The following is a 54,428-nucleotide window of genomic DNA, read 5'->3' as shown; positions in this document are numbered from 1 at the left end:
TGCGTCCTCTTCACTGGGGGAGTACCAAACCAGTTGAATCAGCGGAATATCGTCATTGAGTGCCTGCACTTTTAACAGGCTGTCCTGCTCGAAAGACTGCACTAATACGTGGCCATTCTCGACCATCTCGTACTCTTCCAGTGTTTCTACCAGGGCTTCTTCCAAACCTGGGTTTAGCTGTGGTGACTTGGTTTCAATGTAGTAACGGGCATCGTGACCGAAGCGCTCGAATAGTTCATCCAGCGTGAGAATTTTTGCCCCTTCAAAGCTGTCGTCTGATTTGTCAGCGTTGGCCACATTAAACCAAGTGCCGGTATCCAGCGCTTTCAGCTCTTCCAAGGTGAAGTCATTAATCTTACCTTCACCATCGCTGGTGCGATCAATGGCGTCATCATGGAACACCACCAACTCACCATCGGCGGTGAGTTGGGCGTCCAGCTCTAAGTAATCGACCCCCCACTCATGGGCCAGTTCATAGGCTGCCATGGTGCTTTCCGGCGCGTGACCGCTGGCACCGCGATGGGCGATCACTTGAAATGACTCAAGCTCTTTGAGTTGCTCCTCCAGCGCGGTGGACTCCGCCAGCGCGGTGGTTGTGGCAGCACCAGCAAAAAGCCCCAGTGACATTGTGGCGAATAACGAATGACGTTGCATGAAAGTACCTTAATTGAATGTTCGTTCAATAAGCGTACATGGCCTGAAGCGTTAAAGCCAAATGGCGAGAACTGTTCGGTGATTCATCGAGAGCCTAAGAGAGCAGCCATCAAGCGAATACGCAGCGGGGCTATATAGCCACCTAAGAGCTAAGTACCCACTTTGAGACTCTTCACAAACGCTTGCGCTTCTTTTATAGAGGTCAAACGTACAAATTGAATATGCGCATAGCGTGGATTCACCATATCGGCAAAGTAGCGTTTACGGTTTTGCCGCCACGTTTTTAGTGACCATAGCAGAACCGAATCACGGCTTAGAAATGTTTTGCGGAAGCTCTCGTGATTCCCTGTGCCAGGCCAAAGCTCTTCTTGGCTTATGATGCGTTTAACAGCACGGGTGAGGGCTTGGCTAAATACTCGCCAAAAGGGGTAGTCGATCCACACCACCATATCCACATCGCGCCACTTTATATGCCGAGTGCGGTCAAAATTACCGTCCAGTATCCACTCTTGTGGTGAGGCTGCTAAAGCGTTTTCCAGCTCAGGGAAGAACACATCGTCCGGCGCTCCTTGCCAGTTAGCGCGCCAGAATAATTGATCAAGCTGAACGCATGGGGCGTTCAAAGCGCCTGCGAGCTGCTTTGCGAGGGTGCTCTTGCCGCTGCCACTCGTGCCGACCACATTAATCTTCATGGGAGTTCTCTTTAGGTGGCGCAACATTTTAATGAGTGCACAGAGAGGCAGCAAGGGCACCATACGGTGTCAATGAGTACCCTGGTACCGTGCCGCCACTTTTAGAATGGACGCCCTCTATTGCTCGCCTCAGGGATAGCGCTTTACAGCGGTGCGCTGTTCTCGCAGTGGCAGGGCGATATACTGATAGGAACGCTGGTAAATAAAGAAGTGCGCCGGGTACGTTTAACGATGGTAGCGAAGCCGACGATGTAGAAGGCCTGTTTGGTGAGCTAGATGAGCGTATAAGAGATGTGCGAGTAGGCCCATAAGGTGAAGTGGACCTACTTACCGACAGCCCCGAAGGCAGGCTGCTTCGAGTAGTGCCAGAAAAATAGCTCATGGCCCAGGATGCTATTGTTGACTTGGATGTCCCTCACAGAAAGGAAAGCCCATGATCCATACAGAGCACCATCGATCTCACCGTACCGGTTGGCTGCGAGCCGCGGTGATGGGCGCGAATGACGGCATTGTCTCGACCAGCAGTCTGATACTGGGCGTTGCCGCAGCTAATACCACTCAAGGCGATATTATGCTGGCGGGTATTGCAGGCTTGGTGGCTGGTGCGATGTCGATGGCGGCGGGGGAGTATGTTTCAGTAAGCTCGCAATCGGATACTGAAAACGCCGATCTCGACATCGAGCGCCAAGCATTGGCTGAGCATTACGAACTAGAACAGGACGAGCTCGCCGCTATTTATGAAACGCGCGGCTTGGCACCCGAATTGGCACGACAAGTCGCCGAACAATTGATGGTCAATGACGCCCTAGGCGCCCATGCGCGAGACGAGATTGGCATCACCGACCTCAGTCAAGCGCACCCCCTGCAAGCAGCACTCTCTTCAGCCGCGACGTTCACCATCGGCGCTCTTTTGCCGCTACTGGTCGCTTGGTGGGCGCCTCCCGCGCTGCTTATTCATTTGGTCGCGTTGTTCTCACTGCTCTTTTTGGCCTTGCTGGGCGCTATAGCTGCCCGAGTGGGTGGAGCACCCATCCTAAAAGCTGCGGCAAGAGTGATGTTTTGGGGCGCTCTTGCGATGGCATTAACCTCCGCCATCGGGCATGTGTTTGGAGTGATGGCTTAAATGCCTCAACTGCTGCGGCGTACCATGCTACAGGGTTGAATTTCGCCTAAGTGCCAGCATTGATAGAGGGGTAAGCAATTCACAAGGAGTCGTTATGACAACGTTAGTGATTGGCGCGAACGGACAGATTGGCAAGCAGTTTTGCGAACTGGCCCAAAAAGCGGGCACGCCCATCAAGGCAATGATTCGCAGTGAAGAGCAGGCAGCCTGGTTCAAAGAGCACGGCATTGATACCGTGGTCGCCGATTTAGAAGGTGAGTTTGAGCACGCCTTTGATGGCTGTGACCAAGTGGTCTTCACGGCGGGATCAGGCCCCCACACCGGGCCGGATAAAACACTGATGATTGACCTTTTTGGTGCCATTCGTACCTCCGATATCGCCAAGCAAAAAGGTCTTTCCCGCTACATCATGATTAGCGCTATGCGAGCGGAACAACCACTGGACGCGCCCGAGAAAATGCGCCCCTATATGGCCGCGAAATTTGCCGCCGATGCTCACCTTCGCAACAGTGGTGTTCCCTACGTCATTCTCAAGCCTGGCCGTTTGACCGACGAAGCCGCTAGTCAGCAGTTCGCCAGCTCGTTTGACGAAGCTGGCGATAACCAAATCTCCCGGGCTAATGTCGCTCACGCCCTGCTCCACACAGTGCAGACGTCCAGTTTGAAGAATCAGGAGTACCTACTATTGGATGGTAAGCGTTCAATTGGCGAGATTATTCAGTAGGCAAGTGGCCGACACTCACGCATTAACCCCCTTCATGCCCTCCGGCGTATAGCGCTCACCGGTCACCGGAAGGTCGACGGTGGCGGTTTCCAACTGCTCTTGCTCATCAGTGGTCAGGGTAATGGACGTCGCTGCCGCATTCTCTTCAAGGTAGCGCAGCCGCTTGGTGCCGGGAATCGGCACAATGTTATTGCCTTTGGATAGCAGCCAAGCTAACGATAGCTGCGCCGGAGTGCAGCCTTTGAGCGCTGCCACTTCGCCGATCACGTCGGCGATACGGCGGTTGGCACCCATGGCCTGTTCAGAAAAGCGTGGCAGGTTAGGACGAAAATCGTCTTCGCCGAAATCGCTGGTATCCTGAAATCTGCCCGTCAAAAACCCCCGGCCCAGAGGTGAGTAGGGCACGAAGCCGATGCCGAGTTCCTTGCAGGTGGGCAGTACCGCTTGCTCCACGTCCCGCGTCCACAGCGAATACTCGGTTTGCACGGCGGTAACCGGGTACACCGCATGGGCACGGCGCAGGGTATCAGCGCTGACTTCGCAGAGGCCAATGTGGGCAATTTTTCCCTCTTTCACCAGCTGCCCCAAGCCCTCCATGGTCTCTTCAATGGGGATTTCCGGGTTAACGCGGTGGACGTAGTAGAGATCGATTTGCTCAACACCCAGCCGCTTCAGCGACGCCTCGCAGGCTTGCCGGGCATAGCGGGCGCTGCTGTCCAGGCTGCGTTGGTATTCGCCGGGGTTGCGCACAATGCCAAACTTAGTGGCGATACGCACCCTGGGCTTGTGGCTGGCGAGAAAACGACCAATTAACTCCTCATTATGGTGTGGCCCATACATATCTGCCGTATCGAAAAAGTTGATCCCCAGCTCCACCGCTTGGGCCAATACTCGAAGCGATTCGCTATCGTCTCGGGGGCCATAAAACTCGCTCATTCCCATGCAGCCTAAGCCAATGGCGGAAACGGTTAGGTCGGTTCCGAGTGTACGTTTTTGCATGCTATGTCTCCTGTCATTACTTACGAAACCATGGCTCATCAAGAGATCGTGAGCCGTTTTCGAGCGCTTGTTGAAACGCGCAATAACAGCGTGGCACTATCCAATAATGAAAAAAATGAACGATTTCGGTAAGCCGTTTACCAGTTTTGAAAACCAGATGCCCCGCGGGTGGGTCTGGGATGACACACGAGCCTTTCTGGCGGTGGCCCGCCACGGCACTTTGAGCGGCGCGGCAGCGGAACTCCATCTGGGGATCGCGACGCTCTCCCGGCGTATCGAGCGGCTGGAAAAAGCCTTAAAGCTTCCGTTGTTCGTTCGTCAGCAGTCGGGCTATCAGCTTACCGAGGAAGGGGCCGGGCTAATCGAAAAAGCCGAAGCGCTGGAAGCCGCCGCAGCTGCCTTCTCTAGCGGCGGCGCACTCGCTACGCAACTGAGCGGCAGGGTGCGTTTGGCCACGGCTGAAAACCTTGCCACGTCGTTGATTCTGCCTGCATTGCCACAATTTTATGCTCAGTACCCCGGCATCACACTTGAGCTGGTGACCGATATCTCTACCGTTAATTTGCACCGCCGCGACGCCGATGTAGCACTTAGAATGGTCAAGCCCGAGCGGGGTAATGTCACCCTTCGCCGACTCGGCTCGCTGGGTTTCGGGCTATACGCCAGCCCCAATTATGTAGCGCAGCGTGAGGCTCACCACGATGCTGGCAATTACGACACCGACGCCTTTATCACCTGGGGCGAAACGCAGGCGCACCTGCCTGCCGCTCAGTGGGTTGAGCGGATTCTGCAAGGGCAGGAACCTGCGCTAACTACTACCTCGCTGGCGACCCAGTTAGCGGCGGCGAAAGCGGGGCTGGGGATAGCGGTGTTGCCGCATTTTCTGGCGTTGGAGGCTGGACTGGTGTGTGTCGCTGCGGATATTGGCGTGGATCAGCCCATCTATCTCGTTATTCAGACGGATCTCACCCAATCAGGCCGTACCCGGGCCGTGGCGGACTTTCTGACTGAGCTGGTGGCCAGTAACCGCAAGCGCTTGAGTGGGTGATATAGTCACTAATTACTCACTTTTTATCTTACAGGCCATCCATGACACCCACTGATATTGGCAGCGCCTACGATCAGATCACCCACCTCTGGCAAAGCGACAAATTCAATCTCGCTAACGGGATAGAGGCGCACAAAAGGGCGCTTTCGTTTGTGAAGGGCCGAGGAAAGGCACTCGATATCGGTTGTGGGTGTACCGGCCGCTTTATCGACTTCTTGCAACATGAAGGCTTTACGCCTGAGGGCGTGGATATTTCCGATGAAATGCTGCGCCTCGCTAAGCAGAAGCATCCAGACGTGACCTTTCACCACCAGGATATTTGCCAGTGGCAACCGTCGGCAAAATACGACTTCATCACCGCTTGGGACAGCATCTGGCATATTCCGCTGGCGCAGCAGGAAAGTGTGATGACCAAACTTATCGGAAGCCTGAATAAGGGTGGGGTACTGATCTTCTCTTTCGGCGGTACCGACGAACCTGGTGAGCATACCGATAGTTTTATGGGGCCCGAGGTCTACTACTCTACGCTTGGCACAAACGGCTTCGTATCCTTATTGATGAAGTTAGGCGCGGTGTGCAGACATCTGGAGTACGATCAGCACCCGGAGTTGCATACTTATTTGATAGTGCAGAAAAGGTAGCGTCGTGCTTTTCATCAATTAACTATTATCAGGACTGATCGTAATGTCCGCCGATGGCAAAAATATAAATAGCTTTGTCATCGAACCGGTAGATCAGCCGATCTCTTTGTGAAATGCGCCTTGACCACAAGCCAGAAAGATTGTGTCTGAGTGGCTCGGGTTTTCCGATACCAGCCGTTGGATCGTCAGAGCGGAGCATTTCTTTTAAGAGTTTGCAGAGCGCTTTATGCAGCTTCTTATCTGTTTCACGCATTTTTTCATAGGCTTCCCACGTACGGCCCTCAAATACCAGTGATCTCATTCATCTGCTCATTATCAGGTTGGTATCCTTGACCACGACTATGGGTATCTAGAGAAGCCGCAATTTGTTGCATGAGGTCTCGGTTCTGAAGCACATGCAGTGTTTCTTGCTCTCTTTCCCAGTCCTCAGCGCTAATCACCACAAACGCCTCTCCGGCACGACGGGTTACCTTTAAGGGTTCGTGCTGGCTAATCACTTGTTCTACTACGCTTTTCAGGTTGTCTCTGAATTTGTTAACACTGATAATATCCATAACGTCACCATAATGTACGGAAATTCCGTACAACTATATCTCACTAGCTCCGACAAGGCCAAGCGCAGCGATAGCTTTATCGCTGCGCTTGGCCTAGATTTCCTGAATTCATAGTTGCACGTGCTGGTAATATTGTGCAGCTAATAATACTTTGTCTGAATGATGTTGCTGTCTAAAAATCTGCTAATGGTCGATGTGAATGGTCAGTCCCTCTTTCCCCATAGCAATATGGTCAGCGAGTATATTTTGCTGATACTCCCCACCATTTTGCCGCCGGAATGGAATAGGGGATTCATTAAAAAGATTTTCGAGGCGTAGACGCCAAGCGGCTAGCTCCTTCGCTACGCTGACTTTCGAAAGTTTGCCGGTGCCATACACGGCATGGGTTGGCAGTACATCCATACCTGGGAAAAACAGGGCGCCGTGGGTGATGGGGAATAGCAATTCCTCCAAGGGGCCATTAATACCTCGGGGTGAATAGTCCTCCGCTGGGCCACCCACCATTACCGACAGTAATGCCCGTTTGCCTTTGAGAATACCGTCTCCATAGCGATAACGATTGCCTTCATCTTTGTATCCGTAAGCAAATCCATAGGCGTACACCCGGTCTATCCAGCCTTTGAGAATGGCGGGCATACCAAACCACCACAAGGGAAAGTGGAATATGACGGCGTCGGCGGCAAGCAGCTTGTCCTGCTCTGCGGCGACATCCTGCGTCTGCTGGTGAGTGGCATAGGCGTGCTGCGACTCTTGAATAAAGCCTAGCCGGTCATTATTTATACGGTTGGGGAAATCGTGCTCATCAAACGTCGCTTTCCAACCCATGCCATATAGGTCTGACTGCAGCACGGTTTGGCCTTGTCGCTCCAGTATTTGTACCGTTTCAGTTACGAACCGGCGGGTCAATGATGTGGGCTCTGGGTGCGCATACACAATTAATATGGTCTTGGACACTTTAATGCTCCTACAGGCGAATTTACTTAGTGGATACGCTAGAGATTGTGGGCAAGAATAAGCTATCAATGAAATTAATAGTTTTATGACCTACTATATAAAATATGGATACTAAAAGGCTGGATCTTAATTTGTTGGCGACCTTAGAGGCTTTGCTTGAAGAGCAAAATGTCACGAGAGCCGCCGCACGCCTGCATCTTAGTCAGCCTGCCGTCAGCGCTCAGCTGAGCCGCCTTAGAGATATGTTCAACGACCCGCTGCTAATCCCGGCTCACCGAGGGATGATGCCTACCGCCAAAGCGTTGGAGTTACTTACCCCACTACGTATTGCACTGGATCAGGTGCGAGAGACGCTGATAACGCACCAGCACTTTGAACCTGCCCAAGCGTCGCTGACCATTACGATTGCATGCACCGATTACCTTCAAGCGGTCATTGGTTTGGCGGTCATGAACGAATTAAGGCGTCAAGCACCTGGCATTAGAATCGCCATACGTAGTCTGGAGCCACCCAGGCTGGAAGCTCAAATGGCACGGGGTGAAGTGGATCTTGCACTCATGACACCCGAAGAGGCGCCCAAGGTTTTACGAATCAGGCCGCTGTATGATGAGAACTATGTGCTGGTTGGGTGCTGGAATCACTCACAGCTGAGTGAAGAAATGACGATTGAAGAGTATGTCCAGCTTGAGCACGTAATCGTTTCGCTCAGCGGAGGCGATTTTTCCACTCAGGTGGATCAGGTCTTACAAACATTGGGCTATAGACGCAATGTTGTTCTGTCGACATCTTCATTCCTGTTCGTCCTTGAGATTGTTGCTCACTCACGTTTTGTAGCACTGGTGCCGCGGCGTTTAGTTGCCCAGCGTTCCGACCTTAAAATTGTTGAATCCCCCATTAAATCACTGGGATTCAAAGTCGGTATGGTGTGGCATGAGCGCAATCATGGTCATAGTGCGCATCGTTGGGTGCGTGAGCAAATATCACGTATCCTTTGCGCGAAATAAACGTTGATCAAGCCGTCATATTAGCAGCGTCCAGCCCCAACTCCCGCTTAAGCCACTCTGCCAGTGGCTCGCTTCGGCGCCTATCGGCTTGGCTGGGCAACCACAGGCAGAGGCGAGCAGGGGTTTGGATACTTCCCCAAGGGGCCACCAGCCTGCCACTCCTCAGGTCGTCTTCCACCAATAGCCTCGGCGCGATGGCGATACCCAGGCCTGCCACTGCCGCTTCCATCAAGTAGTAAAGGTGATCGAACCTCTGGCCTCTGCTTAGCGCCGCCTCAAGCTCTGCCAGCTCCAGCCCTTTGGCAGTGGCCCACTGCGGCCACGCCTGGGGGCGGGAAGATGTATACAAGAGCTTATTGGCAAGTAGAGATCCGGGCTTTGTTGCATCGCACTGGGCCGCCAGCTGCGGGCTTGCCACCGCACATATCTGCTCTTCCATCAGCTCGAACACCTCAACACCTGTGGGCCAGGGCGGCTCGGCAAATGCCAGGGTGGCGCTGGCATCCGTTTGCGTGCCCGGCTGCTCGCTTTCACTCACCACTACCTGCAGCTTCAGTTGGGGCAGCTCGCGGTGCAGGCGATCCAGGCGGGGAATTAGCCAGCGCGCCAGCAGGCTGCCAGGGCAGGCCAGGGTGAAGGGCGCCTCTTCGACATCACGCTTGAGCGATGCGCAACTATCTTTCAAGCGTGAGAACGCTTCACCCACACCACTCTGCAGCCGCTCGCCGTGTGGTGTCAGCACAATGCCACGGCCCGCTTTGGTAAAAAGCGCCACGCCAAAATGGTCATCCAAGCTCTTCAACTGGCGGCTAACAGCGCCGTGGGTAACGCTTAGCTCCTCGGCAGCGGCAGTCACACTACCCAACCGGGCGGTGGCTTCAAAGGCGCGCAAGGCGCTAAGCGGTGGCATGCTGTTTTGCATTAATACGTGACTCCAGCTCACATGTTGATGACATCTTATCGATTTTTATCCCGGCCTGCTTGCGCTACTTTCATTGCATTGTTTGATAACGCATTCAGAGGTCGTGATGAATCAACCTGTAGACGTATCCCAGAGCCTGCCCGATGCCAACGGTTTGTTTGGCAACTTTGGCGGCCGCTTTGTCGCCGAAACCCTGATGCCGCTGATTCTTGAGCTGCAAGACGAATACACCACCGCCAAGAACGACCCGGAATTTCAGCGTCAGTTAGCCTACTTTCAGGGCGATTACGTGGGACGGCCAAGCCCGCTCTACTTCGCTGAACGGCTGACCGAGCACTTTGGCGGGGCGAGCATTTATCTCAAACGCGAAGAGCTGAACCACACCGGCGCGCACAAGATCAACAACTGCATCGGTCAGGTGTTGTTGGCCAAGCAGATGGGCAAAAAGCGCATCATCGCGGAAACCGGTGCGGGCATGCACGGAGTTGCCACCGCTACCGTTGCGGCGCGCTTTGGTTTGCCCTGTGTCATCTATATGGGCACCACCGACATCGAACGCCAGCAGACCAACGTGTTTCGCATGAAGCTACTGGGCGCAGAAATCGTTCCAGTCACTTCCGGCACCGGCACGCTCAAAGACGCCATGAACGAAGCGCTGCGCGACTGGGTCACCAACGTTGATGACACCTTCTACATTATTGGCACCGTGGCTGGGCCGCACCCGTACCCCGCCATGGTGAGAGACTTCCAGGCCGTGATCGGTCATGAAACCCGTGCGCAAATGCTGGAAAAGAAAGGGCGCCTGCCGGATTCGCTGGTGGCCTGCGTGGGCGGCGGCTCTAACGCTATTGGGCTGTTTTACCCGTTCCTCGACGACCCAGACGTGAAGATGATTGGCGTGGAAGCGGGCGGAAAGGGTGTTAAAAGCGGCTTGCACGCGGCCAGCCTGAACGGCGGCACCCCCGGCGTGCTGCACGGCAACCGCACCTATCTGCTGCAAAACGAGGACGGCCAGATTATCGACGCTCACTCAATTTCCGCCGGGCTGGACTATCCCGGAATCGGGCCAGAGCACGCATGGTTGCACGAACAGGGGCGGGTTGAGTACGTCTCTGCCACTGACGACGAAGCGCTGGAAGCCTTCCAGATCTGCTGCTGCCAGGAGGGCATTATTCCTGCTCTGGAGACCGCCCATGCCCTGGCCGAAGTGGGCAAGCGTGCCCCAAGCCTACCCCGCGAGCACTTGATGGTGGTCAACCTCAGCGGCCGTGGTGACAAAGACATGATGAGCGTGGCCCATCACTTGGGCGATAAATTCGGAGTGAAAAGTTTATGAGCGCGATACAGGACAACGCAATGAACGATGTTATGAATCAGGCCATGAAAAACACGTCTCGTCTTGAAAGCTGCTTTGCCGTACTCAAGCAGCAAAACCGCCCGGCGCTGGTCAGCTATCTCACCGCTGGCGATCCGGATGCCGAGACCTCCCGCCGCCTGTTGCACGGGTTGCCAAAAGCGGGGGTGGATATCATCGAACTCGGCATGCCGTTCAGCGACCCCATGGCCGATGGCCCCGCCATCCAGAAAGCCGCGCTGCGTGCCTTGAATAATGGCCAGACCCAAGTCAAAACGCTGGAAATGGTGCGCCGCTTCCGTGAAGAAGACAGCACCACGCCCATTGTGCTGATGGGCTACTACAACCCCATTTACTGCTACGGCGTCGAGCGTTTCTTGACCGATGCCGCCAAGGCCGGAGTAGACGGCCTAATCGTGGTAGACATGCCGCCCGAGCACGACGAAGAGCTCTGCCAGCCAGCGGCGCAACACGGCATTGATTTTATTCGCCTGGCCACGCCGACCACCGATGCCAAACGCCTGCCCAAGGTGCTGGCGAACGCCTCCGGGTTTATCTACTACGTTTCCGTGGCGGGTGTCACCGGAGGCAGTGCTCCCACCCCAGAACGGTTGGAAGGCGCAGTAGCCGAGCTTCGTGAACATACTGAACTGCCCATCGCAGTTGGTTTTGGCATCCGTACAGCCGAACAAGCGGCCATGATGGGCCGCTTCAGCGATGCAGTCGTCGTCGGTTCTGCACTCGTTGACTGTATCGAAAATGCCAACACGCCTGATGAAGCTGTGGAGCGTGTGCATGGCCTGGTAAGTGAACTGGCGGAAAGCGTCAGGGCTTGCCGGGAGGTGGTTGAGCCGCAAGTTTGCTGATCAGGGTATACGTCCCTTGCTTACCGATTAACGCTGCTGTTTGGAAATGTATCGCCTCTGTTGGGTATCAAAGATTGAGCCAAGCCTTCGTGAACAGCTAATCTAAGCAATTGGGCATACAGTCTAATGCTAATGAAGGGCTTTGCTGCGAGCCTAGAGAGGCGATTTTCATGAACCTGACCACGCTACTGCTGTTTATTCCGGCCTGCTTCGCTCTCAATATGGCGCCAGGGCCTAACAATCTGCTGTCACTGACCAATGCCAAGCGCTATGGCGTTAGGGCCGCTTGTCTAGCAGGTATTGGGCGGTTGGCAGCCTTTGTTGGCATGATTACGCTGGCTGCTACCGGTTTGGCTACGCTGCTTTACACCTCTGAAAAGATTTTCCTGGTCATCAAGGTAGTGGGTGGCCTCTATCTGTTATGGCTGGCGTATCAATTATGGGGTGCCGACAGCGCTGAAAACGATGACGGAGACACCCAGCCCAAGAGCCTGTTTGAGCTGGCGCGACAAGAGTTTCTGCTTGCCGCCGGTAACCCAAAAGCCATCCTGATTTTTACTGCATTCCTGCCGCAGTTTGTGGAGCCCAGCGGCAATGTAGGGCAGCAATTTATAGTGCTAGGTGCGCTGTTTTTGCTGCTGGAATGGGTAGCGATTGCCGGTTACGCCTATGCAGGCAGCTTTTTAAGCCACTGGTTTTCACGCCCCGCCATGCGGCGTTTATTCAACCGCGGCTGCGCAGGCTTATTAGCCAGCGCAGGGGTAGGGTTATTATTGTCTAAAAAAGAGTGATAACGCTTTTGCGCTCGGGGATGAAGTGAACAAAATATTTGTATGCGAGGCGTGTTGAAATGAAACCCAGAGGCACACGCGGCACCACTATCGCACTCGCTCAACTACCCGTAGTAAAAGGTGCAGTGGCCGAGAACCTTGAAATGCACCTTGCCTATATTCAGGACGCCGCCGAGCGAGGGGCTGATCTAGTGGTGTTCCCTGAGCTTTCTCTGACTGGCTATGAGCTTGAGCTACTAGAACAGCTAGCGCTGCCGAAAGATTCAGCGGTGTTCGACACACTTTCCACAGCCGCCGTTGCCCATAATATCGTCGTGATAGCAGGCTGTCCGCTCGTTAGTGAAGGCAAAAAACCGCAGATAGGGGCGGTTATCTGCTTCCCCAACTGCGAGCGAGCATTCTACGCAAAGCAGTACCTGCACGAAGGGGAAGCGGTTTACTGTTCGACTGGCAACGAAAGTTATCTATGTACGGTTAACGGTACTCGAATAGCCTTGGCCATCTGTGCAGACTTCGCCAATCCCTCCCATGCAGAAGCAGCCGTCGCCCAGCAAGCGGATGTGTATATCGCCAGCGCGCTGATATCTGAAGCAGGGTACGAGGTCGATGCGCAGCTACTTGCCTCTATGGCGAAACGCCACCAGATCCCGGTGCTACTTGCTAACCACATCTCCAACACAGGTGGCTGGCAAACCTGCGGTAAAAGCGGCGGCTGGAATGCGGATGGTGAACTCGCGATCACGGCTGATGGCACTGAAGCCTGCATTGTAATTTGCGCTATAAACGGAGGCGCACTCGACGCCTCGCTAGTGACCAATTTACCTATCGAAGACAGCTGCCCATTGGGCTAGCCCGCCCGCTCTATGATGGGTGCGCGTCAAGCGAATCCGCCGGTGCCTCGCGGCGGTCATTCATTCCGTAGTCCCGGATGACGGAAGCGACGCGGAGTCGGTAGTCGGCAAAGATATCCTGCCGGCCTGCTTTCTGGACGGAGCGGTGAGGTCCGAACGTTCGCCACTGCGTCACGGCTTCTTCGTCCCGCCAGAAGGAGAGCGACAGGATCTTTCCAGGATGTGTGAGGCTCTCGAAGCGCTCAATCGATATAAAACCGTCGATATCTTCTAAATGTTGACGCAGTGCGCTGGCAGCGTCCAGGTAGTCCTGTTTTCGATCCGAATGCGGTAGCACTTCAAATATCACGGCGATCATAAAACACTCCAAGGATAGATAGATTCAACGCCCAGTGTGCCGTCCACCACCTCAACGAAACTGCGCTCCTCCTTGAGAATAAACTTCTTCTCTTGAGCCATGATGAAGTTCTCATGCCCGCCTTCGTCAGACTTTAGCCGGGCGCGGTAGGCCTCATAGGTAGCCAGGCTATCGAATGCGATTAGCCCCCAGGCAATATTATTAGTGCCCTCGTAGGGAAGAAAATAACCGATAAGGTGGCCACCGCACCGGGGGATGATTTGCCCCCAGTTCTCGGCGTACGCCTTGAAGGTGTCGTGTTGGAAGGGATCGATCTCGTAGCGGATAAAGCAGGTAATGCTCATGGGGGCTCTCCTTTGAACGGTAGCTAGGACGATACCGCGTTGTCGGCCCCAGGTGGTTCGACTAGAATCGAACCATGAGTGAAGGCCCTAACATTGTGCGCGTTGCAGCGCTTATCGGTGATAACGCCCGGGCGGAGGTCCTCTCCGCCCTGATGTCTGGTCGTGCGCTGACGGCGACCGAACTGGCGGACACGGCCGGAGTTACCAAGCAGACCATCAGTTTTCACCTTGGCAAGCTGCTAGACGCAGGGCTGATCACGGTTGAGCAGCAGGGCCGACACCGCTACTTCAGACTGGCGGGGCCGGATATTGCTAACCTCCTGGAGACACTGATGGGCCTCGCTGTCCACAGTGAGGGGAGCCGCCTTTTTACCGGGCCACGCGATCCCGCCCTGCGCAAGGCCCGTATCTGTTACGACCATCTTGCCGGGGAGTTGGGTGTTTCAGTGTATGAACATATGCTGCGAACGAACATCCTTCATCAACACCCGGGAGGGCTACAGCTCACTGAGCAGGGAAGGGTGTGGTTTAATCAATTTGGCATCGATACAGACGCGCTTGCTTCTTCAAAACGCTCATTTTGTAGGGAGTGTCTCGACTGGAGCGAGCGCAGGCATCATCTAGCGGGCGCGCTTGGCAGTGCGCTGCTTACCCGAATTCAGGAGCTTGGTTGGGCAAAGCGAGAAAAAAATTCTCGCGTTATCGTATTCAGCGCCCAAGGGGAGAAGTTGCTTTGGGCAATGCTCGAACCGCAGAGTGCGCCACCGGTTTCAGCCCAACAAGCCGCTGTCATCTTTTAAGATTCTATAAAACTGAGAGAAATAATGGGAAAGCTCTTTTCACTGGTTGTATTGTTAGCGCTTGGCTATGCCGGTATCTACTTCTATTACGGCGTTGTCGTTGAGCGGGAAGTTCAGCAGCAGCTGGATGACCGCGGCCTCTCTGCCGTCAGCGTGGATAACATTGAGTATGGGGTGCTGGCGCCTATTAACACGATCGCGGATCTCGAAGTAACCGTCACTTATCGCGGCTCTCAAGCGACGCTGGATTTGATAGTCAAGGGTCATCCCTTATTCTCTGACGAGGTAAGTGTCGAGTTCGATGGGCTGCAAGCTCTGCGCTTAGGCATCGGCTTCGGCCAATAGATAACGCCTCTGTCGTCTGAAAAAAACAACTAAGGAGCAGGCTATGAACCAGCATGAAAAGCTCAACTACGCCGAGTTTGCCGCGAAAGATTTAGCTGCAACAAAAGCGTTTTTCTCGGCGGCGTTTGGTTGGGAGTTTGTCGATTACGGCCCTGAATACACCGCGTTTTCCAACCAAGGGCTGGATGGCGGCTTCTACCAAGCGGATGCCTGTAACCAAACCTCAAGCGGTGGCGCACTGCTGGTTTTCTACAGCGCTGACATTGACGCAACGCTTAACAAGGTTGAGAAGAGCGGAGGCGAAATCATTCGGCCCATTTTTGAGTTTCCCGGCGGCTGCCGTTTTCACTTTCAGGAGCCCAGTGGCAACGAGTTTGCGGTCTGGTCGGAGTTGCGCCCCTAATCAAACAGTCAGGTTAGAGAGCCATAGATGTGAGCGGCACCCACACATGCTCATAGCCAATCGATAACGCCACGGCTATCAGCAACCCTGCCATCACCCAATTGAAGCGCTTAACGATGTTGGCGTTTCCAATACGCTGGCCCACTAAACTGCCGATCACGATATAACTGCCAGGCGCGCCAGCGGCCAACATCGCCAGCCCTAACGCCCAAACCACTAAGCTAATCCCCTCAATACCCGCCGCAGGAAACTGCAGTGTGGCAATGGGCAGGGTGGCCAAAATGGCTTTGGGATTAAGCAACTGCATGACCAGCCCATCACGATAACTGACTAGCCGAGGGGCGTTGTCTGGCTCGCTTATATCAACACTTGAACGGGCAATCTTGCTCGCGAGATAAACAATATAGCCGCAGCCCAAGGCACTCACCATAATGAGTGCTTCATCATCGATCCATGCAGCACCCGCCCAACCTAATACTAATAAGTACGCCAGCATCGCAGTACCCACGCCAAGGCAAAACCCAACCGACTGCCTGGCTTGCCCATTGATGCCAATATTCAAGCCAAGCAGATTCACAGGCCCAGGCGAATACATAGCGCCTAGGGCATAGGCGACAATTCCTAACATGATGAAATCTCTATTTAGGTGTTTAGGTGTTTAGGTGTTAGAGCGCAATATCACGCTGGTACTGGTGGGGCGTCATGCCATAAATGCGCTTAAAGCGGCGATTGAAATGGCTGAGATCGGCAAACCCATAGCGCAAAGCGACCTCCGTTAGGGAAGCGCCTAGGTCTAGCGCCGAACGGGCCGCATTGATTCGGCAATTAATCACATATTGATGCGGCGTGATGCCGTAATGCTGACGAAACAAGCGTAAGAAGTGGTACTTGGAGATATGCGCCGCTTGGCTGATGTCATCCAGGGAGATATCCGTATCCAAGTGGGCGTGAATATACTCTTTTGCCAGGCCCAGCAGCGCATCGGGGCGGGTGAGCACCTGGTTGGGCTGAGAAATCCCGCCGAGTTGCACGGTTCGCTCGATTACCTGATAAAGCGCATTCTCCTGATCGATACAGCTACCAGAGTGAGAAGTGACTAAGCGCGCCAGTTCCAAAATGGCATTGCGTAGCCGAATGTCCTGAATAAGCGTGTTATGTGAACGAAAGTCAGCTATGTGCTCATGTCCCAGGGCATCAGCAAACAGAGGCTTAACCTGCTCGGGGTGCGCATACACCATCAGGTAATCCAGCGCGTGCTCTCCGCCCGGTTGGCCGTCGTGAACTTCCTCTGGATTGAACAAAATAACGTTGCCCGGCGGGCTACGATGAAACTGCCCGCCGCTGAAGAAATCCTGACGTCCCGCCAGCGTTACGCCGAAGGCATACTCCTCGTGGGCATGGCGGTCGTAGCTGAAATCTTCAATGGCCGCATGAAGCACCGTCAGCGTTGGCACGTGCTGGCTCTTGATGAATTGAAATCGGCTCGCGTTACTCATGCCGCCCCTCCTGATTAGTCACACTACAAGCTTATGCCAGCACTGCCCCCTAATGCTTGTACATAATTGCTAATCAGCAGCGACAACGAACGGGATAGCGTTTTACATCGGTGCCTGCTTACGTGCCAGCACCAGCAGTAATACAAGCGCGAAGGAAGCGGCTGTCAGCAAGGTGCTGATGGCGGCAATGGTCGGGTCGATCTCGTCGCGCAGCGCAGTGAACATGCGTACGGTCAGGGGTTGGTTCTGGCCACCCGAAATGAAGAGCGCCACCATGGTTTCGTCCAGGGCCTGGATGAACGCAAAGATCGCCCCGGTTACCACACTCGGCATGATCTGCGGCAGGGTGACGCTCATGAAGCTACGGAAACGATTCATACCCAGGCTTCTAGCGACCATCTCCTGGGTCTGATCGAAACCGTGCAGGCCTGCGGTTACCGCGGTGATCACATAGGGCAGCGCCAGCATCACGTCCGCCATGATCAAGCCGGGAATGGTGTAAAGCATTCCCGACAGGGCATAAATGAAGAACACCCCGGTGGCGACAATGATGATCGGCACGATCAAGGGCAAAAGAAGTACGATCTTCAGATAGCGCATAAGCCAGTGTGTCGAACTATTGATGGCATAAGCCGCCGCCACGCCGATCGGTGTCGCGATCAATGCCGTGGAGAACGCCACGATCAGGCTGGTTTTTGCGGCAGACATCCACCCGGGATTATTGAAGAAGGTGTCATACCAGCGAAATGAGAAACTGTTGGGCGGAAAGGAGAGGAAACGGCTGTCCGAGAACGACATGGGCACAACGATTAGCAGTGGCAGGATCAAGAAGATCAGCACCACGACCACATAGCCAATAAAACTTATTCGACACAAGGATAATTTATTCATTTGGCACCCAGTATCTTCTCAAGGGGAACGAGGCGGCTCACCACATAGAAAATGACCAGCACACAGAGCAGCAGCACGACACTAACCGCACTGGCGGCTCCCCAGTCGCTGTACAGTTGGATGTTGCGACTGACCAGCATGGATGCCATGACCGTGCGTCCTCCCCCTACCAGTTCCGGGGTGATATAGAAGCCGAGACACAGTACAAACACCAGGGTCATGCCCGCCAACACGCCGCTGAGCGAAAGAGGGAAGAACACGCGCCTGAAAACGTGCAAGGGGGTGCCACCCAGGCTCGCGCCAGCCTGTATTAAGTCGTTGGGAATTTTCTGCATGGTGGCGTAAAGCGGCAAGACCATAAACGGCAGCAGGATATGTACTGTGGCGATGATTGTGCCCAGCTCGTTATGCACCAGCGCCAGCGGTGCATCAATAAGGCCGACGCCCATCAGCGATTCATTCACCACCCCTGAGCGTTGTAGCAGAATCAGCCAGGCGTAGGCTCGCACCAGAACGCTGGTCCAGAATGGCAGAATCACCAGCGCCAGCACCACCATCGACCAGCGCCTAGGCAATATAGAAGCGGCATAGGCGATGGGGTAGCCCATCAATAGGGCCAGTAGCGTAACGATAAAGCTGATGCGAAACGTGACCCAGAAGGTATTCCAGTAGATGCCTTCGGTAAGGATTCGTTGGTAGTGCTCCAGCGTGAAGCCATCGGCATAGAAGGACTGGCCGATCAACCAACCGAGCGGAATGAGCAGCAGCACAAACACAACGAGCACGGCGGGCGACATCAACAGCAGCATGAGCGCATGTTCGCGGCGCCGATGGCCCCGTGACGCATCCTGGTGGCTAACGTGAGGATAATGATGGTTGATGGCGGTCGCTTTCAAAGGATGTCTCCTATCGGGAAATCGACAAGCGTTGCCGTAACCCGCAGGAGGGGCACGGCAACGATGCACTTATCGTTGCATAAACTCCAGCCAACGACGCTCCGCTTCTTCACCCGCTGAGGAGGCCCACCACTCGTACGACATCAACACCTGGCGCTCGGCGTTTTCAGGGAAGCTTGGTAGCTCCTGGGCACGCTCATCGGGAATCTTGCCAGTGTCGAAGGCGGCCGGATTGCCGGGGCCGTAGTCAATATGTAGCGGCAGGTTAGCTTGATACTCAGGGTCGATAGCCGCGTTGATGAATTCGACGGCCGTTTCCTGATTGGTCGCACCTTCAATAATGCACAGATGCGTGTTTTGCAACACACCATCGTTATAGGTGAACTCAGCGCTGGCGCCTTCATTGATGATCGCGCTGACACGTCCATTCCACATCATCAGCATGTCCACCTCGCCATCGTAGAGCAGCTGCGCCGACTGACCGCCAGATGTCCACCAGGTGGTGATATGCGGTTTGATTTCTTCAAGCTTGGCGAAAGCCCGGTCAACATCCAACGGATAAAGCTCTTCCCGCGCCACCCCATCGGCCATTAAAGCAGCTTCAAGTGTGCCCAGGGGGTGGTTGCGAAGGGCACGATTGCCGGGATACTCCTCCACATTCCAGAAGTCCTCCCAGCTTTGGGGCGGATTACCATCGAAGGCTTCGGGGTTGTAGGCCAGTACGCTGGAATAAAACTCATAGGCCACGGAGTAGGGTGTTTTGTACGCCTCGGGCATTGAGTCGGCGTTGGGAATCTGGCTGAAATCGAGTTCCGCAATCAGCCCTTGGTTGCCGCCCCGCACACAGTTCAATGGTGGCGTATCGACCACGTCCCATACCGCCTGGCCGGTGGTGCCTTGCGTCTTAATCATCGGCCAAGCGTCGGGGGCGCTCTCCTGGCGAATGGTGATGCCGAGCGCTTCGGCAACTGGGTCGAGTATGGCAACCGTCTGTGCTTCCTGATAAGCGCCACCCTGAGAGACGAAGGTAATTTCGCCATCTGCCAGGCTTTGCCCGGCTCCAAGCGCACCCACGACCATTACCGAGGAACCAAGCAAGTATTTGAAGCAGTTAGTATCTTTCATCTTGCGACCTCCAACTGAGTAAATGCTTCCGGCGCCGAGTCAGCGCCCGATTGCATCAAGGAACTGGTAATAACCGGCTACCAGTCGAATACCGACTTCACGTAAGGGGTAAAACGGAACGGCCTTGAGCCGCTCCGTAGCCAGCAGCGCCAGATCAGGGCTTTCACCCATGGCGTAGTCTGCCGCAAACCGCCCGAGCAACGTCGACATGGCCACTCCCGCGCCGTTATAACCGGCGGCGTAGCACACGCGGTCGTCGAATCTGCCCACATGGGGGAGGGCATCGAGCGTCATGCCCACATGCCCCGACCAGCGATAGGCAATGCCGATATCCACGAGCGCTGGAAAGAGTGACACCATGGCGCTCTGCAGGGAATCGAACGCCGCCTGAGAGTCACGCTTCCCAAACGCCCCGCGTCCTCCGAATACGATCCGTCCATCGACCTTGCGAAACCAGCGCATCATCCGGCGAGTTTCGCCATAGCTTCTATCCTTGACCAACAGGTAGTTCTGCAGCGCCTCCGGGAGAGGGTTAGTGGCGATAATCGAACTTCTAAACGGCACCAAGCGCGTCTTGATCGCGGCACTGACGGGCGTAATATCCGAATAGGCATTAGTGGCCAGGATCACCTGTCGCGCCTTGATCTCACCGCCTGGCGTCGTGATATGAACACCATTATCCAGGCGGCGAATGCTAGTGGCCGGGGTGCGCTCGAAGACGATCTCGCCATGGCGCTGGTTGAGCCCTGCCGCCAAACCCCGCACATAGTCGAGCGGGTGCAAGGTACCCACGCCAAGCCCTAAAACCCCGCCTTTAAATGCCTGCGACCCAGTCTCTTCGGCTACCTCGCCAGCGGAGAGACAGCGCATCGAGTCATCGCCCATTTCTCGCCGCATCCAGTGGGCTTCCTCGGTAATGGCATCCAGGGCCTTAGCCGTATGGGCGCAGCGCAGGTTGCCGCAGCGGGTGAAGCGGGCACTCTCAAGACCATAGTCCTGAATCAAGGCTTCTACCTCATCCACTGAATCATGGCAGAGCCGATGCATGGCGGTGGCAACCGGCATGCCGTGGGCTTGTGCAATGCTGGGAAACGATAGCCGGAACTTAGCCGATACCACGCCGCCATTGCGTCCGCTTGCTCCCCAGCCGATAGGGTTGGCATCCACCACGATGGCGTGAACGCCACGTTCTGCCAAGCGGTGGGCCGCAGTTAATCCCGTGTAGCCACCCCCTATGATGGCAACATCAACGGTCTTATCGCTGGAAAGCGATGCGAAATCCGAGACGGTGCTCGTCGTGTCACGCCAAAGCGAAGCAATGGGGGATCCAGGCTGCGGCCCACTCATATCACACCTTCTCTACGGCGTCGGCCAACGCCTTAAGGGTGGGGAAATGAAAGTCCGGCGTCGTGAGCTGTTTGGGTTCTGGCGTGCCGCCGAATCCCGCTTGTCCTTGACGTCGCTCTATCCAGCAGGTGGTGTAACCCAACTCCTTGGCAATGCCGATGTCGTGGTGCTGACTCTGGGCAACGTGCAATATTTCCGAGAACTTGTAGCCGTGGGCTGCCTGACGACCACGGTTGTAAGCAAAAAATTGAGGATTGGGCTTGGCCACGCCAGCTTCGTCGCAGGTCACGCTATCGTCGAAGGGGTCATCGAGGATATGTGAGTAGCAGGAAAATGCCGCACGGTCGGCATTGGTCATGGCAACCAGACGATAGTGTTTGCGCAGCCGCTTCAGCGCCGCCACCGAATCCTCAAACGCGGGCCAACGAAGCACCGCTAACTGGAAAGCGTCGGCCGAAACCGTGTCAGCAGGCAGCGTTAACTCCTCAGCCAATGAGCGGTAGACATCCGCCATGGCACTGCTCGAACGCCCCGGGTAACGATCCCGACCGCGCTTGTAGGCCTCGAAAATGGTGTTGTCGTCCATATCCTGGGCCGCAGCCCCACCCAGTCGCCGGACCGCGTCCAGTACCCCTTTCTCAAAATCAATCAGCGTGCCCACGACATCAAATGTCAGAACTTTAAAGTTGGAAAGTTCCATGATCGGCTATGACTCCTGTTTTTTACTTCGCAGTTATGTCAGGCAACGTGTGTCGCCGGAGTGGGGCATCCCGCACGAGGCACGATGATGGTGTCCTCTGGATGCAGTACCACGCTCAAGCGCTCGCCGAGCGGTGGAATCTGTCGCCTTGCGGCGTGGTGGCTGGGTTGACGCAGACTGATAGAGGTACCGTCTTCCAGTTCAAGGAACAATCGCAGGCTATCGCCCTGGTACACGGTCTCAATGACCCGGCATGGCAGGCGATTGACGCCGGGTTCATGGCTACCATCGTCAATTAGCAGTTTTTCAGTTTGAATGGCCAGCAACAACTTCGCATGAGGAGCGATGGGCTTGGCTGAACGCAGCGTGTGAGTGCCGAGCCGCACACTATGCTCATCAATGCGGGTCACCGGTAGCAGGGTGGAATCGCCGATGAAGCTGGCTACAAAAGAGTCTTTCGGGTCGTTGTGCAGCGTTTCGGGAGCGCCGATCTGTACCAGTTCACCATCCTTTAGGATGGCCACCCGATCACTCATGGTCAGCGCCTCACGCTGGTCGTGGGTCACATAAACAACGGTGGCCCCCAGCTTGCGGTGTAAGCGGCGCAGCTCAATCTGCATCGTCTCGCGCAACTGTTTATCCAGCGCCGACAGGGGTTCGTCCATCAGAATTAGCCGTGGCTCGAACACAATCGCCCTGGCCAGAGCGACCCGTTGTCGTTGGCCACCCGACAGTTGAGACACCCCACGGTCCTGATAGCCATCCAACTCAACCATGGCCAGGGCTTGTTTCACCCGCTCTGGCCATGTGGATTTAGGTAGGCGACGAGCGCGAAGGGGAAAGGCGACGTTTTCGCCAACACTCATGTGCGGAAAGAGCGCGTAACTCTGAAAGACGACGCCGATGTTGCGCTTGTGCGGCGGCATATAGGTCATGTCTTGATCGCCGACCCACACCGACCCTGAAGAAGGCATCACGAAGCCACCTAAGGCGCCGAGCAGGGTTGTTTTTCCAGAGCCCGAAGGGCCCAGTAATGACACGAATTCACCCGGCTCAATATTTAAAGTTATGTCCTTCAGGGCTACCGTACTGCCGTAACGCTTACTGATGGAGCGTATGGCAACACCCACACTGTCTCGCTCATCCATAGGGTTTATCACCTTTCATTGTTGTGATGCCTATCGGTTGCCATTGAGTACAGCAGATAAGGTGTTCGCGGACAATTGCGAAATTCTTGGTAGTGGCATAACCTGAAATTATGCCTACATTGCGCCGACAACTACCCAGTGCCAACGCTCTCTTCGTATTCGAGTCAGCGGCACGCTGCGGTAACTTCACCAAGGCCGCCGCTGAACTGGGGGTTACCCAACCAGCGGTCAGCCGTATGCTTGCGCTTCTGGAGGAGTATCTGGAGGTCAAGCTGTTCTTGCGGACGCCTGGCAAGACCGTGCTGACGGAGAGTGGTGAGATACTTTATCAAGGGGTGATCGACGGTTTTCATAATATCGAAGCGGCGATTCATGAAATCCGAACCCGCAACACCGGTCTTGAAACCGTCACGCTATCGGTCTCTACCGCCTTCACCACCCATTGGTTGATGCCGCGTATGCACAAGCTGCAGGCGCAGCTACCCAACATTGACCTGCGTTTTCAACTGATTTCAGGGTCGGTAAGCGGCTCCGTCGAGGATGTTGATCTGGGGATTCGCTTCGTCACGGGGGAGGACATCCTGCATGACGCCTCGTTGATACTGCCGGAAATACTGGTGCCCGTCTGCAGCCCGGCCTATCGAAAGCAGCAACTCGAATCGCCCGGCAACGATGTCTCCACCACCTTGATTAGCCTCAGCGACAGCCGCATAGACTGGTTTGAGCTTTTGCCCAATTTCCATCTGCAAGCTTATGGAACCACTCACTCGCTGGTATTTTCGGACTATGCCGTCGTGATCCAGGCGGCCCTGTTGGGCCAGGGTATCGCCATCGGCTGGCTGAACATCGTATCCCATTGGCTGGAAACGGGCTCGCTGGTGCCCGCCACCCCCACGGCGATTGCCACAGAACGGCTTTGCCATTTAGTTCACTCGCGCAAAAAACCGCTGAGTGACGCGGCCAAGCAAGTAAGAGAGTGGATAATCGCGGAGACGCAAAATGACGTTGCAAATGTGGCGAAGCAGTATCCAGAGTTGAAGCTTGAATCCTTTCTGGCTAAGGACTTCTGATTTTTCAGTCGATAAAAGCCGCCCACTAGCAACTCAATAGATAGTACGTGGGTGCTAAGCGCTGGTAAGTGGCCGCCACACATGCACAAACCCAATCGTTAGCGCCACGGATGCTTGTACATAATTGCTCATCGACTGTGCAATGATGGCCTAACGATAGTGAACACCACCAAGGATTCGGCATGGGAAAGCTCTTTTCACTGATGGTTGTGCTGGCGTTGGCCGGTTGCGCCATCATAGAGCCGCATGAGGAGCGCGACGTCCAGCGCGGCGTCGGACTGGCCATCCAGGAGGTCTACGAGCGGGCTCTGCCGACGCTGTCCGAGGATAAGCAGCGCCACTTTGCCCAGCGGCTCTACCGCCTGACTGGCGAGCAGCGCTGGTGGGCCCTCAATCATGCCTACGGCGAGCGTCTACTGACGCGGCTCGAGAAGGACATCGTCGGCCTGGCCGAGCCCGGGTACGCGGCTGCCCGCAGCCGGGCGATTGTTGACGACTACTCCCAGCGCACGGCCAAGCAGCGCGCCCGGCGCGCCATGCTGGGTGAGTGGGGGGAAATCGCCTTTGCCCGGGGGCTGCTGTTCCGGCTGGTCCAGGCCGAGTACCACGGCATGCTACCGGCCATTGAGGGCCACGAGCGGGCGCTGGACTACCTGGCTGAGGTCGACTGGGCAGCCTTCCTGACCGACCCCGCGGTGATGGGGATCTATGCTGCTCAGGTGGCCAACCAAGCGTACTTCCTGCATCAACTCGGCGTGATGGACCTGCGCCGGGAGGTGGAAGCAGCCTTCCGACGTCACTACCCGCCTGATCGAGTCGCCGAGCTCGACGACGCCGAGTACCGTAACTGGCTCTATGGCCTGACCCACTTCGTCATCGCTGACAGCCGATACTACCAGCGGAAGGTGGACCTGGAGGTGCACGCTTGGGTGCTGGAAGCGCTGGAGCGGGAGACGGCCGGCATCATGGCTCGGGCCACGGCCGACATCATGGCTCGGGCCACGGCCGACATCCAAGCCGAGGTGGCATTGGCCTTCCTGCTTGCCGACCGCGAGGATCACCCGCTAGTGGGCCGGGTGCGTGAGGCGTTGGTGGCGGCGGTGGACCCCGCCAGCGGCATCATCCCCTCGTCCACGGTGGAAAAGGGACTGGCGGGTGGTGAACACCGCAACGTTCTGGCGATCATGGTGTTGCGCTGGCCGGGCCGGCTGTATCCTGGTCCCGACCTTTCGGAAGGGCTTGGCGGGGGCTCAACTCAGGCGGCTTTCGTTTTCACTTCATCGAACCCAGTGGCAACGAGTTTGCTGTGTGGTCAGAAAGGCGGGCCTAAGGCCAGTCGAGAGCACCGATATCAGCGATATACGCTAGGCGATCTCAATTTCCTGCCACTCTCAAACAACAGGCACGGTGCCGCCATCAATCACATACTCTGTTCCCGTGATGGTGGCCGCCAGGGGTGATGCCAGAAACGCAATCAGGTTGGCCACTTCAGCAGGCTTCGAAGGGCGGCCAATCGGGATGCCACCCAGCGATTCCATGATGATCTGCTTGCCGCCTGCGTAATCGGTACCTGCGTCTTGGGCAATCCGCTCGGCCAGTGCAACGGCGGCTTCCGTCTCGATCCAGCCCGGCGACACCCGAACCACACGCACCCCTTTGGGTGACACTTCCTTGGACAAGCTCTTGCTATAGGTGGAGAGCGCCGCCTTGGCCGCCGCGTAAGCCGTGGTCGACTCGGGCAGGGGGAGCTCACGCTGAATGGACGTAACATGAATAATCACCCCATCGCCCTGGGCCAGCATGCTTGGCAACAGGGCGCGATCCAGCCGCACGGCGGGGAACAATTGATGTCGAACTCGCGTTGCCACTCCTCCTCCCCAAGGGCTGCGAACCCGCCGCCGGGGGCGGATGAACCACCCAGTACGTGAACGATAATATCCACGCCGCCCAAACGTTCGTTGACCGCATCGGCCACCGTGGCACAGCCTTCGGCCGTCGTCAGGTCAGCGGTTACAAATAGCTCATCGGGCAGGTCAGCGGGGCGAGTACGGGCGGCGGTCAGTACCTGCGCGCCTTCCTCGCGAAAGAGTGCCACCGCGGCAGCGCCAACCCCTTTGCTACCACCAGTGATCAATACGCGTCGCCCGTTCAAGTTCAGGATCATTAGTGAATCTCCAATGACTGAATTTGCGTATCGGCAAGCTGGAAAGCGTGGTCGAGTTGCACCGGGCTGCCAGTGAAGTTGCCAGTTACAGTGGCGGTAACCACCATCTTATTGCCTTGTTGGGAAACACTGACCGGCTCTACGCGATACTCAATCTTGCCACGGGTGGCGCGCACCCAAGCTTGAATAGCGGTGCGCCCGCGGTGCGTCTCTCCTTCATCCAGCACACAGGCATCTTGAGTGAAGCAATCCGCAATGAGGGAGGCATCCGCACCGTTGCTGATGCTGAAATAAGTGGTGATCGCGTCTGGCAGTGACAAGCTCATGATGGTCATCTCTCGCAAGGTAATGTGAGAGAATATTCTGCTCAGGCTGACGCGTTATCAAGAACGCACAAAAAGGTAAGTGGCTTACCCATGAGAAAGATTTATACGCCCACTACCGCCGCAAGCGATGTGGAAAATGTATTAAGAATGCTGGAAGGGCGCTGGAAGCTCATTATTCTCTTTCATCTCTTCGATGGAAAAGTGCAGCGCTACTCCGATTTCGGAAAACTCATCCCTGACATCTCCCAGAAAATGCTCGCCCAACAGCTGCGCCAACTGGAAGCGGATGGCATTGTGGCCCGAAAGGTCTATCCCCAGGTGCCGCCGAAAGTGGAATACCGCCTTACCGAATGGGGGCAAACGCTCTGCCCGGCGCTGGATGCCTTATTGAAATGGGCAGAGCAGAAGGATCACTTCAACAACCCTGACGAGAAGAACGAACAAAACGATGCCGCCACCCAATGAGAACCGCCTGATGCACTACCGCACCATGACCATCAACGACTATGAAGCTGCCATTGCCCTGTGGAGCGAAAGTGAAGGCGTGCGGCTGCGCGATGCCGATTCACGAGAAGGCATTGAGAAATACCTGCTGCGCAACCCCGGTCTGAGTTTTGTGGCAGAAGTCGAAGGAGAACTGGTGGGAACGATTATGGCGGGCCACGATGGCAAGCGCGGCTATGTTCAACACTTATCGGTATCGGATGCCCATCGCCGATTAGGCATCGCCACGCGGTTGGTAAGCCTCTGCCTGGAAGCGCTCAAGAGCGAAGGCATCCAAAAATCACACCTGATGATTCTTCCCGAGAACGTAGCCGCTCAGAAGTTCTGGGCCAATCAGGGCTGGGCCTACCGATCCGATATTTTGCTCTATTCGTTCGTGAATGGAGATAACCAGAACGTTTAGTAGCGCTCGTAGGTTATTGGTCTCGATTGACGTCTGTGAGCCTACACCGGGGCGGGTGGCATCTAATCACATAAGATATCGGCGATCTTTAAGATAAGCCCTCAATGTTTCTGAACGTGAGCCGATAATGCTAAATGGTGACTAGCAGGATACGTTCTGTCTGAACGCTTGCAGTTACCGAGCTGGCTTCCACCTGCCCAAAGAAGAGTGCTGCGGGCCTCTACGAGATCTTTCCATGCTACTTCTGAATCGAAGCGTCAAACTGCGGCTTGCCGTTAGTTTAGGCGCCTGCATCTTGATGCTGATCGTCGTCGGTACTATCGGTCTTTACAGTCTCAGCAAGACTAACGATGCCCTCAACAGAACTTACGAGGGCAACGTGCTCACACTGGGTAACCTTACTCAGATCAACCAAGCGTTGCTCGGCAACCGGGTGAAAGTGACGGCCGAACAGCGCGATCGGAATCCGGCATCTGCCATTACCACGAAGCAGGAGGTCGCTGAGAACGACGCTATTATCGATGCTGCCTGGAATGATTACTTTCCTGATCGTGTCTCCGATGATCAAGAACGTGCCATCGCTAATGAGTTTATTGCGTCGCTGACCAGTCTTCGCGCCGGTATTGACGACATTAACGCGGCAATGATCGGCAATGATTTCGATGCTGCAAGAGAGATTGCCACCACCACGCTACGCGCAGAATATCCAAAGGTGCTAACGGCGATCCAGGGGCTCATCGACCGTAACAGCACTCAAGCCGCTGCAAATAACCAACAGTCCTCAAGTGACTATGTTTGGACGCGCAATTTCGTTATTGGGGTGATGGCGGCGGCTGTCATCTTCGGAATTCTGCTCGCTATATGGTTGATCCGCGGCATCATGACGCCGCTGGGTAAGGCACAAGCACTCGCCAACGCCATGGCTGAAGGAAGGCTTGATAACGACATTGACGTTACATGCAAAGATGAGTTTGGTGTGATGCTTCGGGCGTTAAAGAGCATGGAAAGCAAGTTCTCGCAGGTTGTCATGTCCGTTCGTCATAACGCCGAGTCTGTGAATGTGGCCGCTGACGAAATCGTGCTAGGCACCGACGATCTTAGCCGCCGTACTCAGGAGCAGGCCTCAAACATCGAAGAGACCGCGGCCTCGATGGATGAAATTACCTCGACCGTGCGTCAGAACGCAGACAATGCTGCCGAAGCCGATAAACTCGTATATGACGTCAGCCAGCAAGCCAACGCCGGGGGGGAGATCGCCGAGCAAGCCGTCAAAGCGATGGAAGACATCAACATCTCAAGCCGTAAGATCTCTGGTATCGTCGGGTTGATCGATCAAATTGCCTTCCAGACCAATTTGCTGGCGCTGAATGCATCGGTGGAAGCCGCTCGCGCGGGCGAGCAAGGCCGTGGGTTTGCCGTGGTGGCCAATGAAGTACGCAACCTGGCCGGACGCAGTGCCGATGCCGCTAAAGACATCAAAAAGCTCGTGGAAGAAAGTATCAGCCAAGTTGACACCGGCTCAAAATTGGTCAACCGGGCGGGCAAATCGCTTGAAGATATCGTCAATGGCGTACAGCGCGTCACGGTGCTGATGGCTGAAATCGCAACCGCGAGCCGAGAACAGTCCCAAGGCATCGAGCAAGTCAACACGGCCGTCTCGCAGATGGACAGTGTCACCCAGCAGAATGCGAGCCTGGTAGAAGAATCCAGTGCGGCAGGTCGTTCTCTGCAAGGCCAAGCGGAGTCATTGTTGAAGGAGGTGTCGTTCTTTAGAGGAGCGACCGCTGACCTAAACCAGCGCGCTCTGCCTGCTACGATAAGGCAAAACGACAGCCAGCCACGGGCAGCTAAACGCTTGCCGACTCACGTTATTGGTAGCAAAAAAAAGACCGAAGAATGGGCATCTTTCTAAACGCCTGAAGCAACCATAAAGCGCCCAGCCAGGGCGCTTTTTTGTGAGCCGAAAGCCTCCACAAGAAAATTCTGGGCCACTCAGAGCTAGGCGTGCCGACCTGATATTCAGCTGTATTCGTTTATTAATGGAAATGATGCAAATATCTAAACTAGGACTGCCATGCCCTTGTCTACTTCTTATGCTATTTGTAATATGGTGAGCCTTTCCACGTTAAGCATAGGTAGTTGTCCAATGAGCCATTGATGCCCGCCGTTGCAATAACGGCCAGTCTCCATTAGCCCCTGACCCAGGGGGAGTACTTGGCATCTATGGAATCACCTATGACCACTACCCATCTCACCCTAACGGGTGTCTCCTACGTTTTGTCGGATGGCAGAACGCTTTTCACCGACCTTCATGAGCAGTTCGATGCACGCCCAACCGGGCTGGTTGGGCGTAATGGTGTGGGTAAAACAGTATTAGCCCAAATCCTCGCGGGCCTGTTGCAACCCACCGCCGGCGAATGTCAGCGCTCCAACAGCGTGCATTACCTTGCTCAACAAGTGGCCCAGCCGAAGGGTGCTTCTGTCGCCGATCTCGCAGGTATTCAACCAACGCTAGATGCGCTGGCACGCATTGAGGCTGGCAGCACTGCCATAGAGGATTTTGAGGCCGTGGGTGAGCGTTGGGATTTGCCCCAGCGATTTCGCCATGAACTTGAACGCGGCAGCTTGGGCTATCTTGTGGCCACAACACCAGCCAGCACATTGAGCGGTGGGGAAGCCATGCGGGTTGCCTTAATGGGCGCCATGCTCTCGAATGCTGATTTCCTGATTCTTGATGAGCCAAGCAACCATCTCGACCGACCAAACCGCCAGGCACTCATCGAACAACTGCAGCGCTGGCCGCGTGGGCTGATTGTGATCAGCCATGACCGGCAATTGCTGGAAACCATGGCGCGTATTGTAGAGCTGTCCCCCTCAGGGCTGCACAGTTATGGCGGCAACTACACCTTCTATGCAGAGGCAAAAGCACACGAGCAGCAAAATGCGATTGACCAACTCAATAAGCATAAGCTAGAGCGCCAACGCCAAGAAAGGGCGATGCGCAAGCAGCGTGAACGCCAGGAGAAACGGCAGTCCCGCGGAAATCGGCAAGGCAAGGAAGCCAACCAAGCCAAGATACTGCTGGATCGCCAGAAAGAACGCAGCGAAATCTCGTCAGGTGCACTGAGCCAACAGCAGGCGGCCAGCCGTGATCAACTTAACCAGCGCGTGCGGGAAGCGGCAAAACAGGTTGAAGACGAGGCGCACATCACCCTGCATGAGATACCCGTTAATCAGGTCGCCAAGCGCTGCTTGGCAGAATTAGAAAAGGTAGAACTACCGTTTGTCATGGGAGCCACTCGTCACATTAGCCTACTGCTGAGAGGGCAACAGCGCATAGGCGTTGTAGGCCCCAACGGCTGGGGGAAATCCACGCTGCTTCGCGTGCTAGCGGGCCAGATCGAACCATTATCCGGAACCTGCAAGGTGGCCCCAGAAAAGGCTTATCTCGACCAGCGGCTGGAGAGTCTTGAGCCGGACAAAACCGTGCTCGAACAGCTGCAACTGGCTAACCGCTCAACGACGGAAGGCGAGCTGCGCATGCTACTGGCCCAACTAGGCCTGGACGCGCAGAAGATCACCACGCCCAGCGGACTATTAAGCGGAGGTGAGCGTCTGAAAGGAGCACTGGCCTGCATCCTTTACGCCGACTCGCCACCGAAACTATTGCTGCTGGACGAGCCAAATAACCACCTCGACCTGCCATCGGCACAAGCGCTGGAAACGCTGTTGCGCAGTTATCAAGGCGCGTTAGTGGTGGTATCCCATGATGATGCGTTTCTGGAAAACCTCGCCCTGACAGACCGCCTGATTGCAACCGAACAAGGGTGGCATTTGGAGCCTCAATTCAGCTGAGCTTCTATTGCGCTCTTGTCGATCACCGACCAGACTTCCTGAATCTTATTATCATGGAAGAGGTAGAAGGCGTTCTCGCAAAACGTCACTTTTTTGCCGTCCACCGCAAGGCCGAGGAAGCTACCTTTGGGTGTGACATCGAATCGCAGCCTGCACGCGACATGGGGTGGATCAACGGTCAAAAGCTCAATGTTGAAGTGAAGATCTGGTATCTGCTCATAATCGGCTTCCAGCATGGCGCGATAACCATCAAGCCCTAGGCGCCTGCTGTTGTGGTGGACATTGTTATGCACGAACTGGTCAAGGTTCGTCCAATCCTGATTATTGAGGCAGGTGATGTAATCACGGTAGGTTGCTTCCAGGTCACGTTTGTTCATCTTGGTTCTCCTTTCCTGGTTAGGCGTGAAGGCATTCGCCAAGGGTATACAGGCTCAGTATCATAAGCAGCCTAAACCAAACCACAGAAGCCATCATTCATGTCGTGCCCACCTTGCCCCCATTGCCAATCCGAATTCGCCTATCAGGATCAAAGCCTGTTAATCTGCCCCGAGTGCGCCCACGAATGGAACCCTTCTGAGACTGAGGCGGAAGAAACCGTGACGGTAAAAGATGCCCACGGCACGCTGTTAGCGGAAGGCGATAAGGTAACGATGATCAAAGACCTCAAGGTCAAAGGCAGCTCACTGGTACTCAAGGTGGGCACCAAAGCCGTTATCAAGCGGCTCTTGGACAGCAAGGATCACCAACTGGACTGCAAGGTCGACGGCGTCGGCGACATGATGGTGACCGCCCACTTTGTGAAGAAGGCCTGACTAAAATCTGAACTTACATGACAACCGTGCCGCCGATGACTGCTAGCCGACATTACCGCTGGATCATTCTTCTGATAGCCACCCTGGCTCAAGCAGCGGCATGCTTTTTCGTTCAAGGCATTGGGGCCATCAGCGTTTATATACAGGCAGATATGGAGCTTTCTGCACTGCAGATTGGGGCGCTGGTCTCTGCTGCTCAACTGGTGCCTTTAGTCGGGCTGTTGGTTGCCGGGGAGTTGCTAGACAGATTCAGTGAGCGTTTGGTGGTGGGAGTGGGAACCCTCGTTGTGGGCATTGCGCTTAGCGCTGCCGTGCTGGCGGAGAGTTACTGGGCTATGCTGCTGTTTTTGGTCATCGTAGGGGCAGGCTACAGTACCGCCCAACCCGGCGGTAGCAAATCGGTAGCCGCTTGGTTTGACAAATCCCTGCGTGGCTTTGCCATGGGGATTCGTCAGGCAGGCTTGCCGCTGGGTGGGGCGCTGGCGGCTATCATACTGCCAACCGTCGCTATCACCTGGGGGTGGCGGGCCTCTTTTCTGGTGGGCGGGCTGATTGCGATCTTCGGGGCGCTGGTCTTTATGCTTTTTTATCGTGCCCCTGAGGGCGCGGTGCCGGTCGTAAGAGCCTCTGAAGGCAGCGTGACAAACGTCGTCTTGTCGCGACTGGCGATGATTCGCGAACCGGCCATGAAGCAGATTATGGCGTCCGGTATTAGTTTAATCTCGGTTCAATACGGTATTTTGATTTTTACCGTGCTCTATCTGCATAGCCGTTTGCAGATGGAGGTACTGCAGGCGGCGACGTTGCTATTCGTAGCCCAAGGGGCCGGGGTTGCCGGGCGTATTTTGCTGGCGGCCTGGAGCGACCGCTGTCGCTCGCGCTATTTTCCGGTAATGGTGTGCATGGTGGCGGTAATAGTAGGGCTGCTGGTATTGGTTTGGCTGCCGCTTCACTCAACGCTCATGCTGAGCGGTTTGATGGCCTGGTTGGGCTTTTTTGGTTTTGGTTGGTACGGCCCTTGGGTAGCTTATGTAGCGGAGTCTGCACCTGCTGATAAAACCGGCTTTGTTCTGGGATTGGCTATGGCGATTAACCAACTGGCGATTGTATCGATACCACCACTCCTTGGGTGGCTGTTAGATATAAGTGGCAGTTTTATGCTCGGCTGGAGTCTGCTGATCGCCATGACGTTATGGGGGCTATTAATGACCATCCCGCGGCAAGGAGAAAATAATGAAAGCGATCGTGTTTGACGTATTTGGCACTATTGTTGATTGGCGCTCCAGTTTGATTAAGCAATTCAATGAGCTAGAGAAAGAGCTGGGGGTTGAACTACCCAGTGAAGTATTGACGGATCAATGGCGTCATCAGTATGCCCCTTCGATGAATAGGGTACGGCAAGGCGAAATCCCATGGATGGGATTGGATGACCTGCACCGAGAAAGCCTAGTCAAACTACTCAATCAACATGGGATTGCGCTAGACGAGGCGATCATTGATCGCATTAACCTCTTCTGGCATCGCTTAGCGCCATGGTCGGATGTGCAACGCGGCCTTCAACAATTAAAAGAGCACTACATCATTGCAACCCTGACCAACGGCAACTTGTCGCTAATGGTGGACGTTGCCCGTTATGCCGAATTGCCATGGGATATGGTGTTTTGCGCAGAGTTATTCCAACACTACAAACCTGACGCTGAAGTCTATTTAGGGGCTTGCCGCCTGCTTCGCCTGCCGCCAGAAGAGGTGATGCTATGCGCGGCGCACAATTACGACCTGGGTGCTGCCCGTGCACTGGGAATGAAAACGGCGTTTATACCCCGGTGCACAGAATATGGGCCCCAACAGAGCAAAGATTTAGAAGCAGAAGAAGCATGGGATTATGTGGCTGAAGACCTCGTCGCGTTGAGCGAGCGGCTAATAAGAGATAGAAAGCGAGCTTAGTGCTGGGTCTCGGCCCGCAACCTTTCTACTTCTTCGACGCTCAGCTCTTCGATGTCGGCGATCATCTGGTCATCCATTTCGGTGCGAGCGATCAGCTTTCGGGCTGCATTATGCTTGCTTTCCAATGCGTGCTTCTCAGCTTCTTGACGTCCTTTCTCAATACCCAGTCTCTCAATCGTGTTGACGTAAGGCATGTGCTTCTCCTCCTGTATGGCGTAGACCGCCTGTGCAAATTCAGGATCTAAACTTCTAGGCAATTGGATCATCCAATCGATGATATTGAACAGCCGTAAAACCTGATCGCGGGTGGTCACCGCGGCGACTATCCTCCTGATCGCTCATGCATCCCCCTCGTATCAATACGCTATTCTACCGCTTCGCATAAAAATATATCTAAGAATAAGTAGCGGGTCTTCGGGAAGCAACTATTGGCTCATGAGAGAGAGGAGAGGCCCATATTAGGGCCCATTTTGTAAAAAAGCCTAAATACCCCCCGGAATTCTTAGATCCACCTCACGACGCAGTCAGCTGAGGCTCATCCACCACCACCGCGTCACGCAACGTTTCAGCGAAGCTTGCCAGGGCGGGTGTCCAGGACTCTGGTTCGGGGGCGACAAAATAGGTATCGACATTGGCGATGGACGTGGGCAGTTCCAGCGTGTGAATCCCAAACCGGTGCTGGTGGGCTTCAACCGTCCCACGGGGCAGAACCGTGTAACCCATCCCGGCAGCAACGCAGCCAAGCATCGCGTCCAGCGAACCGAACTCAAAAATTCGGCCTGCATTGACGCCGTAGGAAGCCAGCAACAGCTCGATACGCTGGCGGTAGCTGCACCCTTGGCGAAACGCCAAGAAGGCGGACGTCAGCAGCGCTTGTGAAGAGGGCATTTTCGTCATAGGCGTTGAGCCTACTAAAACAAGCTGCTCGCTAAACGCTTTGATCAAGTGGTAGCGGCCATGCTCAAGCCTCCCGGCCACGAAAACACAGTCCACCTGCCCGTTAAGCAACAACTCGACCAGCTCAGCCGTGGGCCCGGTCTTTATCTGGATATCAACGTCAGGCTGTGCCGCATGGTACGCCGCCAGTATCGGCGGAAGGCGCAACGCCGTTGTGGTCTCCATGGCGCCTATACGTAGCCGCCCACACGCCTTTTCCTGGCCTTTGAATAGCGATACCGCTTCATCGTGGGCGTTCAGTATGCGTTCGGCGTACTCCATCAGTGCCAAACCCGCACTCGTAGGGCGAACGCGTCCTGCGCGGTGAATCAGCTGTACGCCTAACTCGCCCTCAAGTTTCTTGATGTGGGCCGTCACATTGGATTGCACCGTGTGCAGCTGCTTAGCCGCCGTCACGAAGCTGCCTGTTTCGGCCACGGCCATGAATAGTCGCAGTGATTTCAATTGCACGTGCCGTCTCCCTGTCAGTCTATCTGTAAACAAGATAGTAGCTATCAAAACTAATCGTTTCTAGAAATAGCTCCTCGCGCGTAGTCTGGCTGTGCACTAACGCGCTGCCCACCTTGCCCGAAAGGCGGCACGAAAAGGACACCACATGATGCATCGAACACTCACTACCCACGATCTGCCCGCCCTGATGACAGGAATAATGGCGACCCTGGCGGGGATTGGCATTGCGCGCTTCGCCTATACGCCGCTATTGCCCGCAATTATTCAAGAGGGCTGGTTTTCCGCGAGCCAAGGCGCCTACCTGGGGGCCGCTAACCTGCTGGGGTATTTTATCGGTGCACTCGCAGCTCACTCGCTGAGTGAGCGCTTTTCTCCTCGGCTGGTAATCGGCGCAAGCTTCGCGGCTATCGCTCTCAGTTTTATGCTTTGCGCTGGGGCGGGCAGCTTCTCATGGTTCTTCTTATGTCGATTAGTCTCCGGTATTGCCGGGGCCGTCTTAATGGTGGTTGGCCCCTCGCTGGCGCTGGCGGCGACACCGCCTGAAAGGCGAGCCAGTGTGGGTGCCATGGTGTTTACCGGCATTGGTTTGGGCGCACTGCTTTCCGCCTCCATCGTACCCGTGCTTCTTGAGTTAAGCCTAACGGTCACCTGGGGCACGCTGGGGTTGCTTTGCATCGCGGCGGGCCTTTTAGGCGACTGGGGCATTGACCACTTACATGTAGCCCCACATTTGGCAACTAGCCCAACGGCCAATAGCCAGAAGGGAGTTGCGGGAGTCAAGCTAGTGGTGTTGCTGGTTATTGGCGCCTATGCCCTGGACGCGGTTGGGTTTGTGCCCCATACCGTGTTCTGGGTGGATTATCTCGCCAGGGAAAATGCGTTGGGCAGTCAAGCAGCTTCCCTGCAGTGGGGCATCTTCGGCTTGGGTGCAGTGTGTGGACCGTTAATGGTAGGCGCACTGGTGCAGCGTGTGGGTTGGCATCGCGGCTTGATGATCGCCTTTGCGGCAAAGGCCGCCGCTGTTTCGCTGCCGGTATTCTCGCTAGCACTGTTCAGCCAGTCGGTTTCCTCCTTCATGGTGGGGGCGATGATCCCCGGCATTGTTGCACTCACCTCTGGCCGCCTTGCTGAATTAGTAGGCCCGACCGCGCACAAGAGGCTTTGGGGGCAGGCAACCGCTGCTTTTGCTGCTGCCCAAGCGGTGGCAGGCTATTCCATGTCCGCGCTTTATGGTGCCTGGGGCACTTACACGCAGCTATTTGCCATCAGCGGCCTTATGTTGGTGGCAGGCTTTTTGTTGATACTGCTTAGCCGTGGTGTACAGCAACGCCACGCGCAGCTTTCTTCCCAGCACTCTTCAAACCAAGGGAGGCAATAATGGAACTCTACCTGAACGCGACATCACCCTATGCGCGCCTAGCGCGGATCGTGTTACTGGAAAAAGGCTTAGCGGAAAGCGTCACACTGAAGTGGTGCGACCCCTGGGCAGACGATGCCGATCTATTAAAAGCTAACCCCGCAGGGCGTATTCCGGCGTTGATAACGGAGAAGGGGATCACGTTAAGCGAGTCACTGCTGATTGCCGTTTACCTGGATAGCGTTAGCCCCAACAAGCCGATGATTGCCCAAGACAGCTTGGGTGAGGTGTTGCACCTGGCAGGGCTGGGACAAAACCTGATGGATGCCGCGTTCAATACCGTGATTGCCAGAAAGCATTACGGCAATGGGATTGATGATAGCGAGCTGGGGCAGAGGCGTTCGAGGGCCATTCAGCGGCTACTGAAACAGTTGGACGGTGAGCTTGGCGAAGAACAACAGAGCTCAACTATCAACCTGGGCCACATCGCTACCGCAGTGGCGCTGGATTATCTCGCCTTTAGGCTGCCAGAGGTGAACTGGAAAGAAGAGTATCCACAGTTACAGGAATGGCATGCTGGTGTTACAGCACGTGCAAGCTTTGAGCAGACTGCATTCAGTTAGTATCGCTGATTGGCACCAGTCATTATCTAAATTGATACTCCCCGCGCTTATCACTCATTTCAGGCTTTATATTCAAAATAAGAATATTAAACAATCCTTTTATGCTTTTTAGTAAATTAAGGATGCACTAAAATGGTGCCCTTTCTGAGCCAGGCCGCTGGGCGCCTGGAGCCGTGTTAGGTCAAAGATAGGGATGTCACCATGAGTGAGCCAGCAAGTGATCAAGAGGGGGCGCACTTCAAGCGCAGTATGCAGACGCGCCATTTGGTGATGCTCTCGTTGGGGGGCGTGATTGGCACCGGGCTGTTTTTGAGTTCCGGTTATACCGTTCAGCAGGCCGGGCCTATTGGGGCAGTGTTGGCCTATCTGGTAGGTGGCATTGTTGCTTGGCTGGTGATGATGTGCCTGGGCGAGTTGGCGGTGCATATGCCGGATTCAGGTGCCTTCAGCGCGCATGCCAGCCGCTATATCGGCCCGGGAACCGGCTATATGGTGGCTTGGATGTACTGGCTCACCTGGACAGTGGCGCTAGGTTCCGAATTCACCGCGGCGGCGGTCTTTATGGGGCGCTGGTTTCCCGACATCCCCGGCTGGTACTGGAGCGGCATGTTTGCGGCGATTGTGTTTGGTGTGAATGCGTTTACCTCGCGCTTCTTTGCCGAGTCTGAGTTCTGGCTTTCATTGATCAAAGTGATTGCGGTGGTGGTGTTTGTGCTGGTGGGCGCCGTGGCGATTATTGGCTGGGTACCGCTGCATGATGCCGCTGGCGCTGAGGTCGCCTCACCGGGGCTATCGGCACTGTGGGGAGAGGGCGCCATGCCGCCCAACCTGATGGCCATTGGTACCGCCTTACTGGCAGTGATGTTTGCCTTTTCCGGCACCGAGCTGATTGGCATTGCCGCCGGGGAAACGGTGGATCCGGCCCGCAATGTGCCCAAGGCGATCCGCGCGACTCTGTGGCGGTTGATCCTGTTTTTCGTCGGCACCATCGTCGTGATTGCGGCGCTGTTACCGCAGGATCAAGCCGGGCTCAGTCAAAGCCCCTTTGTGGCTGTGTTCCAGCGCCTTGGCGTGCCGGGTGCAGCCGATATCATGAATTTTGTCATCATCACCGCGCTGCTGTCGGCGGCCAATTCCGGTCTTTATGCCTCGTCGCGCATGCTATGGACGCTCGCTGACCAAGGCACCTTGCCCAAGTCGCTTGGCCGCCTCAACAAGCGTGGCATTCCGATGAATGCCCTATTACTCAGCATGGTCGGCGGCCTGGGTGCTCTGTTCTCCAGCGTTTATGCCCCTGAAACCGTCTACTTGGTGCTGGTCTCGATTTCCGGTTTGGCTGTGGTGGTGGTCTGGATGGCGATTGCGCTTAGCCAGTTTAACTTCCGGCGCCACTACCTGCGTGAAGGCGGGCAACTGAAGGATCTGGTTTATCGCACGCCGTTCTACCCCTGGGTGCCGATTATTGCGTTTGCAGCCTGTCTGGCCGCGTGCATTGGCATTGCCTTCGACCCGCAACAACGCGTGGCGCTCTATTTCGGTGTGCCTTTCATTGGCCTGTGCTACCTGGTGCACTATGTGCGCCACCGTGGGGCCTCCCAACGTTCTGAATATTCGCCCAACGCCGTTGAGGAAAACACCGTATGAATGAGTTGAATCCGATCAAAGCCCTGTTGGCCAACGTACCCTTTATGGTCATCGACGGCGCCATGGCCACCGAGCTGGAAGCGCTAGGCTGTGACCTCAATGATGCCCTCTGGTCGGCGCGCTTGTTGGCGCAAGCCCCAGAGAAGATTCGTCAGGTGCATCAGGCTTACTTTGAAGCCGGTGCCGATTGTGCGATTACCGCCAGCTATCAGGCCACGGTGCCGGGTTTTATGCAGGCGGGGATGACGGCAGAAGAGGCTCGGGCGTTGATTCAGTTATCGGTCACGCTGGCGCAGCAAGCGCGGGATGCGGTCTGGCAGTCCGGCCAAACCGACCGCCCCAAACCGCTGGTGGCTGCATCCGTTGGCCCTTATGGCGCGTATCTGGCGGACGGCAGTGAATACCGAGGCGGCTATGATCTGGATCGCGCCGGGCTGGTTGAGTTTCACCGTGAGCGCTTTGAACTCTTGCTGGCGGCGGGGGCGGATCTACTGGCCGCTGAAACCTTGCCTTCATTGGAGGAAGCGCTGGCGATCACCGATTTGCTGGCTGAGCACCCAGGTGTGCAGGCCTGGATTACCTTCTCGGCGAAGGATGGCAAACACATCAGCGATGGCACGCCGATCGCAGAATGTGCGAGGGCCCTGGCCAACTGCCCAGGCGTAGCGGCGATTGGTGTGAACTGCACGGCGTTGGCCCATATCGAATCGCTGATTGAGGAAATCCGCCGTCAGTGCGATCTGCCGGTGCTGGTTTACCCCAACTCAGGGGAAGTGTATGACGCGGTGACCAAAACCTGGCACCCGGCACAATGCGATCATACCGCTGCGGATATTTCCGGGCTGGCGCAAGGAGTTGAGCAATGGCTGGCAGCAGGTGCGTCAGGCATTGGCGGATGCTGCCGGACGACACCGGAGGATATTCAAACGCTGGCCCAGTGGCGGAGGTTGCGCCAGCTTGCTTAGGCCTTAATGCTGAGTCTCTGCCCGTCACGTCTCCATCTCTGCGACGGGCAGCTTTTCGATGTCCGCGATCACCTGATCATCCATTTCGGTGCGAGCGATCAGCTTACGGGCCGCGTTGCGTTGGCTTTCCAAAGCACGCTGCTCGCCTTCCTTAAGCTCTTCCAAACGTCCTTTCTCAAAGCCCAAGCATTTATTACTTCAGCCAAAGGCAGTGGTAGGGTGGTAGCACTGGCATCAACATGACCCAGGTCATGTCCGTATCCTAAAGTTTAATGAGGCAAACGTAGGATTCAACGGAGCCAACTGCTAGGCTGATTTTATTAGAGCGAAAATCGCCGCAGGGAACAACCGAATGCCACAGGCACCTCGCATTACGCTTCATCCCGTTAGCCAGCGCATGCAGGTGCATGTGGATGGCAAGCTGCTTGTGGAAGTTATAAAGAGTACCCAAACCCTCGAACTCCGCGAAACCGGCTACCCGCCGCGCCACTATTTCCCGCGAAAAGACGTGCGCATGGATTTGCTTAACACCTCAGAAACGACGACCCACTGCCCGTTTAAAGGACACACGGTGTATTTTTCGCTGGGTGAGCGTCGGGATATTGCTTGGAGCTACGAGCAGCCGATTGAAGGGATGGAAACGATAGCGGGTAGGGTGGCGTTTGGTGGCGACAGCGTCAAAGTGCAGGTGTTGAATGAATAAGAAAAGCTTAGTTATCAGTATAGTATTATTGAAATGAAAAATACAGCAGGCGCGCGAATTTTGCAGGTTGCATTTGCTGGATAAACGCGCCGAGAATTTTTTCAATTATAAGATGGGAATCAAATACGCTGTTATATCAGAATAGGGCTTTGAAACTATACCATGGAATAGTGTAAATAATATTAGCTCAAAGCAATACACATGTGGGCATTGCGGAAACATTATCGCCACTCACATTGGCTTCTTCTCTGACAGCAATCAAAGAATCTATATCTGTCCTCATTGTGATCAACCAACTCATATAGATGGCCAAGGTCATCAGCATCCAGATGTTGCACCCGGAAACGACGTTAACCGCTTACCCGAAGATCTGGACGCTTTGTACAAAGAGGCTCGTAACTGCGTTGCGGCGTCGGCCTATACCGGCTCGGTACTACTTTGTCGGAAGCTGTTGATGAACATTGGTGTAAAACAAGGTGCGGAAGAAGGTAAGCCATTCATTCACTACGTGAACTATCTCGCAGAGCAAGGCTTTATACCACCTAACGGTCGAGGTTGGGTAGACCATATTCGGAAAAAAGGAAACGAAGCAACTCACGAGATTGCATTGATGAGCAAGGAGGATTGTGAGGACTTAATCGCTTTTTCTGAGATGTTGATGAAGTTTATTTAGGAATTTCCGAATAAGGTGCCTAGCCAAAATTAAGGATATAATCACTGCAGGCAAGGGATGCTCCTGATGTCGCGCCCCTGCTACAAGCGTTAATGTCAGGGAGGAAAGGTAATGGAAGTAAAACAAACATACGAAACTGAAGTCTCTTTTTCAGAGGGCTTGGGAATTAGGGCTATCACCATTCCAGCGAGAAATTTCAACATAGAGAATTTCACTACTCTGGATCAAGTTGGTGAAAGGCTGGGGATTCGCTTATTAGAAGAAGTAGAGCTTGATTGGATTCAGCGGGCAATAGCGACTTTACTTCTAGCAGAAAATCAAGAAGATTTAGAGGGCTGGAAATCGGATAGGTCCTACCTGCTTGGCAAGTTCACACATGGGCCTGAGGTCTATAAATTTGCTGAGTATGTCTCGATGGCCGCGGTGTTCCCCTTCGAGAATTCGCCTTTGACCGCAGAATCTATAGGGAGCCTTTTAACGAAAGCTGGCGGATGTGGTGCTGGAACATATATAGGATTTGCGGTTGCAGGTACAACTCCACTACTTTTTATAGCGGTGCCTACAGGAATGATAATTTGTGGCGCTGCGGCTGGAATTGCCCAAGGACTAGAAGAGGGTTTGAGGGAGCGAATTTCAAAATTTATCCGCGACAAGTAGACATTAACAAAGCAGTCAACTAGACCGCTTTTCCGCGCCGCCTTTGGCTCTGCTTTAAAGCGGCCCGTTACCAGCGGCGTTAAGCATCCAAAAAATTAAGGATCAACGAAATGAAGATTAGCAATTTTTCGGTTAATAATTATCGAGGTATAACGGGCGGCTTAGAAAAGAACCGCATTGATTTTAATAGTATATACACACTTTTTATTTTTGGTCAAAACAATACAGGAAAGTCAACGTTTCTCAGAGCATATGAGTTCTTCTATCAAGGCATTGATCCAAAGCAACTGGATTTCTATCGCCAGGCTAATGGGACTACTCTACAAGTAGAAATAGAGGTTGAGCTCGATGAATGGGACATGAAGAGGATTGAAGAGGCTGCACCTAAATCAAAAGATAGTTATAAAAAATATCTTATTGATGGTAGTCGTATAAGGCTACGAAATGAATGGGTTCTAGATGGGAAGAAAATATCCAAAAAGGCTTTGAGTTGGAGTCCAGAAGATAACGATTTCGTTGACAAAGGCTATGCGTCAGTAGGGCTACATTCAGTCTTTCAATCATGCTTGCCGAAGCCAATCTTTATAAAAGCAATGCCTAGCGAGGAAGAAGCAAAAAATATCATAAATGAAATTCTGAAATCTGTTGCAGAGTCCCGACTAAAAGATGCCGAATTAGCAGAGTTGCAGGCGGCACAATTAAAAATCAAAGAATTGCAGGAAAAAATGTACAACAAAGATGTCATAGCCAGCTATGAAGAATCTGTTAACGAGTATATGATAGCACTTTTCCCTAAAATTCGTGTGGGGATTGAGGATAAAAAGGATCGTGTAGCATGGACAGAAAACAAGCTAGGTCGTGAGTACGATATCCATTTTCAAAATGTAAATAGTTCCGGAGAAATTGATACAGACTTGCCAAGTCATGCTGCTCATATTGGTCATGGAACAATTCGGACGACGATCTTTGCTTTACTTCTCATGAGAGATGTTGCCGAAGAGTTTGAACGGATAGAAGGAAGAAAAGACTATTTGGTTTTATTTGAAGAGCCTGAGCTATTCCTTTATCCAAAGGTAATACGTGAACTACGAGAGCTTATATATAAAGTTAGCTCTGGTAATACGCCATACCAAGTTCTTTGCGCTTCGCATTCACCGTCGATGATCGATATTTCTAAGCTCAAGTCTTCCATTGTCAGGCTGGTTAAGAAAGAAGATTCTAAACAGCTTCATCAAGTATCAGACCAATTCTTAAAAGCTGCTGCTGGCTCAAAATCAGATGATGATTTTAAACAAGAGATGTATGAAGTCCTAAGGTTCAATCCGCATATTTGTGAATCTTTCTATTCTGACGAGGTTATATTAGTTGAAGGGCCAACAGAATAAATAATACTTAGGGATTGATTCCAAGAGCACGTTCAGTCAAGATTTTATTTTATTCTTAACTGCGGCACAGTGAATAATATCCCGTTCTATCAGAAAGTCTTGTCTCAATTTTTTATTCCTTACAGCGTAATTTGCGACACTGATAAGGCAAGCATTATAGGTTATGACAATACGGGTAATCCTAGATTCGACTCGGGGATTCAAAAATCAATCTCAGACCAATTTGGTTTAGATTTAGCTAGTGGAATTTCGAGGGTACTACGCTGTCACGAAACTACTTTCGAGCCAGCACATAGAGATAATAGCATTCCGACTCACCTAAGAATGCCAGATGGGACAAGTCAAGGAAAACCAGGTGATGCCAATAAATATTGGAAGGATGTCCTTCTTCCGAATTTGAATGACCCGAATATCGATTCGGTTCCGATTATATCCGCCATGAATGCGATCACGGTATGATAGAAATTTGTAATAAGTTGCTGCTGTCGGTCAAATTGAAGTGACCCCCTCCAGAGCTGCACAGGCTATAGTGCAGCTATCAGGAGGATGAGATGAACAACGAACCCTCAGTCAAACGCTGGACCGCCAAGCGCAAAGCCGCTGTGGTCATGGATATCTTCAAGGGCAAGACCACCGTCGCTGAGGTGGCTCGACAGCATGACCTCACCGTCTCGGAAGTCGAGGGCTGGATCGAAGTAAGCGCTCCAATAACTACATCTAGCCAGTCATTGTTCAGAGGGGTAACGTCTCTTTCCACTGCCAAGGCAGCAGCGTGTTCAGTTCGTCATCGTTGTTGAGGGTGGGCAGTGTTTCGAAGACGTACTGCAGGTACTCGTAGGGCGAGAGGCCATTGGCCTTGGCGGTTTCGATCAGGCTGTAGATCGCCGCGCTGGCCTGAGCACCGCTCGGGGTGTGGCTGAACAGCCAGTTCTTGCGTCCCACCACGAACGGGCGGATAGCGTTCTCTGCTGGGTTATTGTCCAGCGGGATCAGGCCATCGTCCAGGAACCGGGTCAGGCGGGGCCACTGATGATCCAGGTAGTGAAGGGCTTTCCCCAGTGCGCTTTTGGGCAGCACCTGGGCCAGTGACTTGTCGAGCCAGGTGCGCAGTTGATCGATTAATGGGCGGCTCTTCTGGTCACGCAGCGTTTGACGCGCCTCAGGCGCCAGGGCCTTGGCCTGCTTTTCCACGCCATACAGTTTGCGTATGCGCTTGCAGCTCATCGGTAGACAGTCCTGACAAGTCAATGAATTGCTCGTCAATTGAGTACACCGATATTGGGCCGGTATGGGCCTGCATGGTGGACACAACCCGTCGCGACATCTAGCCAAACAGGGCATAGGCCGAGCTAAGCAGCACTGTCTGTCGACGGACATCAGGGGAGAGCTGGAAGGCGGGCAAGCCATTAGGCACGCCAAGGGCTTTCAATTCATTTGACCTAGCGACGAGGCATCCCTCGTTCGAGGATAGGACACCGACAGGGCGCCCGCGCAGCTCGGGCATGAAAACGCGAAAACAGCTGACGTAAAAGTTATTGCAATCACAGTGGCCAATCATCACACACCTCTACGACGATGCGTATGGACGTTGTGAGTGACGACACCCCATGTCTCGCAATCGGTTCCAATGAGAGCGATCGGATGGTAGGCCGGGTTACCTGGCAATAGCGCTGGCTGACCATGCCATTTGCCAAGCTGCTTGCAAGTAAGCTCGCCATCCAGACACACCACGATAATGTCTCCGTCCACTGGCTCCAGCGAGCGATCGACAATGAGCAAGTCCCCATCGTAGATGCCGCATCCCTCCATGCTGTCCCCCTTCGCACGGCAGAAATAGCTGGCGCTTGGGCGAGGTATCAGGTGCTCGGTAAGGTCGAGGATGCGATCGACCTCAGCCTCGGCATGGATCGGAAAGCCAGCCCTGACCTCGCCGGCCATCAGGGGGAGGGGATACCGCGAGCTTTCGGAGGACAAGCCCAGGATGGCAATGTGTCCGGCCAGTTGGCCGCTTCCGTTAGCGGTTCCTTCAAATCGTGGTGTGCAAACCATGAGGCAACTCCTTGTACTGTACAGTCATACTGTATCGAAGGAAATCCAGCCCCACTGCAAGCCAATGAACCTTCCCGAGAACCGAATGAGTATTCACCTTACGCAAAATGTGGCCTCACGCGGAAGAGAAATAGTGATTTTATCTAGCCGCTAATGGAAAACCCGCCATCAACGGGTAAGGCAACGCCTGTAACGAAATCAGAAGCAGAGCTGGCCAAGAAAACTGCGACACCGGCAAAATCACTGGGTAGGCCCCATCGCTTAGCAGGGGTTCGATCGATAACACGCTGATGTAAATCTTTCACCTGGGAGCGTGTCTCTCTTGTCATCTCCGTATCTACCCATCCTGGCAAAATAGCATTTACTTGAATATTCTTATCAGCCCAAGCTGCGGCAAAAGATCGACCCATCTGTACAATACCTCCCTTGCTAGCGCCATAAGGCACGCTTAAAGGCATTCCAAAAATAGATAACATCGAGCCTATATTAATAATTTTACCACCACCTACTTCAACCATATAAGGGTATACGTGATGAGAGCAATAAAACGCACCAGAGAGATTGACATCAATTACGCTACGCCATTCATCAACAGAATATTCCTCAGGGGGTTTGCGGATAGCAATACCAGCATTATTCACGAGTATATCAATACGACCAAACTCTTCTGCCACAACAGCAAGCATCGCTTTACATGAAAGCTCATCTGCTACGTCAACCTCAATCCCCAACACCCGCCCCCCTAGTCGAGAGAGTCTTTCAACAGCTGATTTATTCTTATCTTTCTGACGTCCCGCTATCACAACCGTAGCTCCGTATGAATGCAGCGCAGAAGCAATACCGAACCCTAGGCCTCCATTCCCACCAGTAATAACAGCAACACGACCTTCCAAGCTGAAAATATTCATAGATTACTCCTGTATCAGGGCGAAGCAATGGAAGATTTATCATGGCCTATAACGAGTTAGCCCTATCCCACCAGCTATCATCGCAGCAGAAACAAAGCGCCAAACACCAAAGCCCTCTTTAAGAATGAAAGTAGAAATAAGAGCAGCGAAAAGCACGCTGGTTTCTCTCAAAGCTGAAACCATACCAAGCGGTGCATATGCCATAGCCCAGATAACTATCCAATACGCTCCAACCTGCATGCCACCACCAATGCTTACCGAAACGATATTATTGCGAATCACCTCTAAGATTAATTTGTGCTTCCATGTCATAGCAATAATAAAAGTTAGCAAGCCGTTACCTATAGTCAATAAAACAGCAAATCCGAACGCTGAACCAGCTTGACGTGCACCAATTCCATCAACGAGGGTATAGGACGCAATAAAAAAACCAGTGCCTAAGGCGGTAAAAATTGCTCGCGGGTTCTGGGTAATCCCGGTTTTAGCATCGAGTGCTAGAGCCATGACGCCAACGGAAAGGAGTAAAATGCCAATTAAAATTGGAAAGCTTAATGCTTCGGAAGCAAACAAAGCTGCGCCTAATGTAACGAGTAATGGCGCCGAACCACGAGCAATGGGATACACTTGCCCATAATCCCCAAATTTGTAAGCCAAAGGAAGGGAAAAATGATAGGCAGTATGTATTAAGATTGCCACACATAAAAGTGGCCAGCTTTCAGGGGAGGGGATAGTAACGAAAGGTAAGGCAACAAGGGAAAACAAACTGCCCATAAAGGTTATTAACGCCATAACTGCAATTTTGTCTCCACCTACCTTTACAAGGGCATTCCAGCCAGCATTTAGCATGGCAGCAAACAACACTACAAAGGTTATCTCGATTTCCATTTAATATCCTCATGAAAATACATGCTCGTTAGCTTGGTTTAAGTATAGCAGGTGCTAGCCAGGCACTTTGTTGTGTAATGCTATAAAATCTTTAGCTTGCATCGCTGCACGTCCTACAAGCGCCCCATCAACGTTAGCGATCGATAAGATCTCTTCAGCGTTGTCTGGGTTGACAGAGCCACCGTAAAGAAGTCGAACAGAGTTAGCTGGCGAGCCCAGCAACCCAACAAGTTCGTTTCGTATAAAAGAGTGTGTCGAGGCTATATCCTCACGCGTAGGGGTCAACCCTGTACCAATCGCCCAGATTGGCTCATAGGCTATTACGAAGCTTTCGGAACCTGCAGCTTCAGGAAGGGAGCCTTTTAGCTGCTTCGATAAAACATCGAGAGTCTTTCCGGCTCTGCTATCTTCTAATGTTTCGCCGATGCAGATCACAGGCACCAGACCTGCTCGCCATGCGGCCTCAACCTTACTATTAACAATGATGTCCGTTTCGCCATGATCAATGCGGCGTTCTGAGTGGCCAACAATCACGTAGGTAGCCCCGGCATCCTTTAGCATTTCAGCGGAAATATCACCGGTGTGAGGACCAAATACCTTTATGGCACAATCTTGGGCGCCGATACGGACAGGCGAATTGGTTAGACATTCGCTTGCTTGATAAATAAGTGTTGCTGGCACAAAAATAATGGCCTCGGCCTCCGATGGATGTTTTTTTAAGCCTTGCCCAATAGCAGACAGCTCAGACAGCGAACTCATGAGCCCGTGCATTTTCCAATTACCAGCGATCAATGGAGTGATATTAGGAGTCATGTTTTCTTTTCCTTATTTGATCTTTCGAAGAAAAATAACAAAAGCAACAAGTAAGCTTATATCAAGCTCCCCCAGATCGAGTGACAAAGGACCTAACCTTAGAAACTATTCGATCCGCGATTGCATGTTGCGATTGACGTGTCTGCGCGCCTACATGAGGGGTAAGTACAACGTTAGGAAGAGATAGCAAAGGGTCATGCATTAGCGAATACTCATTATAATGTACATCAAGGCCCGCAGAAGCCAATGTTCCATTTTTCAAAGCCTGGAGCAAATCATCATGTGCAACAATTGAGGCGCGAGCGGTATTAATCAGAATGGCTCCTGGCTTCAACATTGATATCTCCTTTCTTCCAATAAGATCTACGGTGCCTGGGGTCAGGGGCAAATGAATAGAAACAACACTACACACCTTAAACAAGTCATTAAGAGACCTGCATGGCTTAATATTATAGCTTGAGAGCTGTTCGGCCTTGAGCCCAGCTTCTATAGACCTGTCCCATGCGTAAACGTCTGCGCCAAGAGCACGGACCATCTTTCCAAAGGCCTTTCCTATACATCCGAACCCTACTATGCCGACCTGGCGAGACGCTATTGTATCGGTAACTAGTTGAGATTTTATATCCCAGTTTCCTTGGCGAACTGCAGTATTAAACGTAGGAATCTGGCGCAAGCTAGAGAACAGCAGTGCCAAGGCTAAATCGGCGACGCTCTCTTCAGAGCCACCAGTGGCGACAACATCAATTTTACGAGCTGCCGCAGCTTGTAAGTCGATCGTATCTAAGCCAGAGCCGGCTTTTATAATTAACTTCAAACTAGGCGCCTGATTTAAGAAACTAGAATCAACCACGAGCTTTCCCCGGGTGACAAGAATAACCGCATCAATTAGCTTACCAGTGCCGATAGCATCATCGAGGCTGAATGTTTCTAAATATTTCGCCAAACGCTCATGAAGATCATGATGGAATTGACCACTAAGTGCGATCAGCATAACACCCTCACAATTGTCATATTTATAAAATAGCCTGATCGCTTCTTCCCATTGCTTTGTTAACGTCAAGTTCCAGGCGAGTCATTGCAAAAAGTGCATCAAGTGTTTCTGGAATAACAATAGATTCCATGTGAACGCCAGCCGAAAGGACAACATTTTCTCCAAAGGTTTGAACACTTTCTTGCCATATGATTAAATCAGGACAATCATTTCTTTTATGGCCACGTCCGACATCACGCAGATCAGTTAAACCACCTCGACCCTCTATCACCTTTATTCGAGGGGAACTCCTCAGAACATCTAGTATTTCATATCTACTGTGGATGCCCTTGAGGTTGGCGAACATGCTTATAAGGTGTCCACAGTTTACGGGAGCATACGTAGCTTGCGTATGTACTTCTAAGTCAGGCCAAAACAATTTAGCGTCACTGCTATGATGAGATACGCCCATAGAAGGCAATATGTTGTTAACATAACCTTTAAGGCTTTTATCTGGATCAGCTGCGGACCTAGTAAGAACAGCTCTAACTGATTGAACAGTGAAAGAAGATGAAAGTGAATGAATAATACGGACCAGGCCAGTCGTATTACAACTGAGTATTCGCACTGACGGCGCAGATATAGCTTCATTGTAACCATGGCCATAACAATAATTGCAAGCAGCCAAAGCAGATGACTCACCACCTTGGTAGATCATCCTTAGGTTATAATTATTATAGACATTTGAATAGACAGCACCAGTGCCTCTCGGAGTACAGTCTAATACATAATCGCTAGAGGATAGAAGATCTGCAGCATCCCCAGCCACTACGCCTTCTAGGCTGGTGTTATCATTAGAATCTGTGCAATAAACTGGAATCCCTGCTTGTATTATCGGAATCAAAGCTGGAGTTAAACGCCTAACCCCTACACCAGTCAGCTCAAATTCAGGTATACCTTTGACTGTCTCAGCCAGGCGTTTGCCGATGGTCCCCATACCAAGCAAAGCAATTCTTGGCTTAGATATAGAAAGCGAATTATGCCTATTCATGGTTGACCTCGCAAAGGGGTTTTCAGGGACTCATGAAGGATCTCATATCTAGTCTCTCTTTGTAGATCAGGCTGGTAATATGTGCCGATTTGATAGGCTAAGACAAAAGCGACAACAGCATCTGTAACTGCCAACCAAACATTAAATTCCTTATCCGTAGCGCAGATATTATCGGCCTTGCCTAACAAAACTATGTCGGGAAAGTATGCATCACTCCAGCCACAGTCCCTTGCAAACTCTGAAAGAGTGGCAGTATCAGCTATCTTCAACATGGCAGGCGGATTTACCATCTTGCTTGGAACAACACTTCTTCGAGCAAAGCTATCTACTTCAGGTTTTCGGTTACGGGAACCGATTATATTGACCAACCAGCAGCGCGTATGGCTTATTGAAACACAAGATAAGGCCCAAGCATCTCGCAGCCAGTCTGATTGAGGCGTGATGTTAGAAAATATTACGCTATCAATAGCGCCTATTTTAACAGGTGATAGATAGCTTCCGACTGGGGCAAGAACCACAGCATGCCCAGATGCGCCCGGGTATGCATTTTCAATAGCCAGTAGAGCAGCTTCCCAAGTGGTTGGCAATTGCACATTTAAGCATGGCAGCTCGCTCTTTAATTCGACAATATTCCTCTCCACATCGTGAACTACCTTAACTTCAAACCCATCCACCTCCAAAGCTGCACTGTTATTAGCTTCAGATAATATGATCGCCGGCCAACCAGCCTTGCAACTATATTCGACTCCCTTAACACTAATCGCCATAGCTACGTTCATTTGTCAACTCGCTGAGTTATAGGCATGATTTTCTGAAGCATAATTTGCGATCACAGCTTCCGCGAAGCCACTCGTACTCAGGGTTCCTCCCATTTCATGCGTTCGTGTATTCTTGTTCCGAAGAGTGCAATCTATAGCCTGCTCAATCTGCTCTGCAGCGTATACGAGATCAGTGCGGTGATGCTTCCTCCCTAACCATTCGAGCAGCATTGCCGCTGAAAGGATCAAACCTGACGGATTAGCTATATTATTTCCAGCAATATCTGGCGCCGAGCCATGGGAAGCCTGAGCCATGGCTAGTTTATGTGAGCAATTTAGAGAAGGTGCGCTCCCGAGGCCCCCACTTAATTCAGCCGCCTCATTGGAAAGTATATCTCCGAACATGTTAGTAGTTAGTATTACGTCAAACTGCTCAGGATTTCGCACCAGTAGCGCTGCGGCAGCATCTACTAGCACCTCGGACGAAGCTACGTCTGGGTAAGATTGAGACACTTCCCTTACAGTCCTGAGAAACAGGCCATCTGATAATTTTAGTACATTTGCCTTATGTACAATCGTTACGTGCTTCCTTCTTAGCTGAGCTAATCTATAAGCGGCGGTGGCAATGTCACGGGTAGCATCTGCAGTTATTTTACGCAAAGCAAACGCTGAATTAGCATCTGGCATAAATTCGCCATTTCCGCTATGCATAGAGCGGCTTGCATAAAATCCTTCAGTATTTTCACGCACTATTACTAAATCAATGTTATTATATGTTTTATTCGTATTGCGAAGCTTGCTCGGCCGATAGTTAGCAAAAAGATGGAGGCGATTTCGAAATTCCGCCGAAGGGTTCAAGCCACCTTCATCACGGCTTGGATATTCGTAGGTAGAGAGTGGCGCCAGTATAATTCCTTCGACCTCGCGAGCCCTCTTCATGACATCGTTTGGTAGAGTCGTACCCGTTTTTTCATACGCTTTGAGTCCTACCTCTCTTATATCAAAGGTGAGACCCAGACAATCGAAATTAGAAACGTGGTTTAAAACTGATAAGGTTGCCTTCGTAATTTCTGGGCCTATCCCATCACCCGGAAGAACCAATATATCCATTTTAGCCTCCAGCGCTGCAGATACGATATTGTCATTTGTATGAAATGACGATTAGGCGTCTGTAGATTGTTTTTCCCTTGCTAGAGCTGCATCGTAACCAACCAGACTGAAAATATCACCGACCGAGCTGCAGATACCATCTGCTTCAAAAGAACGATCATTTTCTAGGATTCTTTTGCAAACTTTCTTCATTGCAAAATGCGATGCTCTTAGCATATGGTTAGCGTGTATTACAATATTGGCACCATGCTCAAATAGGTCCTGGGCTCTTATTTTGTTGTAGGTAGTAGGCACACATATAATTGGTTCTTTGTGGCCCGCGCTTCTAAATCTGGTAATGAACTCTATAATATCATCGCCATCCTTTGATTTAGAATGAATCATTACTCCATGCGCACCATTACGCAGGTATATTTCGGCTCTCTCCAGTGCATCGTCTACGGTACGTCCAGCTATTAAGCTTTCAAGCCGTGCAAAAATCATAAAGGTGTCGGATAGCAATGCAGAGCGCGCACGTCTAATTTTTGCGCCAAAAGCATTTGGCTCTTCAAGGACGTGCCGCGAATCTAATGACAGGCTATTCCGCTTAGGGTGTTGTTTGTCTTCAATTACTACTGCGCTGACCCCTAATGATTCTAACCTAGTGCACAAATACTCAAAACTTGTTGTTTCTCCACCCGTATCACCGTCCACAATAATCGGCTTCATAGACGCTTGGCAAACTTCGTCTATTAACTCGAGTCTTCTCTCCAGCACGTACATTTCCATATCAGGCAACCCTCTGGATGCAGACCCAGTTAAACTTGAAATCCAGAGAGCGTCAAAATTTGGCGAGGATCCTTCAATTGCGTAGTTTGTCGCTTCACTACACACAAGCGCTGAAAGCCCGTTATGCACTTCTATACATCTCACATGGCCTTTTTCATCTAATTGTTTTTTGAGTTTACCCCGACGGCTATCTGGCAAGGTCCTATATTGTAGACACATGTTGCACACCTTTAATTAGATAAAATTATTGTCGGCTTAGTTGCCAGTCGCTTTTCGAGCATCGCAAGAAGCCCGCCCTGTTCTACCATTTCCAGCATTTTCTCTGGAGGTGGCTGAAAATTTATGGTTTCACTATTACCGGCGATTTCACCCTTTATCAAGTCGAGGTTTACAGTTTCCTTTTCAGCAAAGGATGGGCTAGGAATCTCGAGCGCAATCAGCCCAAGATTCCATGCGTTGCGAAAGAAGATCCTTCCAAAGCTTGGCGCTATCACAGCTATCACACCGGCAGCTAGAAGTGAACTCACTGCCTGTTCCCTTGAGCTACCTATACCAAACGTATCACTGCAGCAGATAACGTCTCGCTCCTGAAGAGTCACAGCAAACCCCGGTATCGCGTTTTCAAATACATGTTTAGCAAGTTCTTTTGCATCGGTATACATGTGTTTGTATCTACCCGGGATAATGTCATCTGTTGATATGGTCTGCTCAATTCTACGCACCCGTAAATTTAATATTTCTTTCATGAGACTAGTTCCGTACTATTTGGTATTTCCCCTTTTATAGCGGTATGCGCAGCTACCAAAGGAGATGCCAAGAAGATTTCTGCTTCGGGATTTCCCATCCTGCCTAGAAAATTTCGATTCATAGTAGATAAAACTCTATCACCGGAAGCAGGTATGCTTCCTTGTGTTCCCAGGCAGGCACTGCAACCAGGAGGCGAAATAATCGCTCCGGCTCGCATTAACGTAGCGATATAGCCTTTTTCCAGAGCCTCAAGATATACTTTTTGTGATCCCGGAGTGACTAGGCAGTGTACTTTTTGGCGCACCTTACCCTGTGCGAGTACGGAAGCAGCTTCTGCTATGTCCTCCAAACGCCCGTTTGTACAAGTTCCAATAAATACGTAGTTAATCTTTAATCCAGCGCACTCATCTAGGGGAACACTGTTTCCAGGTGAATTTGGCTTTGAAATCATCGGTGGTAAACCCTCGATATTGAACCTATGTAATCGAGGATCCCCATCTTCTGGCTTATGTAGGGAAACCATACCATTCGGTCGATCCTTGCCTTGAGGCAGAAACGAACATTTGGCGCCCATCTCAACCCCTAGGTTGGCCACACTTGCGCATGAATCCAGGCTTAAATCCTCCGCCCATGGTCCCACCCACTCGATGGATTTGTACATGAAAGGGTACTGGCCAAGTTCCGCTAGTACATGCATGACCACATCCCGTGCTCGTGCGCTTGCTGCGGGTCTACCTTTAATATCTAGCCAGACTGTTCCTGGGACCTTTAACCAAGTTTCCCCTGTAACCATGGCAGCCGCACAATCTGATGCTCCCATACCAAGTGCAAGGCACTGCGTTGCTCC

65 protein-coding genes and 2 pseudogenes (2 of these 67 only partly in view) are annotated in these 54,428 nt (G+C 53.1%); 31 read left to right on the top strand and 36 right to left on the bottom strand.

The window, feature by feature from the left end:
* A protein-coding gene (locus U738_RS19720) for a glycerophosphodiester phosphodiesterase family protein (RefSeq protein WP_035584485.1) crosses the window boundary here: on the bottom strand, positions 1–654 show its 5' portion. 282 nt of this gene lie to the left of the window's left edge; 654 of the gene's 936 nt are visible here — the first part of the coding sequence; its start codon is at positions 652–654; its stop codon lies off the left edge, out of view.
* A gap of 149 nt (positions 655–803) precedes the next feature.
* A complete protein-coding gene (locus U738_RS19715) occupies positions 804–1,346 on the bottom strand; it encodes an adenylate kinase (protein ID WP_035584482.1) in 543 nt (180 codons plus the stop codon).
* A gap of 120 nt (positions 1,347–1,466) precedes the next feature.
* Between U738_RS19715 and U738_RS23645 the strand changes: the two genes are divergently transcribed.
* The 3 genes from U738_RS23645 to U738_RS19705 all read left to right on the top strand — a co-directional run bounded on the left by U738_RS23645 (position 1,467) and on the right by U738_RS19705 (position 3,193).
* Positions 1,467–1,601 (top strand): PQQ-dependent sugar dehydrogenase, encoded by a 135-nt coding sequence (locus U738_RS23645; RefSeq protein ID WP_231896821.1) that lies wholly within the window; start codon positions 1,467–1,469, stop codon positions 1,599–1,601.
* Positions 1,602–1,779: 178 nt separating this feature from the next.
* A complete protein-coding gene (locus U738_RS19710; protein WP_035584480.1) occupies positions 1,780–2,469 on the top strand; it encodes a VIT1/CCC1 transporter family protein in 690 nt (229 codons plus the stop codon).
* Positions 2,470–2,563: 94 nt separating this feature from the next.
* Positions 2,564–3,193, top strand: a complete 630-nt coding sequence (locus U738_RS19705) for an SDR family oxidoreductase (RefSeq protein ID WP_035584477.1) — start codon at positions 2,564–2,566, stop codon at positions 3,191–3,193.
* A gap of 15 nt (positions 3,194–3,208) precedes the next feature.
* On the opposite strand, the gene U738_RS19700 is transcribed toward U738_RS19705, so the two are convergent.
* Positions 3,209–4,192, bottom strand: a complete 984-nt coding sequence (locus tag U738_RS19700) for an aldo/keto reductase (protein ID WP_035584474.1) — start codon at positions 4,190–4,192, stop codon at positions 3,209–3,211.
* Positions 4,193–4,298: 106 nt separating this feature from the next.
* Between U738_RS19700 and U738_RS19695 the strand changes: the two genes are divergently transcribed.
* Together U738_RS19695 and U738_RS19690 are read left to right on the top strand one after the other, a co-directional pair.
* Positions 4,299–5,240 carry a LysR family transcriptional regulator gene (locus tag U738_RS19695; protein WP_035584471.1) on the top strand — a complete coding sequence of 314 codons (942 nt, stop codon included), beginning with the start codon at positions 4,299–4,301 and terminating at the stop codon, positions 5,238–5,240.
* Between the two features lie 41 nt (positions 5,241–5,281).
* A complete protein-coding gene (locus U738_RS19690) occupies positions 5,282–5,881 on the top strand; it encodes a class I SAM-dependent methyltransferase (RefSeq protein WP_035584468.1) in 600 nt (199 codons plus the stop codon).
* Positions 5,882–5,909: 28 nt separating this feature from the next.
* Here U738_RS19690 and U738_RS19685 read toward each other — a convergent pair whose 3' ends face one another.
* The 3 genes from U738_RS19685 to U738_RS19675 all read right to left on the bottom strand — a co-directional run bounded on the left by U738_RS19685 (position 5,910) and on the right by U738_RS19675 (position 7,389).
* Complete coding sequence (locus U738_RS19685; RefSeq protein ID WP_022522593.1) at positions 5,910–6,182, bottom strand: Txe/YoeB family addiction module toxin; 273 nt, start codon at positions 6,180–6,182, stop codon at positions 5,910–5,912.
* The gene (locus U738_RS19680) at positions 6,163–6,435 is read right to left on the bottom strand and encodes a type II toxin-antitoxin system Phd/YefM family antitoxin (protein ID WP_035584465.1); all 273 of its coding nucleotides are present in this window, start codon (positions 6,433–6,435) and stop codon (positions 6,163–6,165) included. Before U738_RS19680 ends, U738_RS19685 begins: the two co-directional genes overlap by 20 nt.
* Before the next feature lie 183 nt (positions 6,436–6,618).
* Positions 6,619–7,389, bottom strand: coding sequence for an NAD(P)H-dependent oxidoreductase (locus tag U738_RS19675; RefSeq protein WP_035584462.1), 771 nt, complete (start codon positions 7,387–7,389; stop codon positions 6,619–6,621).
* 131 nt (positions 7,390–7,520) lie between these two features.
* On the opposite strand from U738_RS19675, the gene U738_RS19670 reads away from it, so the two are divergent.
* The gene (locus U738_RS19670) at positions 7,521–8,393 is read left to right on the top strand and encodes a LysR family transcriptional regulator (protein ID WP_231896822.1); all 873 of its coding nucleotides are present in this window, start codon (positions 7,521–7,523) and stop codon (positions 8,391–8,393) included.
* 7 nt (positions 8,394–8,400) lie between these two features.
* Here U738_RS19670 and U738_RS19665 read toward each other — a convergent pair whose 3' ends face one another.
* Positions 8,401–9,315 (bottom strand): LysR family transcriptional regulator, encoded by a 915-nt coding sequence (locus tag U738_RS19665; RefSeq protein ID WP_035584456.1) that lies wholly within the window; start codon positions 9,313–9,315, stop codon positions 8,401–8,403.
* Between the two features lie 106 nt (positions 9,316–9,421).
* Here U738_RS19665 and trpB point away from each other — a divergent pair, with 106 nt between their 5' ends.
* The 4 genes from trpB to U738_RS19645 all read left to right on the top strand — a co-directional run bounded on the left by trpB (position 9,422) and on the right by U738_RS19645 (position 13,177).
* Positions 9,422–10,651: a tryptophan synthase subunit beta gene (trpB, locus tag U738_RS19660; protein ID WP_035584453.1), complete on the top strand. Its 1,230-nt coding sequence runs from the start codon at positions 9,422–9,424 to the stop codon at positions 10,649–10,651.
* Positions 10,652–10,695: 44 nt separating this feature from the next.
* Positions 10,696–11,535, top strand: coding sequence for a tryptophan synthase subunit alpha (trpA, locus tag U738_RS19655; protein WP_035585676.1), 840 nt, complete (start codon positions 10,696–10,698; stop codon positions 11,533–11,535).
* Between the two features lie 170 nt (positions 11,536–11,705).
* Positions 11,706–12,326: a LysE family translocator gene (locus U738_RS19650; protein ID WP_035584450.1), complete on the top strand. Its 621-nt coding sequence runs from the start codon at positions 11,706–11,708 to the stop codon at positions 12,324–12,326.
* 59 nt (positions 12,327–12,385) lie between these two features.
* Positions 12,386–13,177 (top strand): carbon-nitrogen hydrolase family protein, encoded by a 792-nt coding sequence (locus U738_RS19645; RefSeq protein WP_035584447.1) that lies wholly within the window; start codon positions 12,386–12,388, stop codon positions 13,175–13,177.
* A 10-nt stretch (positions 13,178–13,187) separates the two neighbouring features.
* Here U738_RS19645 and U738_RS19640 read toward each other — a convergent pair whose 3' ends face one another.
* Positions 13,188–13,535: an antibiotic biosynthesis monooxygenase family protein gene (locus tag U738_RS19640; protein ID WP_035584443.1), complete on the bottom strand. Its 348-nt coding sequence runs from the start codon at positions 13,533–13,535 to the stop codon at positions 13,188–13,190.
* On the bottom strand, positions 13,532–13,879 hold the full coding sequence (locus tag U738_RS19635) for an NIPSNAP family protein (RefSeq protein WP_035584440.1): 348 nt from the start codon (positions 13,877–13,879) through the stop codon (positions 13,532–13,534). The genes U738_RS19640 and U738_RS19635 overlap by 4 nt, the downstream gene beginning before the upstream one ends.
* Before the next feature lie 74 nt (positions 13,880–13,953).
* Between U738_RS19635 and U738_RS19630 the strand changes: the two genes are divergently transcribed.
* Genes U738_RS19630 through U738_RS19620 form a run of 3 tightly spaced genes read left to right on the top strand, consistent with a single transcriptional unit; the run spans position 13,954 to position 15,427 of the window.
* The gene (locus U738_RS19630) at positions 13,954–14,679 is read left to right on the top strand and encodes an ArsR/SmtB family transcription factor (protein WP_035584438.1); all 726 of its coding nucleotides are present in this window, start codon (positions 13,954–13,956) and stop codon (positions 14,677–14,679) included.
* Between the two features lie 24 nt (positions 14,680–14,703).
* Positions 14,704–15,024 (top strand): hypothetical protein, encoded by a 321-nt coding sequence (locus U738_RS19625; RefSeq protein WP_035584434.1) that lies wholly within the window; start codon positions 14,704–14,706, stop codon positions 15,022–15,024.
* 43 nt (positions 15,025–15,067) lie between these two features.
* A complete protein-coding gene (locus U738_RS19620) occupies positions 15,068–15,427 on the top strand; it encodes a VOC family protein (RefSeq protein ID WP_035584432.1) in 360 nt (119 codons plus the stop codon).
* 13 nt (positions 15,428–15,440) lie between these two features.
* Here U738_RS19620 and U738_RS19615 read toward each other — a convergent pair whose 3' ends face one another.
* The 8 genes from U738_RS19615 to U738_RS19580 all read right to left on the bottom strand — a co-directional run bounded on the left by U738_RS19615 (position 15,441) and on the right by U738_RS19580 (position 23,030).
* Positions 15,441–16,055: a LysE family translocator gene (locus tag U738_RS19615; RefSeq protein WP_035584429.1), complete on the bottom strand. Its 615-nt coding sequence runs from the start codon at positions 16,053–16,055 to the stop codon at positions 15,441–15,443.
* 37 nt (positions 16,056–16,092) lie between these two features.
* Positions 16,093–16,923, bottom strand: coding sequence for a helix-turn-helix transcriptional regulator (locus U738_RS19610; protein ID WP_035584426.1), 831 nt, complete (start codon positions 16,921–16,923; stop codon positions 16,093–16,095).
* A gap of 102 nt (positions 16,924–17,025) precedes the next feature.
* Positions 17,026–17,799: an ABC transporter permease gene (locus tag U738_RS19605; RefSeq protein ID WP_197671984.1), complete on the bottom strand. Its 774-nt coding sequence runs from the start codon at positions 17,797–17,799 to the stop codon at positions 17,026–17,028.
* An 11-nt stretch (positions 17,800–17,810) separates the two neighbouring features.
* On the bottom strand, positions 17,811–18,710 hold the full coding sequence (locus U738_RS19600; protein ID WP_235208666.1) for an ABC transporter permease: 900 nt from the start codon (positions 18,708–18,710) through the stop codon (positions 17,811–17,813).
* Between the two features lie 69 nt (positions 18,711–18,779).
* Complete coding sequence (locus U738_RS19595) at positions 18,780–19,835, bottom strand: ABC transporter substrate-binding protein (protein ID WP_081899167.1); 1,056 nt, start codon at positions 19,833–19,835, stop codon at positions 18,780–18,782.
* Positions 19,836–19,874: 39 nt separating this feature from the next.
* Complete coding sequence (locus U738_RS19590; protein WP_035584419.1) at positions 19,875–21,182, bottom strand: NAD(P)/FAD-dependent oxidoreductase; 1,308 nt, start codon at positions 21,180–21,182, stop codon at positions 19,875–19,877.
* Between the two features lies 1 nt (position 21,183).
* Positions 21,184–21,882, bottom strand: coding sequence for an HAD-IA family hydrolase (locus U738_RS19585; protein ID WP_035584416.1), 699 nt, complete (start codon positions 21,880–21,882; stop codon positions 21,184–21,186).
* A 38-nt stretch (positions 21,883–21,920) separates the two neighbouring features.
* Entirely contained in the window at positions 21,921–23,030 is a 1,110-nt protein-coding gene (locus U738_RS19580; protein WP_035584413.1) for an ABC transporter ATP-binding protein, read from the bottom strand.
* A 110-nt stretch (positions 23,031–23,140) separates the two neighbouring features.
* Here U738_RS19580 and U738_RS19575 point away from each other — a divergent pair, with 110 nt between their 5' ends.
* Together U738_RS19575 and U738_RS19570 are read left to right on the top strand one after the other, a co-directional pair.
* Positions 23,141–24,100 carry a LysR family transcriptional regulator gene (locus U738_RS19575; protein WP_035584410.1) on the top strand — a complete coding sequence of 320 codons (960 nt, stop codon included), beginning with the start codon at positions 23,141–23,143 and terminating at the stop codon, positions 24,098–24,100.
* Between the two features lie 182 nt (positions 24,101–24,282).
* Entirely contained in the window at positions 24,283–25,560 is a 1,278-nt protein-coding gene (locus U738_RS19570) for a DUF3541 domain-containing protein (RefSeq protein ID WP_081899166.1), read from the top strand.
* Here U738_RS19570 and U738_RS19565 read toward each other — a convergent pair.
* Together U738_RS19565 and U738_RS19560 are read right to left on the bottom strand one after the other, a co-directional pair.
* A pseudogene (locus U738_RS19565) lies at positions 25,492–26,264 on the bottom strand (SDR family oxidoreductase). The gene U738_RS19570 and the pseudogene U738_RS19565 sit on opposite strands and share 69 nt — an antisense overlap.
* Positions 26,264–26,590 (bottom strand): nuclear transport factor 2 family protein, encoded by a 327-nt coding sequence (locus tag U738_RS19560; RefSeq protein ID WP_035584407.1) that lies wholly within the window; start codon positions 26,588–26,590, stop codon positions 26,264–26,266. Before U738_RS19560 ends, U738_RS19565 begins: the two are co-directional and overlap by 1 nt.
* A 90-nt stretch (positions 26,591–26,680) precedes the next feature.
* Here U738_RS19560 and U738_RS19555 point away from each other — a divergent pair, with 90 nt between their 5' ends.
* From U738_RS19555 to U738_RS19540, 4 genes are all read left to right on the top strand, one after another.
* Entirely contained in the window at positions 26,681–27,055 is a 375-nt protein-coding gene (locus U738_RS19555; protein WP_035584404.1) for a winged helix-turn-helix transcriptional regulator, read from the top strand.
* Positions 27,039–27,497, top strand: a complete 459-nt coding sequence (locus tag U738_RS19550) for a GNAT family N-acetyltransferase (protein WP_231896827.1) — start codon at positions 27,039–27,041, stop codon at positions 27,495–27,497. Before U738_RS19555 ends, U738_RS19550 begins: the two co-directional genes overlap by 17 nt.
* 235 nt (positions 27,498–27,732) lie before the next feature.
* Complete coding sequence (locus tag U738_RS19545; protein WP_035584401.1) at positions 27,733–29,409, top strand: methyl-accepting chemotaxis protein; 1,677 nt, start codon at positions 27,733–27,735, stop codon at positions 29,407–29,409.
* Between the two features lie 323 nt (positions 29,410–29,732).
* Positions 29,733–31,352, top strand: coding sequence for an ABC-F family ATP-binding cassette domain-containing protein (locus U738_RS19540; RefSeq protein ID WP_035584398.1), 1,620 nt, complete (start codon positions 29,733–29,735; stop codon positions 31,350–31,352).
* On the opposite strand, the gene U738_RS19535 is transcribed toward U738_RS19540, so the two are convergent.
* Positions 31,340–31,729, bottom strand: coding sequence for an ester cyclase (locus U738_RS19535; RefSeq protein ID WP_035584395.1), 390 nt, complete (start codon positions 31,727–31,729; stop codon positions 31,340–31,342). The two genes, U738_RS19540 and U738_RS19535, sit on opposite strands and share 13 nt — an antisense overlap.
* A gap of 99 nt (positions 31,730–31,828) precedes the next feature.
* On the opposite strand from U738_RS19535, the gene U738_RS19530 reads away from it, so the two are divergent.
* From U738_RS19530 to U738_RS19520, 3 genes are read left to right on the top strand one after another with little or no spacing between them, the layout of a single operon-like run.
* Positions 31,829–32,164 (top strand): zinc ribbon domain-containing protein YjdM, encoded by a 336-nt coding sequence (locus tag U738_RS19530; RefSeq protein WP_035584392.1) that lies wholly within the window; start codon positions 31,829–31,831, stop codon positions 32,162–32,164.
* A gap of 17 nt (positions 32,165–32,181) precedes the next feature.
* Positions 32,182–33,417 (top strand): MFS transporter, encoded by a 1,236-nt coding sequence (locus U738_RS19525; protein WP_035584389.1) that lies wholly within the window; start codon positions 32,182–32,184, stop codon positions 33,415–33,417.
* Positions 33,398–34,108 (top strand): haloacid dehalogenase type II, encoded by a 711-nt coding sequence (locus tag U738_RS19520; protein WP_035584386.1) that lies wholly within the window; start codon positions 33,398–33,400, stop codon positions 34,106–34,108. Before U738_RS19525 ends, U738_RS19520 begins: the two co-directional genes overlap by 20 nt.
* Here the strand turns inward: U738_RS19520 and U738_RS23515 are convergent.
* Positions 34,105–34,422 (bottom strand): hypothetical protein, encoded by a 318-nt coding sequence (locus tag U738_RS23515; RefSeq protein ID WP_050713287.1) that lies wholly within the window; start codon positions 34,420–34,422, stop codon positions 34,105–34,107. The genes U738_RS19520 and U738_RS23515 overlap by 4 nt on opposite strands.
* 199 nt (positions 34,423–34,621) lie before the next feature.
* Positions 34,622–35,515, bottom strand: coding sequence for a LysR family transcriptional regulator (locus tag U738_RS19510; RefSeq protein WP_035584383.1), 894 nt, complete (start codon positions 35,513–35,515; stop codon positions 34,622–34,624).
* A 148-nt stretch (positions 35,516–35,663) separates the two neighbouring features.
* Here U738_RS19510 and U738_RS19505 point away from each other — a divergent pair, with 148 nt between their 5' ends.
* From U738_RS19505 to mmuM, 4 genes are all read left to right on the top strand, one after another.
* Entirely contained in the window at positions 35,664–36,893 is a 1,230-nt protein-coding gene (locus U738_RS19505) for a YbfB/YjiJ family MFS transporter (protein WP_035584381.1), read from the top strand.
* Complete coding sequence (locus U738_RS19500) at positions 36,893–37,495, top strand: glutathione S-transferase family protein (RefSeq protein WP_035584378.1); 603 nt, start codon at positions 36,893–36,895, stop codon at positions 37,493–37,495. Before U738_RS19505 ends, U738_RS19500 begins: the two co-directional genes overlap by 1 nt.
* A 201-nt stretch (positions 37,496–37,696) precedes the next feature.
* Positions 37,697–39,139, top strand: coding sequence for an amino acid permease (locus tag U738_RS19495; RefSeq protein ID WP_035584374.1), 1,443 nt, complete (start codon positions 37,697–37,699; stop codon positions 39,137–39,139).
* Entirely contained in the window at positions 39,136–40,104 is a 969-nt protein-coding gene (mmuM, locus tag U738_RS19490; protein WP_092490821.1) for a homocysteine S-methyltransferase, read from the top strand. Before U738_RS19495 ends, mmuM begins: the two co-directional genes overlap by 4 nt.
* Positions 40,105–40,128: 24 nt before the next feature.
* On the opposite strand, the gene U738_RS23370 is transcribed toward mmuM, so the two are convergent.
* Positions 40,129–40,290 carry a hypothetical protein gene (locus U738_RS23370; RefSeq protein ID WP_157693163.1) on the bottom strand — a complete coding sequence of 54 codons (162 nt, stop codon included), beginning with the start codon at positions 40,288–40,290 and terminating at the stop codon, positions 40,129–40,131.
* Positions 40,291–40,456: 166 nt separating this feature from the next.
* On the opposite strand from U738_RS23370, the gene U738_RS19485 reads away from it, so the two are divergent.
* From U738_RS19485 to U738_RS23850, 5 genes are all read left to right on the top strand, one after another.
* The gene (locus tag U738_RS19485) at positions 40,457–40,807 is read left to right on the top strand and encodes a DUF427 domain-containing protein (protein WP_035584371.1); all 351 of its coding nucleotides are present in this window, start codon (positions 40,457–40,459) and stop codon (positions 40,805–40,807) included.
* A 379-nt stretch (positions 40,808–41,186) separates the two neighbouring features.
* Positions 41,187–41,480, top strand: a complete 294-nt coding sequence (locus U738_RS23070; RefSeq protein WP_081899165.1) for a DUF4145 domain-containing protein — start codon at positions 41,187–41,189, stop codon at positions 41,478–41,480.
* 111 nt (positions 41,481–41,591) lie between these two features.
* Entirely contained in the window at positions 41,592–42,137 is a 546-nt protein-coding gene (locus U738_RS19475; RefSeq protein ID WP_035584368.1) for a hypothetical protein, read from the top strand.
* A 110-nt stretch (positions 42,138–42,247) separates the two neighbouring features.
* A complete protein-coding gene (locus tag U738_RS19470) occupies positions 42,248–43,522 on the top strand; it encodes an ATP-dependent nuclease (protein ID WP_197671986.1) in 1,275 nt (424 codons plus the stop codon).
* Positions 43,523–44,136: 614 nt separating this feature from the next.
* On the top strand, positions 44,137–44,319 hold the full coding sequence (locus tag U738_RS23850; RefSeq protein WP_442905731.1) for a hypothetical protein: 183 nt from the start codon (positions 44,137–44,139) through the stop codon (positions 44,317–44,319).
* Here U738_RS23850 and U738_RS19465 read toward each other — a convergent pair.
* The 13 genes and pseudogenes from U738_RS19465 to U738_RS19410 all read right to left on the bottom strand — a co-directional run.
* Positions 44,255–44,731: pseudogene (locus U738_RS19465) on the bottom strand (IS66 family transposase); the annotation flags it as partial. The gene U738_RS23850 and the pseudogene U738_RS19465 overlap by 65 nt on opposite strands.
* A gap of 115 nt (positions 44,732–44,846) precedes the next feature.
* A complete protein-coding gene (locus tag U738_RS23640; protein WP_268746299.1) occupies positions 44,847–45,080 on the bottom strand; it encodes a Y-family DNA polymerase in 234 nt (77 codons plus the stop codon).
* Positions 45,080–45,571, bottom strand: coding sequence for a LexA family protein (locus U738_RS19460; protein WP_081899163.1), 492 nt, complete (start codon positions 45,569–45,571; stop codon positions 45,080–45,082). Before U738_RS19460 ends, U738_RS23640 begins: the two co-directional genes overlap by 1 nt.
* A 143-nt stretch (positions 45,572–45,714) precedes the next feature.
* Complete coding sequence (locus tag U738_RS19455) at positions 45,715–46,479, bottom strand: SDR family NAD(P)-dependent oxidoreductase (RefSeq protein WP_035584362.1); 765 nt, start codon at positions 46,477–46,479, stop codon at positions 45,715–45,717.
* Between the two features lie 39 nt (positions 46,480–46,518).
* Positions 46,519–47,364: an EamA family transporter gene (locus U738_RS19450; RefSeq protein ID WP_035584359.1), complete on the bottom strand. Its 846-nt coding sequence runs from the start codon at positions 47,362–47,364 to the stop codon at positions 46,519–46,521.
* A gap of 54 nt (positions 47,365–47,418) precedes the next feature.
* Entirely contained in the window at positions 47,419–48,177 is a 759-nt protein-coding gene (gene tpiA / locus U738_RS19445; RefSeq protein ID WP_035584355.1) for a triose-phosphate isomerase, read from the bottom strand.
* A gap of 61 nt (positions 48,178–48,238) precedes the next feature.
* On the bottom strand, positions 48,239–49,168 hold the full coding sequence (locus tag U738_RS19440) for an NAD(P)-dependent oxidoreductase (protein ID WP_035584352.1): 930 nt from the start codon (positions 49,166–49,168) through the stop codon (positions 48,239–48,241).
* A gap of 22 nt (positions 49,169–49,190) precedes the next feature.
* A complete protein-coding gene (locus U738_RS23055; protein ID WP_081899162.1) occupies positions 49,191–50,198 on the bottom strand; it encodes a type II glyceraldehyde-3-phosphate dehydrogenase in 1,008 nt (335 codons plus the stop codon).
* Entirely contained in the window at positions 50,195–50,977 is a 783-nt protein-coding gene (locus tag U738_RS19430) for a hypothetical protein (protein ID WP_152561162.1), read from the bottom strand. The genes U738_RS23055 and U738_RS19430 overlap by 4 nt, the downstream gene beginning before the upstream one ends.
* A gap of 3 nt (positions 50,978–50,980) precedes the next feature.
* Positions 50,981–52,066 (bottom strand): isocitrate/isopropylmalate dehydrogenase family protein, encoded by a 1,086-nt coding sequence (locus U738_RS19425; RefSeq protein WP_035584344.1) that lies wholly within the window; start codon positions 52,064–52,066, stop codon positions 50,981–50,983.
* A gap of 51 nt (positions 52,067–52,117) precedes the next feature.
* Positions 52,118–53,053, bottom strand: a complete 936-nt coding sequence (locus U738_RS19420; protein WP_050713289.1) for an isocitrate lyase/phosphoenolpyruvate mutase family protein — start codon at positions 53,051–53,053, stop codon at positions 52,118–52,120.
* Positions 53,054–53,064: 11 nt separating this feature from the next.
* Positions 53,065–53,580 carry a LeuD/DmdB family oxidoreductase small subunit gene (locus U738_RS19415; protein WP_050713290.1) on the bottom strand — a complete coding sequence of 172 codons (516 nt, stop codon included), beginning with the start codon at positions 53,578–53,580 and terminating at the stop codon, positions 53,065–53,067.
* A protein-coding gene (locus U738_RS19410; RefSeq protein WP_035584342.1) for a 3-isopropylmalate dehydratase large subunit crosses the window boundary here: on the bottom strand, positions 53,577–54,428 show its 3' portion. Its footprint extends 381 nt past the window's final position; only the last 852 of its 1,233 coding nucleotides appear in the window; its start codon lies beyond the right edge, outside the window — the gene reads right to left on this strand; it ends in the stop codon at positions 53,577–53,579. The genes U738_RS19415 and U738_RS19410 overlap by 4 nt, the downstream gene beginning before the upstream one ends.

It is taken from the genome of Halomonas sp. TG39a (genome assembly GCF_000744395.1).
GTDB lineage: Bacteria > Pseudomonadota > Gammaproteobacteria > Pseudomonadales > Halomonadaceae > Vreelandella > Vreelandella ventosae_B.
This window is presented reverse-complemented; position numbering and strand designations above follow the sequence as displayed.

Excerpts from the sequence above, each read along its gene's own strand:
- U738_RS19570 (WP_081899166.1), top strand. The coding sequence starts at position 24,283 with ATGGGAAAGCTCTTTTCACTGATGGTTGTGCTGGCGTTGGCCGGTTGC.
- U738_RS19705 (WP_035584477.1), top strand. The coding sequence starts at position 2,564 with ATGACAACGTTAGTGATTGGCGCGAACGGACAGATTGGCAAGCAGTTT.
- U738_RS19575 (WP_035584410.1), top strand. The coding sequence starts at position 23,141 with ATGCCTACATTGCGCCGACAACTACCCAGTGCCAACGCTCTCTTCGTA.
- U738_RS19525 (WP_035584389.1), top strand. The coding sequence starts at position 32,182 with ATGACAACCGTGCCGCCGATGACTGCTAGCCGACATTACCGCTGGATC.
- U738_RS19620 (WP_035584432.1), top strand. The coding sequence starts at position 15,068 with ATGAACCAGCATGAAAAGCTCAACTACGCCGAGTTTGCCGCGAAAGAT.
- U738_RS19710 (WP_035584480.1), top strand. The coding sequence starts at position 1,780 with ATGATCCATACAGAGCACCATCGATCTCACCGTACCGGTTGGCTGCGA.
- U738_RS19505 (WP_035584381.1), top strand. The coding sequence starts at position 35,664 with ATGCATCGAACACTCACTACCCACGATCTGCCCGCCCTGATGACAGGA.
- U738_RS19470 (WP_197671986.1), top strand. The coding sequence starts at position 42,248 with ATGAAGATTAGCAATTTTTCGGTTAATAATTATCGAGGTATAACGGGC.
- U738_RS19545 (WP_035584401.1), top strand. The coding sequence starts at position 27,733 with ATGCTACTTCTGAATCGAAGCGTCAAACTGCGGCTTGCCGTTAGTTTA.
- U738_RS19520 (WP_035584386.1), top strand. The coding sequence starts at position 33,398 with ATGAAAGCGATCGTGTTTGACGTATTTGGCACTATTGTTGATTGGCGC.
- U738_RS19630 (WP_035584438.1), top strand. The coding sequence starts at position 13,954 with ATGAGTGAAGGCCCTAACATTGTGCGCGTTGCAGCGCTTATCGGTGAT.
- U738_RS19540 (WP_035584398.1), top strand. The coding sequence starts at position 29,733 with ATGACCACTACCCATCTCACCCTAACGGGTGTCTCCTACGTTTTGTCG.
- U738_RS19625 (WP_035584434.1), top strand. The coding sequence starts at position 14,704 with ATGGGAAAGCTCTTTTCACTGGTTGTATTGTTAGCGCTTGGCTATGCC.
- U738_RS19665 (WP_035584456.1), bottom strand. The coding sequence starts at position 9,315 with ATGCAAAACAGCATGCCACCGCTTAGCGCCTTGCGCGCCTTTGAAGCC.
- U738_RS19580 (WP_035584413.1), bottom strand. The coding sequence starts at position 23,030 with ATGGATGAGCGAGACAGTGTGGGTGTTGCCATACGCTCCATCAGTAAG.
- U738_RS19640 (WP_035584443.1), bottom strand. The coding sequence starts at position 13,535 with ATGATCGCCGTGATATTTGAAGTGCTACCGCATTCGGATCGAAAACAG.
- U738_RS19500 (WP_035584378.1), top strand. The coding sequence starts at position 36,893 with ATGGAACTCTACCTGAACGCGACATCACCCTATGCGCGCCTAGCGCGG.
- U738_RS19530 (WP_035584392.1), top strand. The coding sequence starts at position 31,829 with ATGTCGTGCCCACCTTGCCCCCATTGCCAATCCGAATTCGCCTATCAG.
- U738_RS19590 (WP_035584419.1), bottom strand. The coding sequence starts at position 21,182 with ATGAGTGGGCCGCAGCCTGGATCCCCCATTGCTTCGCTTTGGCGTGAC.
- U738_RS19425 (WP_035584344.1), bottom strand. The coding sequence starts at position 52,066 with ATGGATATATTGGTTCTTCCGGGTGATGGGATAGGCCCAGAAATTACG.
- U738_RS19485 (WP_035584371.1), top strand. The coding sequence starts at position 40,457 with ATGCCACAGGCACCTCGCATTACGCTTCATCCCGTTAGCCAGCGCATG.
- U738_RS19555 (WP_035584404.1), top strand. The coding sequence starts at position 26,681 with ATGAGAAAGATTTATACGCCCACTACCGCCGCAAGCGATGTGGAAAAT.
- U738_RS19645 (WP_035584447.1), top strand. The coding sequence starts at position 12,386 with ATGAAACCCAGAGGCACACGCGGCACCACTATCGCACTCGCTCAACTA.
- U738_RS19560 (WP_035584407.1), bottom strand. The coding sequence starts at position 26,590 with ATGAGCTTGTCACTGCCAGACGCGATCACCACTTATTTCAGCATCAGC.
- U738_RS19495 (WP_035584374.1), top strand. The coding sequence starts at position 37,697 with ATGAGTGAGCCAGCAAGTGATCAAGAGGGGGCGCACTTCAAGCGCAGT.
- U738_RS19685 (WP_022522593.1), bottom strand. The coding sequence starts at position 6,182 with ATGAGATCACTGGTATTTGAGGGCCGTACGTGGGAAGCCTATGAAAAA.
- U738_RS19680 (WP_035584465.1), bottom strand. The coding sequence starts at position 6,435 with ATGGATATTATCAGTGTTAACAAATTCAGAGACAACCTGAAAAGCGTA.
- U738_RS19450 (WP_035584359.1), bottom strand. The coding sequence starts at position 47,364 with ATGGAAATCGAGATAACCTTTGTAGTGTTGTTTGCTGCCATGCTAAAT.
- U738_RS23640 (WP_268746299.1), bottom strand. The coding sequence starts at position 45,080 with ATGATTGGCCACTGTGATTGCAATAACTTTTACGTCAGCTGTTTTCGC.
- U738_RS19420 (WP_050713289.1), bottom strand. The coding sequence starts at position 53,053 with ATGTGTCTACAATATAGGACCTTGCCAGATAGCCGTCGGGGTAAACTC.
- U738_RS23055 (WP_081899162.1), bottom strand. The coding sequence starts at position 50,198 with ATGAATAGGCATAATTCGCTTTCTATATCTAAGCCAAGAATTGCTTTG.
- U738_RS19585 (WP_035584416.1), bottom strand. The coding sequence starts at position 21,882 with ATGGAACTTTCCAACTTTAAAGTTCTGACATTTGATGTCGTGGGCACG.
- U738_RS19535 (WP_035584395.1), bottom strand. The coding sequence starts at position 31,729 with ATGAACAAACGTGACCTGGAAGCAACCTACCGTGATTACATCACCTGC.
- U738_RS19440 (WP_035584352.1), bottom strand. The coding sequence starts at position 49,168 with ATGCTGATCGCACTTAGTGGTCAATTCCATCATGATCTTCATGAGCGT.
- U738_RS19430 (WP_152561162.1), bottom strand. The coding sequence starts at position 50,977 with ATGAACGTAGCTATGGCGATTAGTGTTAAGGGAGTCGAATATAGTTGC.
- U738_RS19635 (WP_035584440.1), bottom strand. The coding sequence starts at position 13,879 with ATGAGCATTACCTGCTTTATCCGCTACGAGATCGATCCCTTCCAACAC.
- U738_RS19690 (WP_035584468.1), top strand. The coding sequence starts at position 5,282 with ATGACACCCACTGATATTGGCAGCGCCTACGATCAGATCACCCACCTC.
- trpB (WP_035584453.1), top strand. The coding sequence starts at position 9,422 with ATGAATCAACCTGTAGACGTATCCCAGAGCCTGCCCGATGCCAACGGT.
- U738_RS19415 (WP_050713290.1), bottom strand. The coding sequence starts at position 53,580 with ATGAAAGAAATATTAAATTTACGGGTGCGTAGAATTGAGCAGACCATA.
- U738_RS19695 (WP_035584471.1), top strand. The coding sequence starts at position 4,299 with ATGAAAAAAATGAACGATTTCGGTAAGCCGTTTACCAGTTTTGAAAAC.
- U738_RS19715 (WP_035584482.1), bottom strand. The coding sequence starts at position 1,346 with ATGAAGATTAATGTGGTCGGCACGAGTGGCAGCGGCAAGAGCACCCTC.
- U738_RS19700 (WP_035584474.1), bottom strand. The coding sequence starts at position 4,192 with ATGCAAAAACGTACACTCGGAACCGACCTAACCGTTTCCGCCATTGGC.
- U738_RS19475 (WP_035584368.1), top strand. The coding sequence starts at position 41,592 with ATGGAAGTAAAACAAACATACGAAACTGAAGTCTCTTTTTCAGAGGGC.
- U738_RS19595 (WP_081899167.1), bottom strand. The coding sequence starts at position 19,835 with ATGAAAGATACTAACTGCTTCAAATACTTGCTTGGTTCCTCGGTAATG.
- U738_RS19615 (WP_035584429.1), bottom strand. The coding sequence starts at position 16,055 with ATGTTAGGAATTGTCGCCTATGCCCTAGGCGCTATGTATTCGCCTGGG.
- U738_RS19455 (WP_035584362.1), bottom strand. The coding sequence starts at position 46,479 with ATGAATATTTTCAGCTTGGAAGGTCGTGTTGCTGTTATTACTGGTGGG.
- U738_RS19610 (WP_035584426.1), bottom strand. The coding sequence starts at position 16,923 with ATGAGTAACGCGAGCCGATTTCAATTCATCAAGAGCCAGCACGTGCCA.
- U738_RS19650 (WP_035584450.1), top strand. The coding sequence starts at position 11,706 with ATGAACCTGACCACGCTACTGCTGTTTATTCCGGCCTGCTTCGCTCTC.
- trpA (WP_035585676.1), top strand. The coding sequence starts at position 10,696 with ATGAAAAACACGTCTCGTCTTGAAAGCTGCTTTGCCGTACTCAAGCAG.
- mmuM (WP_092490821.1), top strand. The coding sequence starts at position 39,136 with ATGAATGAGTTGAATCCGATCAAAGCCCTGTTGGCCAACGTACCCTTT.
- U738_RS19460 (WP_081899163.1), bottom strand. The coding sequence starts at position 45,571 with ATGGTTTGCACACCACGATTTGAAGGAACCGCTAACGGAAGCGGCCAA.
- U738_RS19550 (WP_231896827.1), top strand. The coding sequence starts at position 27,039 with ATGCCGCCACCCAATGAGAACCGCCTGATGCACTACCGCACCATGACC.
- tpiA (WP_035584355.1), bottom strand. The coding sequence starts at position 48,177 with ATGACTCCTAATATCACTCCATTGATCGCTGGTAATTGGAAAATGCAC.